The 40,652-nt window shown below is 68.3% G+C and carries 42 protein-coding genes and 1 tRNA gene; 18 read left to right on the top strand and 25 right to left on the bottom strand.

The window, feature by feature from the left end:
* On the top strand, positions 1-685 hold a 685-nt coding region (locus tag QZ814_RS08685; RefSeq protein WP_294331017.1), incomplete at its 5' end, for a helicase C-terminal domain-containing protein.
* On the top strand, positions 682-1,215 hold the full coding sequence (locus QZ814_RS08680) for a histidine phosphatase family protein (protein WP_294331015.1): 534 nt from the start codon (positions 682-684) through the stop codon (positions 1,213-1,215). The genes QZ814_RS08685 and QZ814_RS08680, both read left to right, overlap by 4 nt.
* 3 nt (positions 1,216-1,218) lie before the next feature.
* On the opposite strand, the gene QZ814_RS08675 is transcribed toward QZ814_RS08680, so the two are convergent.
* The 5 genes from QZ814_RS08675 to rpmF form a co-directional block, all read right to left on the bottom strand.
* Positions 1,219-1,548 carry a MerR family transcriptional regulator gene (locus QZ814_RS08675; protein WP_294331013.1) on the bottom strand — a complete coding sequence of 110 codons (330 nt, stop codon included), beginning with the start codon at positions 1,546-1,548 and terminating at the stop codon, positions 1,219-1,221.
* 8 nt (positions 1,549-1,556) lie between these two features.
* Positions 1,557-1,856: an integration host factor subunit alpha gene (locus tag QZ814_RS08670; RefSeq protein WP_294331012.1), complete on the bottom strand. Its 300-nt coding sequence runs from the start codon at positions 1,854-1,856 to the stop codon at positions 1,557-1,559.
* Positions 1,857-1,997: 141 nt separating this feature from the next.
* Entirely contained in the window at positions 1,998-2,969 is a 972-nt protein-coding gene (locus QZ814_RS08665) for a beta-ketoacyl-ACP synthase III (protein ID WP_294331011.1), read from the bottom strand.
* Between the two features lie 21 nt (positions 2,970-2,990).
* Positions 2,991-4,022, bottom strand: coding sequence for a phosphate acyltransferase PlsX (plsX, locus tag QZ814_RS08660; protein WP_294331009.1), 1,032 nt, complete (start codon positions 4,020-4,022; stop codon positions 2,991-2,993).
* 29 nt (positions 4,023-4,051) lie between these two features.
* The gene (rpmF, locus tag QZ814_RS08655) at positions 4,052-4,231 is read right to left on the bottom strand and encodes a 50S ribosomal protein L32 (protein ID WP_010545868.1); all 180 of its coding nucleotides are present in this window, start codon (positions 4,229-4,231) and stop codon (positions 4,052-4,054) included.
* Positions 4,232-4,434: 203 nt separating this feature from the next.
* Here rpmF and QZ814_RS08650 point away from each other — a divergent pair, with 203 nt between their 5' ends.
* Positions 4,435-4,836 carry an MAPEG family protein gene (locus QZ814_RS08650; RefSeq protein WP_294331008.1) on the top strand — a complete coding sequence of 134 codons (402 nt, stop codon included), beginning with the start codon at positions 4,435-4,437 and terminating at the stop codon, positions 4,834-4,836.
* Between the two features lie 66 nt (positions 4,837-4,902).
* Here the strand turns inward: QZ814_RS08650 and QZ814_RS08645 are convergent, their stop codons facing one another.
* Complete coding sequence (locus tag QZ814_RS08645) at positions 4,903-5,586, bottom strand: MBL fold metallo-hydrolase (RefSeq protein WP_294331005.1); 684 nt, start codon at positions 5,584-5,586, stop codon at positions 4,903-4,905.
* A 79-nt stretch (positions 5,587-5,665) separates the two neighbouring features.
* Between QZ814_RS08645 and pabB the strand changes: the two genes are divergently transcribed.
* The 3 genes from pabB to msrA are packed head-to-tail and all read left to right on the top strand — an operon-like array spanning position 5,666 to position 9,393.
* The gene (gene pabB, locus QZ814_RS08640) at positions 5,666-7,435 is read left to right on the top strand and encodes an aminodeoxychorismate synthase component I (protein WP_294331002.1); all 1,770 of its coding nucleotides are present in this window, start codon (positions 5,666-5,668) and stop codon (positions 7,433-7,435) included.
* A gap of 35 nt (positions 7,436-7,470) precedes the next feature.
* Positions 7,471-8,670, top strand: coding sequence for a pyridoxal phosphate-dependent aminotransferase (locus tag QZ814_RS08635; RefSeq protein ID WP_294330999.1), 1,200 nt, complete (start codon positions 7,471-7,473; stop codon positions 8,668-8,670).
* 45 nt (positions 8,671-8,715) lie between these two features.
* Positions 8,716-9,393 (top strand): peptide-methionine (S)-S-oxide reductase MsrA, encoded by a 678-nt coding sequence (msrA, locus tag QZ814_RS08630; protein WP_294330998.1) that lies wholly within the window; start codon positions 8,716-8,718, stop codon positions 9,391-9,393.
* 365 nt (positions 9,394-9,758) lie between these two features.
* Here msrA and QZ814_RS08625 read toward each other — a convergent pair whose 3' ends face one another.
* Positions 9,759-9,920 carry a DUF1674 domain-containing protein gene (locus QZ814_RS08625; protein ID WP_093296369.1) on the bottom strand — a complete coding sequence of 54 codons (162 nt, stop codon included), beginning with the start codon at positions 9,918-9,920 and terminating at the stop codon, positions 9,759-9,761.
* A gap of 113 nt (positions 9,921-10,033) precedes the next feature.
* Here QZ814_RS08625 and QZ814_RS08620 point away from each other — a divergent pair, with 113 nt between their 5' ends.
* The 4 genes from QZ814_RS08620 (at position 10,034) to purH (ending at position 15,447) form a co-directional block, all read left to right on the top strand.
* Positions 10,034-11,311: a transcription antitermination factor NusB gene (locus tag QZ814_RS08620; RefSeq protein WP_294330996.1), complete on the top strand. Its 1,278-nt coding sequence runs from the start codon at positions 10,034-10,036 to the stop codon at positions 11,309-11,311.
* A gap of 130 nt (positions 11,312-11,441) precedes the next feature.
* The gene (rpe, locus tag QZ814_RS08615) at positions 11,442-12,098 is read left to right on the top strand and encodes a ribulose-phosphate 3-epimerase (protein ID WP_168847841.1); all 657 of its coding nucleotides are present in this window, start codon (positions 11,442-11,444) and stop codon (positions 12,096-12,098) included.
* Complete coding sequence (locus QZ814_RS08610) at positions 12,095-13,825, top strand: heparinase II/III family protein (RefSeq protein ID WP_294330993.1); 1,731 nt, start codon at positions 12,095-12,097, stop codon at positions 13,823-13,825. The genes rpe and QZ814_RS08610 overlap by 4 nt, the downstream gene beginning before the upstream one ends.
* A 53-nt stretch (positions 13,826-13,878) precedes the next feature.
* Positions 13,879-15,447, top strand: coding sequence for a bifunctional phosphoribosylaminoimidazolecarboxamide formyltransferase/IMP cyclohydrolase (purH, locus tag QZ814_RS08605; RefSeq protein ID WP_294330991.1), 1,569 nt, complete (start codon positions 13,879-13,881; stop codon positions 15,445-15,447).
* A 348-nt stretch (positions 15,448-15,795) separates the two neighbouring features.
* Here purH and QZ814_RS08600 read toward each other — a convergent pair whose 3' ends face one another.
* The 5 genes from QZ814_RS08600 to QZ814_RS08580 all read right to left on the bottom strand — a co-directional run bounded on the left by QZ814_RS08600 (position 15,796) and on the right by QZ814_RS08580 (position 23,009).
* A complete protein-coding gene (locus tag QZ814_RS08600) occupies positions 15,796-17,301 on the bottom strand; it encodes an oligosaccharide flippase family protein (RefSeq protein WP_294330990.1) in 1,506 nt (501 codons plus the stop codon).
* Positions 17,298-20,054 (bottom strand): DNA polymerase I, encoded by a 2,757-nt coding sequence (gene polA / locus QZ814_RS08595; protein ID WP_294330989.1) that lies wholly within the window; start codon positions 20,052-20,054, stop codon positions 17,298-17,300. Before polA ends, QZ814_RS08600 begins: the two co-directional genes overlap by 4 nt.
* A gap of 69 nt (positions 20,055-20,123) precedes the next feature.
* Positions 20,124-21,233: a serine hydrolase gene (locus QZ814_RS08590; protein ID WP_294331022.1), complete on the bottom strand. Its 1,110-nt coding sequence runs from the start codon at positions 21,231-21,233 to the stop codon at positions 20,124-20,126.
* 173 nt (positions 21,234-21,406) lie between these two features.
* Complete coding sequence (locus QZ814_RS08585) at positions 21,407-22,063, bottom strand: COQ9 family protein (protein ID WP_294330987.1); 657 nt, start codon at positions 22,061-22,063, stop codon at positions 21,407-21,409.
* Between the two features lie 40 nt (positions 22,064-22,103).
* Positions 22,104-23,009: a DMT family transporter gene (locus QZ814_RS08580; RefSeq protein WP_294330985.1), complete on the bottom strand. Its 906-nt coding sequence runs from the start codon at positions 23,007-23,009 to the stop codon at positions 22,104-22,106.
* A 55-nt stretch (positions 23,010-23,064) separates the two neighbouring features.
* Here QZ814_RS08580 and QZ814_RS08575 point away from each other — a divergent pair, with 55 nt between their 5' ends.
* Complete coding sequence (locus tag QZ814_RS08575; RefSeq protein ID WP_294330982.1) at positions 23,065-24,180, top strand: alkene reductase; 1,116 nt, start codon at positions 23,065-23,067, stop codon at positions 24,178-24,180.
* On the opposite strand, the gene QZ814_RS08570 is transcribed toward QZ814_RS08575, so the two are convergent.
* The 8 genes from QZ814_RS08570 to gltX all read right to left on the bottom strand — a co-directional run bounded on the left by QZ814_RS08570 (position 24,168) and on the right by gltX (position 30,287).
* Positions 24,168-24,314: a hypothetical protein gene (locus QZ814_RS08570; RefSeq protein WP_294330981.1), complete on the bottom strand. Its 147-nt coding sequence runs from the start codon at positions 24,312-24,314 to the stop codon at positions 24,168-24,170. The two genes, QZ814_RS08575 and QZ814_RS08570, sit on opposite strands and share 13 nt — an antisense overlap.
* A gap of 346 nt (positions 24,315-24,660) precedes the next feature.
* Complete coding sequence (gene ribH / locus QZ814_RS08565) at positions 24,661-25,080, bottom strand: 6,7-dimethyl-8-ribityllumazine synthase (protein ID WP_264606937.1); 420 nt, start codon at positions 25,078-25,080, stop codon at positions 24,661-24,663.
* Positions 25,080-26,216 carry a 3,4-dihydroxy-2-butanone-4-phosphate synthase gene (ribB, locus tag QZ814_RS08560; RefSeq protein ID WP_294330975.1) on the bottom strand — a complete coding sequence of 379 codons (1,137 nt, stop codon included), beginning with the start codon at positions 26,214-26,216 and terminating at the stop codon, positions 25,080-25,082. Before ribB ends, ribH begins: the two co-directional genes overlap by 1 nt.
* Positions 26,203-26,811 (bottom strand): riboflavin synthase, encoded by a 609-nt coding sequence (locus QZ814_RS08555; RefSeq protein WP_141987864.1) that lies wholly within the window; start codon positions 26,809-26,811, stop codon positions 26,203-26,205. Before QZ814_RS08555 ends, ribB begins: the two co-directional genes overlap by 14 nt.
* Positions 26,811-27,758 carry a bifunctional diaminohydroxyphosphoribosylaminopyrimidine deaminase/5-amino-6-(5-phosphoribosylamino)uracil reductase RibD gene (gene ribD / locus QZ814_RS08550; RefSeq protein ID WP_294331020.1) on the bottom strand — a complete coding sequence of 316 codons (948 nt, stop codon included), beginning with the start codon at positions 27,756-27,758 and terminating at the stop codon, positions 26,811-26,813. Before ribD ends, QZ814_RS08555 begins: the two co-directional genes overlap by 1 nt.
* A 14-nt stretch (positions 27,759-27,772) precedes the next feature.
* The gene (locus QZ814_RS08545) at positions 27,773-28,120 is read right to left on the bottom strand and encodes a hypothetical protein (protein ID WP_294330969.1); all 348 of its coding nucleotides are present in this window, start codon (positions 28,118-28,120) and stop codon (positions 27,773-27,775) included.
* Positions 28,121-28,193: 73 nt separating this feature from the next.
* Positions 28,194-28,865, bottom strand: coding sequence for an energy transducer TonB (locus QZ814_RS08540; RefSeq protein ID WP_294330967.1), 672 nt, complete (start codon positions 28,863-28,865; stop codon positions 28,194-28,196).
* Between the two features lie 90 nt (positions 28,866-28,955).
* Positions 28,956-30,287 carry a glutamate--tRNA ligase gene (gltX, locus tag QZ814_RS08535; RefSeq protein ID WP_294330961.1) on the bottom strand — a complete coding sequence of 444 codons (1,332 nt, stop codon included), beginning with the start codon at positions 30,285-30,287 and terminating at the stop codon, positions 28,956-28,958.
* Positions 30,288-30,403: 116 nt separating this feature from the next.
* On the opposite strand from gltX, the gene QZ814_RS08530 reads away from it, so the two are divergent.
* The gene (locus QZ814_RS08530; protein WP_294330959.1) at positions 30,404-31,339 is read left to right on the top strand and encodes a ribose-phosphate pyrophosphokinase; all 936 of its coding nucleotides are present in this window, start codon (positions 30,404-30,406) and stop codon (positions 31,337-31,339) included.
* 126 nt (positions 31,340-31,465) lie between these two features.
* Here the strand turns inward: QZ814_RS08530 and QZ814_RS08525 are convergent, their stop codons facing one another.
* Positions 31,466-32,221, bottom strand: a complete 756-nt coding sequence (locus QZ814_RS08525; RefSeq protein ID WP_294330957.1) for a sulfite exporter TauE/SafE family protein — start codon at positions 32,219-32,221, stop codon at positions 31,466-31,468.
* Positions 32,222-32,285: 64 nt separating this feature from the next.
* Here QZ814_RS08525 and QZ814_RS08520 point away from each other — a divergent pair, with 64 nt between their 5' ends.
* Both QZ814_RS08520 and QZ814_RS08515 read left to right on the top strand, forming a co-directional pair.
* A complete protein-coding gene (locus tag QZ814_RS08520; RefSeq protein ID WP_294330955.1) occupies positions 32,286-32,609 on the top strand; it encodes an antibiotic biosynthesis monooxygenase in 324 nt (107 codons plus the stop codon).
* Positions 32,606-33,904, top strand: coding sequence for an MFS transporter (locus QZ814_RS08515; RefSeq protein WP_294330953.1), 1,299 nt, complete (start codon positions 32,606-32,608; stop codon positions 33,902-33,904). Before QZ814_RS08520 ends, QZ814_RS08515 begins: the two co-directional genes overlap by 4 nt.
* Before the next feature lie 9 nt (positions 33,905-33,913).
* Here the strand turns inward: QZ814_RS08515 and QZ814_RS08510 are convergent, their stop codons facing one another.
* A complete protein-coding gene (locus QZ814_RS08510) occupies positions 33,914-34,189 on the bottom strand; it encodes a hypothetical protein (RefSeq protein ID WP_294331018.1) in 276 nt (91 codons plus the stop codon).
* A 90-nt stretch (positions 34,190-34,279) separates the two neighbouring features.
* Positions 34,280-34,353: transfer RNA gene (locus tag QZ814_RS08505), tRNA-Gln, on the bottom strand.
* A gap of 158 nt (positions 34,354-34,511) precedes the next feature.
* Here QZ814_RS08505 and QZ814_RS08500 point away from each other — a divergent pair.
* Together QZ814_RS08500 and QZ814_RS08495 are read left to right on the top strand one after the other, a co-directional pair.
* Positions 34,512-35,582, top strand: a complete 1,071-nt coding sequence (locus tag QZ814_RS08500; protein WP_294330951.1) for a Ppx/GppA phosphatase family protein — start codon at positions 34,512-34,514, stop codon at positions 35,580-35,582.
* 18 nt (positions 35,583-35,600) lie between these two features.
* Positions 35,601-36,290 carry an RlmE family RNA methyltransferase gene (locus QZ814_RS08495; protein ID WP_294330949.1) on the top strand — a complete coding sequence of 230 codons (690 nt, stop codon included), beginning with the start codon at positions 35,601-35,603 and terminating at the stop codon, positions 36,288-36,290.
* A 159-nt stretch (positions 36,291-36,449) separates the two neighbouring features.
* Here QZ814_RS08495 and QZ814_RS08490 read toward each other — a convergent pair whose 3' ends face one another.
* Both QZ814_RS08490 and mgtE read right to left on the bottom strand, forming a co-directional pair.
* Positions 36,450-36,851: a DUF1489 domain-containing protein gene (locus QZ814_RS08490; protein WP_294330947.1), complete on the bottom strand. Its 402-nt coding sequence runs from the start codon at positions 36,849-36,851 to the stop codon at positions 36,450-36,452.
* A gap of 37 nt (positions 36,852-36,888) precedes the next feature.
* Positions 36,889-38,292: a magnesium transporter gene (gene mgtE / locus QZ814_RS08485; RefSeq protein ID WP_294330946.1), complete on the bottom strand. Its 1,404-nt coding sequence runs from the start codon at positions 38,290-38,292 to the stop codon at positions 36,889-36,891.
* Positions 38,293-38,409: 117 nt separating this feature from the next.
* On the opposite strand from mgtE, the gene QZ814_RS08480 reads away from it, so the two are divergent.
* Positions 38,410-38,865, top strand: coding sequence for a peptidylprolyl isomerase (locus tag QZ814_RS08480; RefSeq protein ID WP_294330944.1), 456 nt, complete (start codon positions 38,410-38,412; stop codon positions 38,863-38,865).
* Positions 38,866-39,272: 407 nt separating this feature from the next.
* The gene (gene sucC / locus QZ814_RS08475; RefSeq protein ID WP_294330942.1) at positions 39,273-40,472 is read left to right on the top strand and encodes an ADP-forming succinate--CoA ligase subunit beta; all 1,200 of its coding nucleotides are present in this window, start codon (positions 39,273-39,275) and stop codon (positions 40,470-40,472) included.
* Positions 40,473-40,652: the final 180 nt, after the last annotated feature.

The raw sequence follows: 40,652 nt of genomic DNA, 5'->3' as shown, positions 1-40,652 counted from the left end.
CGCCCATTTCATCGCGGCCAGCCCGTTCGATTATCCCAACCGCGCCGAAGTGCTGATCGTCACCGATGTGAAGCGCGGCGATATTCCCCAGCTCGCCAATGCCTATGCCCGGCTGATCGCGGCGGCCGGCGGCGGCACGCTGGGGCTGTTCACCGCAATCCGCCGGCTGCGCGCGGTCCATGCCCGCATCGCCGACCGGCTGGCGCGCGACGGGCTGCCTTTGCTCGCCCAGCATGTCGACCCGATCGACACCGGCACGCTGGTCGACATCTTCCGCGACGACCCGCGCGCCTCGCTGATCGGCACCGATGCACTGCGCGACGGGGTCGACGTGCCCGGCGAGTCGCTGCGGCTGGTGGTGATGGAGGGCGTCCCCTGGCCCAAGCCGAGCGTGCTCCATGCCGCGCGGCGACTGGCCGGCGGCGGCTCGGCCTATGACGATCGCATCGTCCGCGCCCGGCTCGCCCAGGCGTTCGGTCGGCTGATTCGCCGCGCCGACGATCGCGGCGCCTTCGTGCTGCTCTCCTCGGCCACCCCGTCGCGGCTGCTCGATGCCTTTCCGGCGGGGACGCGGATCACCCGCACGACGCTGGATCAGGCGGTCGAGCGGGTTCGGCTTTCCTTGGGGCCCGGCTTGCGGCATGAGGCGGGCGAAACCGCCAGCGCTCATCTCGGGGAAGCATGAAGACCCTTCTCGTCCTCCGCCACGCCAAGTCCGGTTGGGACGATCCGGTCGCGCGCGATTTCGATCGGCCGCTCAACCCCAAGGGGCAGCGCGCCGCCGTGGCGATGGGCCGCTATCTGCGCGACCAGGGCCTTCGCTTCGACCATGCCATCGCCTCGCCGGCGGTGCGGGTGCAGGAAACGCTGGCGCAAGTCTCCCACGGCTATGGCGCGGCGATCGCGCCGGTGTGGGACCAGAAGCTGTACCTGGCCTCGCTGGCGACCTTGCTCGATGCCGTCGAGGAACTCCCCGATACCGCCGAAGTGGTGCTGCTTTCCGGGCACAATCCGGGTCTGGAAGAGCTGGTGCTCGATCGGGTGACCGAGGACGGGCCGCTGCGCGACGCGGCGGAACAGAAATTCCCCACCGCGACTCTCGCCGAGCTGCGCTTCGATGTGGCGACTTGGCGGGACGTACCCCGCGCGAGCGCCGACCTGATTCGGTTCGTGCGCCCGCGCGATCTGGATCCGAACCTGGGCCCGGATGCCTGAGGGTCAGCAATCCTCTTCCAGCGCCTCCGCGAGGGAATTGCGGATCGCCTGAAGTTCTGCGGTGCGGTTCTTGCCGCGCGCCGCCTTTTCTTCTGCCAGCAGTCGCTGGACGCCGCGGATGGTATAGCCCTCTTCGCTGAGGAGCTGATGGATGCGGCGCACCAGCGCCACGTCGTCGGGTCGATAATACCGGCGGTTGCCCGCACGGGTGAGCGGCTTCAGCTGGGGAAAACGCGTTTCCCAATAGCGCAAAATATGCTGTGGCCTGCCGATTTCAGCGGCGAGCTCACCAATGGTCCGCAACGCGCCGGCGGCCTTCTCGGTCGCCGGCATGCCGGTTCTCAGCGGGCCGAGACGATGCGGTCGCGCATCATCTGACTGGCCCGGAAGGTGAGCACGCGGCGGGGTGCGATCGGCACCTCCACCCCGGTCTTGGGGTTGCGGCCGACCCGCTCGCCCTTGTCGCGCAGCACGAAGCTGCCGAAGCCCGAGATCTTGACGTTCTCTCCCTTCGCCAGCGCGTTGCACATGTGTCCGAGAATCTGCTCGACGATACGTGAGGCGTCCGCGCGCGAAAGCCCCACTTCGCGATGCAGCGATTCAGCCAAGTCTGCCCTGGTCAGCGTTCCCGCAGCACTCATCCGGCACTTCCTTTCATAAACCTCTGTACCCGTATCAGATTGTTACGCGCTATCAAGTTTGATGTTGAAGCCCTAGTAACGCCTCAGACATATACTGGAAAAACACGTATTTGATCCAAAATGGGTTACCTATTGCGCTGGTCAGAACCGAACGACTGCGGCGCCCCAGGTGAAACCGCCGCCCATCGCTTCCAGCACCAGCAGATCGCCGCGCTGGATCCGTCCATCCCGCACCGCAGCATCGAGCGCAAGCGGCACCGACGCGGCGGAAGTGTTGGCATGGCGGTCGACGGTGACGATCACCTTTTCCGGCGGCAGATCCAGCTTGCGCGCCGTGGCGTCGAGGATCCGGGCGTTGGCCTGGTGCGGCACCACCCAGTCGACGTCGCTCGGCTGGAGGCCGGCCAGCGCCAGCGACTCGTTCATCACCGCGGCTAGATTCACCACCGCGTGGCGGAACACCTCACGGCCCTTCATCCGCAGCTTGCCGACCGTCCCGGTGGTCGACGGACCGCCATCGACATAGAGCAGGTCGTTATAGCGGCCATCGGCGTGGAGCTTGGTGGAGAGGATGCCCTGCGGCGCCTCGCCCGCCGTGTCCTGCGCCTCGAGCACGATCGCGCCGGCGCCGTCGCCGAACAGCACGCAGGTGGTGCGGTCTTCCCAGTCGAGGATGCGGCTGAAGGTCTCGGCGCCGATCACCAGCGCGCGGCGATGCACGCCCGCGCGCAGCATCGAATCGGCGACCTGCACCGCATAGAGGAAGCCCGAACACACCGCCGCCACGTCGAACGCGACGCAATCGAGGATGCCGAGCGCATTCTGCACGCGGGTGGCGGTGGCGGGGAAGGTCTGGTCCGGGGTGGCGGTGGCCAGCACGATCAGGTCGATCGACGCCGCCTCGATGCCGGCCGATTCCAGCGCCGCACGGGCGGCATCGGCCGCCAGCGTGCCGGTGGTCTCGTCCGGACCTGCGAGATGGCGGAAGCGGATCCCCGTCCGCTCGACGATCCATTCGTCGCTGGTATCGACGCGCTCCGCCAGCTCCGCGTTGGAAACACGCTGCGCCGGCAGGGCGGAACCCGTGCCGAGAATCACCGAACGTACGGTCATGCGACCCCTTCTACCTCGTACTTACGCGGCCTTGGCCTCGAAGTTCCCCAGATCCTCGGCAATGCGCCGGGTCAGTTCGTCGCGCACCATCTTGGCGGCGAAGCCGATCGCGGTATCCACCCCGACCTCGTTCGCGCCGCCATGGCTCTTCACGACGATGCCGTTCAGCCCGAGGAAAACGGCACCATTATGGTTGTTTGGATCGAGATGGTGGCGCAGCAGCTCGGTCGCCGGCTTCGAGATCAGGAACCCGACCTTGGAGCGCAGCGAGGAACTGAACGCACGGCGCAGCAGATCGGCGACGAAGCGCGCGGTGCCTTCCGCCGTCTTGAGCGCGATGTTGCCAGAGAAACCGTCACAGACGATCACGTCGACGTCGCCGCGCGACAGCCGGTTGCCTTCGATGAAGCCGGTGAATTCGAGCGGCAGGTGCTTGGCCGCACGCAGCTGGGCGGCAGCATCGCGGATGCTGTCGGTGCCCTTCATCTCTTCGGTGCCGATGTTGAGCAACGCCACGCGCGGGCGCGCGAGATCGAGCGCGGTGCGCGCATAGGCCGCGCCCATCACCGCGAACTGCACCAGGTTGCGCTCGTCCACCTCGGTATTGGCGCCGAGGTCGAGCATCACCGTATCATTGGCGCCAAGCGACGGCATCAGCGCGGCGAGCGCCGGCCGGTCGATCCCCGCCATGGTGCGGAGCGACAGCTTGGCCATCGCCATCAAGGCGCCGGTATTGCCCGAGGATACGGCCGCGCCGGCACGCCCCTGCTTCACCAGGTCGATGGCGATCCCCATCGAGGTGGTCTTGGCGCGGCGAATCGCCTGGCTCGGCTTGGCATCGGACCCAACGACTTCGGCCGCGTGGACGATCTCGCACGCGGCTGCCAGATTCGGATGCGCCTTCAGGCCGTCACGAATGCGCGACTCGTCGCCGACGAGAAGGAACTCCATCCCCTCGAAGCGGCGACGTGCACGTGCAGCGCCGGCGAGCATGACGGCGACCCCCTCGTCGCCGCCCATTGCATCGACGGCGATCCGCGAGGGAACAGTCATACCGGCAACCCCCCGTTGCGGAACGTCGTTCAGCCCTCGACCGAAACGATTTCGCGGCCGTTATAGTGGCCGCACGCGTTGCACAGGTTGTGCGGACGCTTGAGTTCGCCGCAGTTCGGGCACTCCTGGAACGATTCGACAGTCAGCGCATCGTGCGAACGACGCATGCCACGCTTCGACGGCGAGGTCTTTCTCTTAGGAACGGCCATTTCGGCACCTTCAACAAGCTAAATGAATCAATAAGTCGCGATACGCCCACAGGGTAGTTCGGGCAAGCGACGGCTAGGCCGGCCGCTCGCCGGACCAGCGGACAGGTCACGAAGCGAGCCCGCGCGTATAGCGATTCTCGTCCGCGTTGCAAGCAGAAGCCGCGCGTGGCAGGGGTTTTGGCCTGTTTCACATGGGGGACGCGATGTTTTTTCTGCCGGTCACACTCACCAGCGCAGGCGCGGCGGCGCTGCTCAACCTGTGGCTGGCGATTCGCGTCATCCAGATTCGCACGGCCGACAAGGTACTCACCGGCGACGGCGGCAGCCCCCGCCTCCTCGCGCGCATGCGCGCGCAGATGAACTTCGTCGAATATACGCCCTTCGTGCTGATCCTGATCGGCCTGATCGAGCTGGCCCAGGGCACGCGATTCTATCTGTGGGTGGTCGCCGCGGTCTATCTGCTCGGCCGCGTGGTGCACGCCTTCGGAATGGACGGCTGGCTGCTCGGCCGCAAGATCGGCGCGCTCACCACCTTCCTGATCGTCGCGGGCCTCGGCCTCTATGCCGCGTGGCTCGGCTATACGGGATCGAACCCGCTGCATTGAGTCCCGCTCCCTTGTAGTCATCCCGGCGAAAGCCGGGATGACGAAGAAACAGGGGTTCGTAGCGCCTCAGGCGCGGGCCAGCACCGAATCGGCGACGAACGGGTTGGTGCGCCGCTCTTGGCCGAAATTGCTCGGCTGGCCATGGCCGGGGACGAACACGGTGTCGTCCCCCAGCGGCCACAGCCGGGTGGTGATCGCGTCGATCAGGTCCTGGTGGTTGCCCAGCGGAAAGTCGGTTCGCCCGATCGATCCCTGGAACAGCACGTCGCCGACGATCGCGAGCTTCGACTCGGGATGGTGGAACACGACATGGCCCGGCGTGTGGCCGGGGCAGTGATAGACGTCGAGCACCAGTTCGCCCACCGTCACCTGGTCGCCCTGCTCCAGCCAGCGATCCGGCTCGAACGGCTTGCCGGGCACGCGATAGGCGCGGCCGTCATCCTCCAGCCGGGCGATCCAGTAGCGATCGGCCTCGTGCGGGCCTTCGATCGGCACGCCCAGTTCCTCGGCGAAGATGCCGGCCGAGCCGCAATGGTCGATATGGCCGTGGGTGATCAGCAGCTTCTCGATCGTGACGCCGTGCTGGGTTGCCGCCGCGCGCAGCCGATCGAGATCGCCGCCGGGATCGACGAACGCCCCGCGCATCGTCTTCGTGCACCACAGCAGCGTGCAATTCTGCTGGAGCGGCGTGACGGGAACGATCGCCGCGCGGAGCGGCGGCGGGGCAGCGTTGGGATCGGGGGGCGCCATGCCCCTCGCTACCCCGCGCGCGGGCGCGCGGCAACCAAGGCTTGCCCAATCCGGCTGGCGCCTGCATTCGAGTCGGCTGATGGAATTGCGTCCGCCCTTCGTGCTGCTCGACGATGCCCGCGCCGGCGGACGCGGCGCGCGGCTGTACGCCGATCCGGTCGAGATCGTCGTCGCGCATCGGCTGGAGGACGTTGCCCCCGCGCTCGACCGGCTGCGCGCTGCGGCGGCGGAGGGCCTCGATGCGGCCGGCTGGCTCGCCTACGAAGCGGGTGCCGCCTTCGAATCCTGCGTGCCCGCCCGCGAGGGCGGTGCCCCGCTGCTCTGGTTCGGCCTGTTCCGGGGCCACCGGCAGCTGGAGGCCGAGACCGTGCCGGCACTGCTGCCCGATCCCGCCGGCGCCTGGGCGGGTCGTCCCCACCCCCTGCTCGACCGCGCCGCCTACGACACCGCCTTCGCACGCGCGCGCAGCTATATAGAAGCCGGCGACATCTATCAGGCCAACCTCACCTTCCGCGCCGAGGTGCCGGTCGCCGGGCATCCGGCCGCGCTGTACGCCCTGCTCCGCGCCCGCGCCGCCGCCGGACATGGCGCGCTGGTCGCGACCGGCGGACACTGGCTGCTCAGCCTGTCGCCCGAGCTGTTCTTCACGCTGGAGGACGGCATGCTCACCGCCCGGCCAATGAAGGGCACGACGACCCGCGATCCCGATCCCGCGATCGACGCCGGCCTCGCCCGGGCCCTCGCCGCGGACCCCAAGCAGCGCGCCGAAAACCTGATGATCGTCGACCTGATGCGCAACGATCTCGGCCGCGTCGCCCGCCCCGGCAGCGTCGCGGTGCCGCAACTCTTCCACGTCGAGACCTACCCGACCGTCCACCAGATGACGTCGACGATCACCGCGCGGCTGGCCGAGGGACTCGGGCCCGTCGACGCGCTGGCCGCGTTGTTTCCCTGCGGATCGGTGACCGGCGCGCCGAAGATCCGCGCAATGCAGGTAATCGCCGAAGTCGAACCCGACGCCCGCAGCGTCTATACCGGTTCGATAGGGAGGATCGACGCGGATGGCAGCACCGAGTTCAACGTCGCGATCCGCACGCTTTCACTTCCCGAGACCGGTCCCGCAACGCTCGGCCTCGGCTCCGGCGTGGTCGCCGATTCGCAGGCGGACAGCGAATGGCACGAATGCCTCGCCAAGGGCGCGTTCGTGACCGCGGGCGAGCCCGACTTCGACCTGATCGAGACGATGCGCTTCGATCCCGAGGACGGCATCCTGCTGCTTGAGCGCCATCTCGAACGGATCCGCGCCAGCGCCGCCGCCTTCGGCTTTCCCTTCGACCGCCATGTCGTCCGCAACGAGCTGCAGGCGGCCACCTTCCGCCTGCGCCACCCGGCCAAGGTGCGCCTGCTGCTCGGCCCGTCGGGCGCGGTCGCGATCGGCATCGCGCCGTTGCCGATCACGCCGCCGGCGCCGATAAAGGTCCGGATCGTACCCCATTCCGTGCCGCGCGAGGACTTCCGCCTCGCCCACAAGACCACCCGCCGGGCGATCTACGACGCCCCGCGCCGCGCTGCCGGGACCTGGGAAGTGGTGTTCACCGATGCGGACGGGTTCCTGACCGAAGGCAGCTTCACCTCGCTCTTCGTCGAGCGCGACGGCGTGCTGGTGACCCCGCCGCTGTCGCGCGGGCTGCTCCCGGGGGTGCTCCGCGCCGAGCTGCTCGCCACCGGCCACGCGGTGGAAGGCAACCTCCGCCCGGAGGATCTCGTCCACGGTTTCCTGCTCGGCAATGCGGTTCGCGGACTGGTTGCAGCCGTTACAGTTGCGGAAGGCGCCGAAGCGGACCTATAGGCGCGCATCTTTCCCCGGAAAAGGCGTCCAGACTCATGCAGACCTCCGCCGCGCTCCAGCGCATCCAGCCCTCCGCCACGCTCGCCATGACCAGCCGCGTGTTCGAGCTGAAGCGTGCAGGGGTCGACGTGATCGGCCTGGGCGCCGGCGAGCCCGATTTCGACACGCCGGACTTCGTCAAGGAAGCCGCGATCGAGGCGATCCGCAGCGGCAAGACCAAGTATACCAATGTCGACGGCACGCCCGAGCTGAAGGAGGCGGTGATCGCCAAGTTCAAGCGCGACAACGGCCTGGACTACACTGCGCAGCAAATCACCATCAACGTCGGCGGCAAGCACACGCTGTTCAACGCGATCGTCGCCACGGTGGAAGCCGGCGACGAGGTGATCATCCCCGCGCCCTATTGGGTCAGCTATCCTGACGTAGTTCAGTTCGCCGGCGGTACGCCCGTCTTTATCGCCGCCGGTGCGGACCAGGCCTACAAGATCACCCCCGCCCAGCTCGAGGCGGCGATCACGCCGAAGACCAAGTGGGTGATCCTCAACTCGCCGTCCAACCCCACCGGCGCCGCCTATTCGGCCGCCGAGCTCAAGGCGCTGGGCGAGGTGATCGAGCGCCACCCGCATGTCTGGGTGTTCGCCGACGACATGTACGAGCACATCCTGTACGACGGCTTCGAATTCGCCACGATCGCGCAGGTCTGCCCGTCGCTCTACGAGCGCACGCTGACGGTGAATGGCTGCTCCAAGGCCTATGCGATGACCGGCTGGCGCATCGGCTTCGCGGGCGGCCCGGCGCCGCTGATCAAGGCGATCGCCAAGCTCCAGTCGCAGTCGACCTCGAACCCGTGCTCGATCGCCCAGGCGGCGGCCGTCGCGGCGCTGACCGGCGACCAGGACTTCCTCAAGGACCGCGCCGCCGCCTTCCAGACCCGCCGCGACCTCGTCGTCTCGATGCTCAACGCAATCGACGGCATGCACTGCCCGACCCCGGAAGGCGCCTTCTATGTCTATCCGGAATTCAGCGCGCTGATCGGCAAGACCACCCCCAAGGGCAAGGTGATCCAGACCGACGAGGACATGATCGGCTATTTCCTCGACGATGCCCGCGTCGCGGCGGTGCACGGCGCGGCGTTCGGCCTGTCGCCGGCGATGCGGATCAGCTATGCGACCTCCGAGGCGCTGCTCCGCGAAGCCTGCACCCGCATCCAGACGGCCTGCGCCGACCTGCGCTGAGGGACCTGTAACGCGGGGGCCTCTTCATCCCTATATGGGGGTATCATGACCCGTAGCCCGTTGAAGCTCCCGCTCTCCCTCGCCGCGCTCGCCGGCGGCGCCTTCCTGCTGATCGCGGCCGGCGGCCTGCGCATCGAGAAGGCGACGGCGGTGCCGCTGCCGTTGCCGGCGGTCGACGTCTCCAAGGCGAAGAAGCCGCAGACGGCGGTGTTCGCCGGCGGCTGTTTCTGGGGGATGGAGGCGGTGTTCCAGTCGGTGAAGGGCGTCCAGTCGGTGACCAACGGCTATGCCGGCGGCACCCAGGGCACCGCCACCTACGCGCAGGTCTCGACCGAGACGACCGGCCATGCCGAGGCGGTGAAGATCGTCTATGATCCCACCCGGGTGAGCTACGGCACGCTGCTGCGCGTCTATTTCTCGGTGGCGCACGACCCGACGCAAAAGGGTGGCCAGGGCCCGGATCGCGGCCCCAGCTATCGCAGCGCGATCTTCCCGCAAAATGCCGATCAGCGCCGCGTCGCCGAGGCCTATATCGCGCAGCTGGGCCGGGCAAAGGCCTTCCCCAAGCCGATCACGACCAAGCTGGAAACCGGCAGCTTCTATCCGGCGGAGGACTACCACCAGGACTTCTTCTGGCGGCATCCCACCCACCCCTATATCATGCGCTGGGACAAGCCGAAGGTCGCCGCCTTCCGCGCCGCCTTCCCGCAGCTGGCGAACTGAGCCGCCGCTGTCCTACAGGCGGGGTTCCTGCTAGCCTCTGCAGGTTCTTTGAACCGTCGAATGACTGCCGTCGCGGCGCTTGGACCGGTTTCCCGCGCGTGGAAATTTCGGCGGCATCTCCAAGTGTCGTCATGCCAGCGCACGCTGGCATCGCCTACAGCCTGCCGGCCCCTTTCAGCGCCTGCTCGCGGATTTCCCAGCGTCGCTGGGGCGACGGGCTATGGATGGCCGCTATCCATGGATCGGCGATGGGCCTGGCACCAAGCGGACGGATTGGCGGCGCGCGCCTAAACTTCCTGAACTTCGGCGCCGCGAAAAACCCGCGGACGCCTAAACTTCCTAAACTTCGCCGGCCGGGTCCCCGATCAGAAATCGATCGCGATGCCCTTCAGCTCCCAGTCGCCATAGCGGACGGGATCCTTTGCCAGCGGGTCCTTGTCCGGCCGCTGCATCGGTTCGGGCTTGGGCACCGGCGGGCTCTTCGAGAGATAGGCCGGGGGCTGCACATGGTCGGGTCGCTTGCCCATCGGGATTGCCTTCCTTGGTTGCCCGGCCCATGTCGGCCCGCAAAGGAGCATGGTCAAGTGAACGGTTGGGTAGCGCACGCACGAGCAGAACATCGCAAGGGAGTGCGCTGACCATGGCCCGCCCGACCACCCGCCGCCCCGCCGAGCGCGAGCCCGACGCCCCCGGCGTCCCCGCCCGCCGCGCCGCGCTCAAGCTGCTCGATGCGGTGCTCCGCCGCGGCCTTGCCCTCGAACAGGCGCTCGATTCCGCCGCCCAGGGGCTGGCGCCCAACGACCGCGGTCTGGCCCATGCCATCGCCGCCGAGGCGCTGCGCCGCCTGCCCGACCTCGACGCGCTGATCGATTCCGCCACCCGCCAGCGCCTGCCGGACGACGCCAAGGCCCGCTTTGCGCTGCGCATCGCGCTGGTCCAGGCGATCGCGCTCGGCACGCCCGGCCATGCAGCCATTTCGACCGTGCTGCCGCTGGTCGACGGCGGTCCGCGCAAGCTCGTCCACGGCGTGTTCGGCACGCTGATGCGCGGCAACGCCACGCTGCCCGACCTGCCGATGCTCCCCGATCCGGTGGCGCTGCGCTGGCAGGCGCAGTGGGGCGACGCCGTGGTCCAGGCCGCCTGCGAGGCCATCGCCTCCCCGCCGCCGCTCGACCTCAGCTTCAAGACGGAGGGGTCCGTCCCCGGCGCAACCAGCCTCGCCCCGCGCCATGCCCGGCTGGAGCCCGGCACCAGCGTGCCCGAGCTGCCCGGTTTCGCCGAGGGCGAGTGGTGGGTGCAGGACCTCGCCGCTTCGATCCCTGCCCGGCTGATCGGTGCAGGCACCGGCACCGTGCTCGACCTCTGCGCAGCGCCCGGCGGCAAGACGCTCCAGCTGGCCGCTGCCGGCTGGCAGGTGACCGCGGTCGACGTCGCCGAGAACCGCCTCGCCCGCCTCCGCGAGAATCTGGAGCGCACCGGCCTCTCGGCGCAGATCGTCACCGCCGACCTGCTGACGTGGAGCCCCGCCGCCCCCGCCGACGCCGTGCTGCTCGACGCGCCGTGCAGCGCCACCGGCATCTTCCGCCGTCATCCCGACGTGCTCCACCGTGTCCGCCCCTCGCTGATCGCCGAGATGGCCGAGCTGCAGGCCAAGCTGCTCGACCGCGCCGCCGCCTGGGTAAAGCCCGGCGGCACGCTCGTCTTCGCCACCTGTTCGCTGGAACCCAAGGAAGGCGAGGCCCATCTCGCCCCCTTCCTCGCGGCGCATCCCGAGTTCGCGCTGGTAGCGGCGACCGCAGACGAGCTTCCCGCCGGCATTGCGCCGCGCGAGGACGGTTCGGTCCGCGTCCTGCCGGGCATGCTGGCGGATCAGGGCGGCCTCGACGGTTTCTTCATCGCCCGCTTCCGCCGCCGCTGATCGCACGCCCGGGGCCCTTCGTCCCGGCCCCACAGCAAGCTGTGGATAAGTCTGTGGAGAAGCAGTGCGCAACCGGTGGGCGCTCGCCCCTCCGGTTGCGCCCGACTCGCCCCTTCCCTAGGAGACGACCATGTCCGTTCGCATCGCCCCTTCGATCCTCTCGGCCGATTTCGCACGGCTCGGCGAGGAAGTCCGCGCCATCGACGCCGCCGGCGCCGACTGGATCCATGTCGACGTGATGGACGGGCATTTCGTGCCCAACATCACCATCGGCCCCGCGGTGGTGAAGGCGCTGCGCCCGCACTCGGCCAAGAATTTCGACGTGCACCTGATGATCACGCCGGTCGACCCGATGCTGGCTGCCTTTGCAGAGGCCGGCGCGGACACGATCTCGGTGCACCCCGAGGCAGGCCCGCACCTCCACCGCACGCTCCAGACGATCAAGGCGCTGGGCAAGCGCGCCGGCGTGGTGCTCAACCCGTCCACGCCGGTCGATGCGGTGGATTACGTCATGGATCTGGTCGACCTGATCCTGGTGATGAGCGTCAACCCGGGCTTCGGCGGACAGAAGTTCCTCGAGAGCCAGCTGCCCAAGATCACCGAATTGCGCCGGCGCATCGAGGCGAGCGGCCGCGCCATCGACCTGGAAGTGGACGGCGGCATCGACCGCGAGACCGCGCCCAAGGCGATCGCCGCCGGCGCCAATGCGCTGGTCGCCGGCACCGCGACCTTCACCGGCGGTCCGAGCCAGTACGCCGCCAACATTGCGGCACTGCGCGGGGCTTGACCGATCAAACGCCGGACTCCGCCGCCGACGGAGTCGAGGAAGGCAAGCGGCTGATCCGGGTAGGCGGCGACCGCGGCCTGTCGCTGGCCGACCGGATCGCCGATCGCTTCCAGCGCCTCGCCTGGCGCTCGCCCTTCTATGCGATGCGGCTGAAGGGCCGGCACCCGCTCAAGCTGCTCACCGCCGCCGACGATCCGTTCTTCGGCGATCCGCAGCGCGGCAACGCCCTGCTCGACGGCGAGCTGCGGCTATGCGGCGAGGTCCGCACAATCGAGAGCCTCGATTTCGCCAAGCCCGACTGGTCGCCCGCCTTCACCCAGCATCTCCAGGGCTTTGGCTGGCTGCGCGACCTGTCCAGCGTCGCCACCCGGCAGCAGGGCGCGCCGATCGCCGAAGACCTCATGCGCCGCTGGCTCAAGGTGCACGGCGAGCAGGTCGCGGACCCCGCCTGGCGCCCCGATCTGGTCGGCCGGCGCATCCTGGCCTGGGTGGCGCATGCCCCGTTGATCCTGTCGTCGACGGACCAGGTCTATCGCTCGGGCGTGATGCATGCCCTGGCCAGAGGTGCCCGCCACCTCGACCGCAGCGCCGACAAGGTGCCAGCGGGCGTGCCGCGCCTCGCCGCCTGGGCGGGCCTCACTGTCGCGGGCCTCGTGCTGCCCGGCGGGGACCCGCGCCGCGCCTTCGCCGAGGCCGGGCTCAACCGGGCTATCACCGCCTCGGTCTATGAGGATGGCGGCACCGTCGGCCGCTCGCCCGATGGCCAGCTCGACGCGATCCAGCTGATCACCCTGCTCTGCGAGACCTATGCCGGCCGCCGCATCGAGCCGCCCGCTTTCGTGCTGGGCGCGCTCAACCGCATGGTCGCGGCGCTGCTCGGCGTCTGCCACGGCGATGGCGGGCTCTCCAGCTGGCAGGGCTGCGCGCCGATCGGCGGCGAGTGGATCGAGCAGGCGATCGAGGCGACCGGCGTGCGCACCCGCCCGCTCAAGCAGGCGCGCGAATGGGGCTATCAGCGCCTGTCCTGCGCCGGCACCGTGCTGATCCTCGACGCCGCCCCCCCGCCGGACGCGCGGGTAGCGCAGACCGGCTGCGCCTCCACCCTCGCCTTCGAGCTTTCGGACGGCACCGACCGGATCGTCGTCAATTGCGGCGGCAGCCGTGCCGCCGATGCGCGGCTCCCCGCCGAGCTGGTCCAGGGCCTGCGCACCACCGCCGCGCATTCGACGCTGGTGCTGGGCGACAGCAACTCCACCGCGATCCATGCCGATGGCACGCTCGGGCGCGGGGTCAGCGAAGTCGAGCTGGTCCGCCACGAGACCGAAAACGCCAGCCGGATCGAGGCGGCGCAGGACGGCTATGTCCGCCGCTTCGGCCTGCTCCATCGCCGCGAACTCACGCTTTCGCACGACGGGCGCGATCTGCGCGGCGAGGACCTGCTGCTGCCCTCCGGCAAGCGGCGGATCGATTCGGCACCGTTCGCGGTGCGCTTCCACCTTGCCCCGCAGGTGGAGGTGTCGCCCACCGCCGACGGCCACGGCGCGATCCTGCGCACCGCCTCGGGCATGCTGTGGCAGTTCCGCGCCAAGGGCGGCACGCTGGCGATCGAGGAGAGCCTGTGGATCGACGCGCGCGGCCGTCCGCACGCCACGCAGCAGCTGGTGATCCAGGGCGAGACGCCGGCGGGCGGCGCCAGCGTGAACTGGGTGTTCCACCGTTCTAAATAGGCGCTCCAAATAGGGCTTGCCCCGGCGCGCCCGATTGGGGAGAGGGGCGGGCCATGGACATCAAGATCACCCGCGCGCTCCTCTCGGTCTCCGACAAGACCGGGATCGTCGAACTCGGCCAGGCCCTGGCCGCCCAGGGCGTCGAGCTCGTCTCGACCGGCGGCACCGCCACGGCGCTCCGCAACGCAGGCCTGGAGGTCCGCGACATCTCGGACCTCACCGGCTTCCCGGAGATGATGGACGGCCGGGTGAAGACGCTGCACCCCAAGGTGCATGGCGGTTTGCTCTCGGTCCGCGACAATCCCGAGCACCAGGCCTCGATGGCCGAGCACGCGATCGCCCCGATCGACCTCGTCGTGGTCAACCTCTATCCCTTCGCCCAGACCGTCGCCAAGGGCGCGGACCGCGACGAAATCATCGAGAATATCGATATCGGCGGCCCGTCCATGGTCCGTTCGGCCGCGAAGAACCACGAGTCGGTGGCGATCGTCACCGATCCAGCCGACTATGCGCTGGTGATGGGTGGCACGACCACGCTCGAGCAGCGCCGCAAGTTCGCCGCCAAGGCCTATGCCGCCACCGCAGCGTACGACGCGATGATCTCCAGCTGGTTCGCCTTCGCCGACCAGGGCGAGGCTTTCCCGGAGACGCTCAACATCTCCCTCAGCCGTGGCCAGGCGCTGCGCTATGGCGAGAACCCGCACCAGCAGGCGGCTTTCTATGCCGCGACCGGCCCCGCCGCGCGCGGCATCGGCCAGGCCCGGCAGGTGCAGGGCAAGGAGCTGAGCTACAACAATTACAACGACGCCGATGCGGCGCTTGAGCTGGTCAGCGAATTCCGCGACGGCCCGCCGACCGCGGTGATCGTCAAGCACGCCAATCCCTGCGGCGTGGCGAGCGGCGCGACCCTCGCCGAAGCCTATGCGGCGGCGTTCGCCTGCGACACCGTTTCGGCGTTCGGCGGGATCATCGCGGTGAACCGCCCGCTCGACCGCGCGACCGCCGAGCAGATCACCGGCATCTTCACCGAAGTGGTGGTGGCGCCCGACGCCGACGAGGAAGCGCTGGCGCTGTTCGCGGCGAAGAAGAATCTCCGCCTGCTGCTCACCGGCGAGCTGCCCGATCCGGCGCGCCGCGGCCTGTTCGCCAAGTCGATCGCCGGCGGCTGGCTGGTCCAGGGCCGCGACAACGGCATCGTCACCCGCGACCAGCTCAAGGTCGTCACCAAGCGCCAGCCGACCGAGCAGGAACTGGCCGACTGCCTGTTCGCCTGGACGGTGGCCAAGCACGTCAAGTCGAACGCGATCGTCTATGCCAAGGACGGCAGCACGGCGGGTGTCGGCGCCGGCCAGATGAACCGGCTGGAAAGCGCCCGCATCGCCGCCTGGAAGGCCAAGGACGCGGCGGACAAGGCCGGCTGGGGCACGCCGCGCACGATCGGCTCTGCCGTGGCGTCGGACGCCTTCTTCCCCTTCGCCGACGGCCTGCTCGCGGCAGTGGAAGCGGGTGCGACCGCAGTGATCCAGCCGGGCGGCTCGATCCGTGACGACGAAGTCATCGCAGCGGCCGACGAGGCCGGGCTGGCGATGGTGTTCACGGGCATGCGCCACTTCCGGCATTGAGGCAATGCGCCGCGCCTCCTGCGGAGGGCGCGGCGCATTGCCTAAGTTTACGAAGTTTAGGCGCTCGCGCGGTTTCAGCTCGGCTGAAGTTTAGGAAGTTTACGCCCGTGCGCGGCCGCGCCTAGGGTACGTTCGAGTACGCGCGCATCCATAGATACGCGCGGCATGGAGTGGCTCGCGAATTCAAAGAGCAGCGTAGAACATATAGGGATCAAAGTGGCCCGGGCAAGGTTTGCAGGGGACTCTGCCTCACTCGTTTTTCCAGCGACGGTTCGCGCTGCACCGCCCCCTCCACCACCGCCTGCGGCGGCGGTCCCCCTCCCCCGGCTTTGCCGAGGGAGGAAATACTCAAGCCGCTTCCGCCGCCCCCTCTGCCCGCGGCACCTTGCGGAAAAGCGCGCGGTCTTCCGGGCCGAAGCCGAAGCGGATGATCACGAAGAGGAAGGTGATCAGGATCGCCGGCATGCCCAGGCTCATCTCGGCCCATTCGAAGCGATGCGGCAGCGAAGTAAAGGCGGCGCCGACCAGTCCCGCGATCGCCATCGCCGCGAAGAAGCTGGGGCGGATGCTCACCACCGGCGCGCCGAGCTTGGCCTGGAGCAACAGTCCCTTGGCGATCGAGCCGATCGTCAGCGAGAGCGCCAGCGCCACCGCGGGCGCCGCCGACTGCACCGGCACCGACCAGCCCTGCCCCCGCGCGATGAAGATCAGCACGAAGCTCAAGCCGATCTGCAGCATCAGCACGCAGATCGAAATCGCCAGATTGGTGTGCCGGGCGATGTAGATCAGCGCGGTCTCGCAGACCGCGCCGGGCGAGGCGAGCACCTCCGAGAACAGCAGGATGCACAGCACCGCCGAGCCGATCACGAACTCGCGGCCAAGCAGCCCCATCACCCCCTCGGCGGGGATCGAGAACATCACCGCCAGCCCCGCCTGCGCACAGAGGATCCAGAAGCCGACCTGCCGCACCTGATTCGCCACCGCCGGGCGGTCGCCCGCGGCAAGGCTCTGGGTGATCACCGGCCCCAGGATCGGGTCGAAGCTCGATTTCAGCCGCTGTGGCACCGAGGCGACCTGCTGCGCCATGTAATAGATGCCGACCACCGACGGTGCGAACAGCAGGCCGAGGATGAAGCGGTCGACGTTGCGCGTCGCCCACTCGATCGCATCCGCCCCCGCCAGCGGCGCATTGAGCCGGGCAAGCCCCCAGATCACCGCCGGCTGCGGCCGCCAGCCCACCGGCAGGCCATATTCGCGCACGAACGGCACGATCGAGGCGACCAAAGCGGCGCTCATCGACAGCACATAGGCCATCAGCAGCCCGTCGCGCGACGAGACAAAGGAGAAGACGTACGCCGCGATGCTGATCGTCCAGGGCTCGATGATCGCCCGCGCGGTCACCGAGGCGCCGATATTGTGGCGATAGGCGAGCGCCGACAGCGACACGTCGGACAGCGCGATGGCGATCACCGCGACGGAGAGGAACCGTTCCAGCCCCATCACCGGGCTGTTGGGGAACATCGCCTGCGGGAAGACCATCATGATGCCGCTGGCGATCAGCGCCGCGACAAAGGCCACCACCATCGCGTCCCACACCACATGGGTGTGCGGCCGCTCGGTACTCGACAGCGCCTGCGCCAGCCCGCGCTTGAGGCCGAGCGTTGCGACGAGGGCCACGAACTCGATGACCAGCACCGCGATCGCATAGCGCCCGACGATCTCCGGGCCATAGGAGCGCCCGGCGATGAACAGGAACGGCAGCCGGGCGACCAGCCGGATGATGAAGCCCAGCATGTTGGTGCGCCCGCCCTTGGCGAGCGCGTTGATATCCTTGGACGCTTCCCCCTCGCTCAATGCGCGGCGCCCCAGCTGGGGCCGACGCCGATCTCCACGCCCAGCGGCACGGTGAGCTGGATCGCGGGTTCGGCGGCGGTGGCCATCACCCGCTCGATGATCGGCCGCGCGGCCGCGACATCCCCCTCGGGCAGTTCGAACACCAGTTCGTCGTGCACCTGGAGGAGCATGCGGACCTTATCCAGCCCCGCCTCGCGCAGCGCCGGGACCATCCGCGCCATGGCGCGCTTGATGATGTCGGCGCTGGTGCCCTGGATCGGCGCGTTGATCGCGGCGCGCTCGCTGCCCGCGCGCTCGTTGGGGTTCGACGCCTTGAGCCGCGGGAAATGCGTCTTCCGGCCGAACAGCGTCGTCGTATAGCCGCGCTCCTTCGCCTCGCGCAGCGTATCGGCGATGTAGCGGTTGATGCCGGGGAAGCGCTCGAAATATCGGCTGATCATCGCCTGCGCCTCGTCGGGCGTCACGTCGAGCCGGCCGGCTAGGCCCCAGCGCGAGATGCCGTAGAGGATCGCGAAGTTGATCGTCTTGGCGCGGCCGCGGGTGTCGCGGTTGACTTCGCCGAACAGCTCCATCGCGGTCATGCTGTGGATGTCGTCGCCCTTCTCGAACGCGGTGCGCAGCGCCGGCACGTCGGCGATGTGCGCGGCCAGCCGCAGCTCGATCTGCGAATAGTCGGCCGAGAGGATGACGTTGCCCGGCTCCGCCACAAACGCGTCGCGGATCTGGCGGCCCACTTCGGTGCGGATCGGGATGTTCTGGAGGTTCGGATCGGTCGAGGAGAGCCGCCCGGTCTGCGCGCCGGTGAGGCTGTAGCTGGTGTGGACGCGGCCCGTTTCGGGGTTGATCTGCGCCTGGAGGGCATCGGTATAGGTGGATTTGAGCTTCGACAGCTGGCGCCAGTCGAGCACCTTGAGCACCATCTCGCGGCCGGGCGAATCCTTGTCGGCGGCGATGCGCTCCAGCTCGTTGACGTCGGTGGAATAGACGCCGGACTTGCCCCTGCGGCCGCCCTTGATCCCCATCTTGTCGAACAGCACGTCACCCAGCTGCTTGGGGCTGCCGATGGTGAACTTGAAGCCTGCGATGGCGTGGATCTCTTCCTCCAGCGCCGCGATCTGCTGCGCGAAGTCGGACGAGAGCTTCGACAGCACCCCTGCATCGACCTTGATGCCGGTGCTCTCCATCTCCGCCAGCACGGCGACGAGCGGGCGATCGACGCTCTCGTAGACGCGGGTGACGCTCTCATAGGCGAGCCGCGGCTTGAGGCGGCGCCACAGCCGCAGCGTGACGTCGGCATCCTCGGCGGCGTAGCGGGTCGCGGCCTTGAGATCGACCTGGCCGAAATTCAGCTGGCTTTTCCCCGTGCCGACCACGTCCTTGTAGGCGATGCAGCTGTGGGCGAGATGGGTAGCGGCGAGCTCGTCCATGCCGTGGCCGTGGAGCCCGGCATCGAGATCGAAGCTCATCACGATCGTGTCGTCATAGGGCGCGACGCGGATACCGGCGCGGCCGAGCACGATCATGTCGTACTTCAGATTGTGCCCGATCTTGAGCACCGCCGGGTCCTCCAGCAGCGGCTTCAACCGGGCGAGCGCCTCGGCGCGGTCGATCTGCTCGGGCTTCTCGGCGAACATGTCGGTGCCGCCATGGCCGAGCGGGATGTAGCAGGCGAGGTTGGGCGCCAGCGCCATGCTGACCCCGACCAGATCGGCCTGGGTCGCGTCGAGCCCGGTCGTCTCGGTGTCGATCGCCACCCAGCCCTGGTGGCGCGAGACGGTGATCCAGCGGTCGAGCGCATCGAGATCGGTGACGGTCTCGTAGCCGTCATGGTTGCAGGGCGGGTCTTCCTCGACGCCGGGTGCTTCGTGCGTTTCCACCGGCGCATCGGCCACCGTTCCGAGGCGCGACAGCAGCGTCTTGAAGCCGTGATGCTCGAGGAAGGCGCGGAGCGGCGCATCGGGGATGCCCTGCAGCTCCAGCGCGTCGAGCGGCTCGGGCAGCGGCACGTCGCAGGCGAGCGTGACGAGCTTGTGGCTCAGTCGCGCGAGTTCGGCATGCTCGATCAGATTGTCGCGCAGTTTGCCCTTCTTCATCGTCGGCGCGGCGGCGAGCACCGATTCGAGATCGCCATGTTCGAGGATCAGCTTGGCCGCGGTCTTGGGGCCGACGCCGGGCACGCCGGGGACGTTGTCGACGCTGTCGCCCATCAGCGCGAGCACTTCGCCCAGCTTTTCCGGGCCGACGCCGAACTTCTCGCGGGTATCGTCGGGCCCCATGCGCCGGTTGTTCATCGTGTCGAGCATGTCGACCGACGGATCGGTCATCAGCTGCATCAGGTCCTTGTCGGAGCTGACGATCGTCACCTGCCAGCCCTGCGCGAGCGCCGCCTTGGTATAGCTGGCGATCAGGTCGTCGGCTTCCCAGCCCAGCTCCTCGATGCAGGGCAGGCTGAAGGCGCGGGTGGCGTCGCGGATCATCGGGAACTGGGGGACCAGGTCCTCGGGCGCGGGCGGGCGGTGCGCCTTGTACTGGTCGTAGAGATCGTTGCGGAAGGTGTGCTCGGACTTGTCGAGAATCACCGCCATGTGGGTCGGCCCATCGGCCTTGTGGAGCTCGTCGGCGAGCTTCCACAACATGCTGGTGTAGCCGTACACCGCCCCCACCGGCTCGCCATGCTTGTTGGTCAGCGGCGGCAGCCGGTGATAGGCGCGGAAGATGTAGCTGGAGCCGTCGACAAGATAGAGATGGGGCATGGGGCGGGAGATAGCAGCGCGGTGCGCCGCCGTCATCCCGCCGGGGCCTCTGTTTTCAGCCCGTGATCTTCAGGCGCCTGCCTGATGCTCGTCGACGACCGCGCGCACCACCGCGTGCATCAGCAACTGACGCTCGTTGATCGGGCGCGGCGTGTCGCCGATCATCACCGCCAGCGCATAGGACCGGCCATCGGGCGCGGTGAGCAGCGCCACGTCGTTATAGCCGGCGGTGCGGCCGAACAGGTCCTGGCCGGTACCGGTCTTGTGCGCGAGTTGCCAGCCGGGCGGCAGCGCGCCGCGCAGCCGGAACTTGCCGGTGTGCGAAGCCTGCATCGTCGCGATCAGCCACTGGGTCGATACGGGCGAGAGCAGCTCGCCGCGCTTCAGCCGGGCGAGTGCACCGGCAATGGCGAGCGGTGCCGCACCATCGGGCGGATCGGCGACATAACGCTGATAGGCGGCCACGCGGGTCTCGCGGGGCAGCTGCGCACGGGCGACGGCGAAGGTATTGCCCATCGAATATTCCGGCTTCCACGCGGTCAGCCCCGAGGTGCCGAGCTGGAGCAGCTTTTCGCCCGGCCCGAAGCGGATCGAGCCAAGGGCATTGCGCGCGATGAACGAGCGCACCGCCGGCGGCCCGCCGACGAGGCGGAGCAGCTTGTCGTTGCAGGTATTGTCGCTCATCGTCAGCGCCCGGCGCAGGATCTCGCCGACGGTGCTGTGATAGCCCTGATCGCCCTTCACCAACGACGCGACCGGCTGGTGGAACAGGGTGAAGTCGGCGCGGGTGATGACCAGCGGGTCGCTGAGCCGGATGCGGCCCTGGTCGACCTGGTCGAGCACGGTCATCGCCACCCACAGCTTGGAGACGCTCTGCTGCGGCAGCTTGCGCGCGCCGCCCTGCGAGGCGGTCCAGTTGCGGTCGACGCTGGTCACCGCAATGCCGACGACGCCGTCGAAATTGTGCGCGATCTCGGAGAGGCGGTTCACCAGCCCGGCGGGCGGCGGCACTTCGGCACGCGGGGCTGCCTGGGCGCGCGGGATCGGCATCAGCACGCCGTAATTGGGGGCGGGCAGATAGGCGGCGAGTTCGGGATGTTCGTGGACGGCGCAGCCCAGCAGCACCGCGGGACCAAGCCCTGCGACCGTCAGCGCACGCTCGACCTTGGAAAACCGGATTTTACGCACCGCCACCAACCTCTTGCCCGAATCCTTCATGCGACTGCCCCTAGAGGCGGCAAAGCACGGGATTGCCGCAATGCGACGAAGCGAGTCGGCGGAGCGATGAAACGTGCACCTTGCTGTCCGTACCCCCATGTCTCGCCGCTGCGGCTGGAGCTGCGACGAGGTCCTCAAATTGCCGGGTAGCGCAACCGGCCGATGAAGCGGGACAGGCTCGGGCGATTGGCCGTGCGCTGGACGAAACCGGCCTTGGCCTTTTCGAAGCGCATGATGCCCTCGATGCGGCGGGCGAGGAAGGCGCGGGTATCTTCCCACTCCTCGCTTTCGTCCTGCACGAACACGGCGATCGTCGCGGCATAGACGCTGCCGAGCGTCATCCGCTTGGTGTAATGGTTATAGTCGGTCGCGGTGTCGCCCGCCGCGCGCCACATCGCATCCGCGGCGCGCCAGCCGAGCTTGCTCGCCTTGGCGAGGTTCTGCGGCATGGCGAGGATCGCCAGCGCCCGGCGCAGCGCATCGCGATAGGGGGCGAGCAGCGCCAGCCGCGCCTCGACCAGCGCGGTGATGCGCGCGCGGATCTTCATGGCCGCCAGCGTCTCGGGCGAAAGTTCGTCCAGCATCGCGCGGTCGATATGCGCGAACCAGGCGTCGATCATCGCCAGCGGGCCATCCGAAAAGGCGAGTCGCGCCACGTCGCGGTCGACGCCCATGCCGTCGGCAGTGGCATCGAGCGCACGCTGGTTCCAGCCGTCAAAGGCGGCGTTGGCGGCAAGCGACGGCGCAAGCGCCGCGCGCAGTTCGTCGAGGGTGGCGTCGGCGAGATCCATGGGTGATGATCTAGGCCCGAAGCAGGCGCCCGGCAACCGCCTACCCCTTGGGCCGTACCGCCCCCTGCCGCACCAGCACCAGCGCCACCGCGACCAGGCCCGCGCCGAACAGATCGGCGGCGGCGAGCTTCTCGTCGAAGATCACCCAGCCCAGCGCCGCCCCGACCGCCGGCTGCACCAGCAGCGCGATACCGATGACCAGTGGCGAAAGGTGGCCGAGCGCATAGATCATGCACCCCTGGCCGATCAGCTGGCTGACGATGGCGAGCGCGAGCAGCGGCCACCACAGGTGGGGCACGATCTGCTCGCCCATCGCCAGCGCGATCACCAAGAGTGGCGGGATGGTGGCAAGCGAGGAGAGCGCCAGCGCCGGCACGGGGGCAAGGCTCGCCCGCACCCGCGCCATCAGCGCGAAATAGACCGCGTAGAACACGCCGGCTGCCAGGCAGAACAGGTCGCCCGCAAGGTGTCGCGAGGAAAGCTCGGCGGAGCGCCCGAGCAGCAGCGCGCCCCCGATGGCGGCCAGCAGCAACGCCGCACCCTGGCTCTTGCTCGGCCAGGCCCGCGCCACGACGAAGCCGTAGATCGGGAAGATCAGCGACGCCGAATTGCCGAACAGGGTGGAGTTGGCGAGCGTGGTGCGGACGATGCCGATATGCCAGCTGGCGAGATCGAGCGCGAACACCACGCCGGCGATGGCCAGGATCCACCAGCGCCCCCGGCCTGCCGCGATCGGCCGCTCGCCCATTGCCGTCGCTGCGGCAAAGAGGATCGGCGTGGCGATGATCAGCCGCCAGAACGCAGCCGATACCGGCCCGACATCGGCCATCCGGACGAACAGGGGACCCGTGGCCAGCGCCGTGTTTGCGACCAGCGCGGCGATCAGCGCGGTCGCAACATGGCTTCGTGCCGGGGTAGTTTTTGTTGTCGGTGCGTTGCGGTGCATGGCGCCCTGTAGCGCCCTATCTCCGCCAAGTCACAAACAGCATGAGGGAATTTCAATGCCCAGCCTGTTCGATCCGATTCAGCTCGGCGCGATCCACGCCGCGAACCGCGTATGGATGTCGCCGCTTACCCGCGGGCGCTCGACCCGCGGCCATGTGCCCACGCCCGTCATGGCCGACTATTACCGCCAGCGCGCCAGCGCCGGCCTGATCATCACCGAAGCGACCGGCATCAGCCAGCAGGGGCTCGGCTGGGCCTATGCCCCCGGCATCTGGAGCGACGAACAGGTCGAGGCGTGGAAGCCGATCACCGCCGCCGTCCACAAAGCCGGCGGCAAGATCGTCTCCCAGCTCTGGCACATGGGTCGTCTGGTCCATTCGGACTTTCTCGGCGGCGAGCCGCCGGTCTCGGCGTCGGCCACGACTGCGCCCGGCGAGGTCCGCACGTACCCGGCGGAGGACGCTGGCGAGATCAAGCGCCCCTATACCCAGGCCCGCCCGCTCCGCACCGACGAGATCCCGGGAATCCTCGAGGACTATGCCCGCGCCGCCGAGAACGCGATGCGCGCCGGCTTCGACGGCGTGCAGATCCACGCCGCCAATGGCTATCTGATCGACCAGTTCCTCCGCGAAAACTCGAACTTCCGCGACGACGACTATGGCGGCTCGATCGAGAACCGCATCCGCCTGCTCCGCGAGGTGAGCCGGCGCGTGGTCGACACGATCGGTGCCGATCGCACCGGCGTACGCCTCTCGCCCAATGGCGAGGTGCAGGGCGTCAACGACAGCAATCCGGTGCCGCTGTTCGAGGCCGCCGCCGCCGCGCTGGACGAGATCGGCGTCGCCTTCCTCGAGATGCGCGAGCCACGTCCGGGCGGCAGCCGGGGCGAGCCCGACCATCCGCCGATCCATCCGGTGATGCGCAAGGTGTATCGCGGCGTCCTGGCGCTCAATTCGGACTATGATGCCGCGAGCGCCCAGGCGGCGCTCGATGCGGGCGAGGCCGATGCGATCGCCTTCGGCCGGACCTTCCTCGCCAATCCCGACCTGCCGCGCCGCCTGCGCGAGGGGCTGCCGCTCAATCCGCAGCGCGAGGAATTGTTCTACATCGGTGGGGCCGAGGGCTATACCGACTATCCGACCGCCGACGAACTGGCGCTTCAGCCGGCCTGATCGAAACCGTCCAGCCAGCGGGTGCTGGCCTCGCGAAGGAGCGCACGCGACCTTTGCGGGGCCGCCACCATGGCCAGGGTAAACGGAAACCACGGCCAGAACAGGAAGAAGCCGACGACCAGCAGCGCGATCACGATGGCGCCACCAAATCGCAACGCGGCCAATCGCGAGTGGGCAGCATAATTTAGCTTGATCGTGCGGGGTGCCTTCGCGTCGAACCAGCTGCGGGTGACGAAGCTGTCCGGGGTGGCCTTCGGACGTTGTATTCCGAACCGCCAAGCCGGCGCCCCCCTCCCGCTCGGCGGTGCGGATGGGGGAGGGACCGTCCCCAAGCGACTTCGCCCGGGGCGGCCATTCCCTTCCGCAAGCGGAAAGGGAGATTTGGTGGGAGACACTTCGCGCCCGCTGGCGCGATCGATCACGACCAGCCGCCGCCCCCGCTCTTCGACGCGATAGCGGGAGGGCGGCATGTCCATCGGATCAGCCGAACTTGCCCTTGAGCGCGAGCATCGCCAGCGCCGCCTTGGCCGCTTCGCCGCCCTTGTCCTTCTGCGCAGGGTCCGCGCGGACCAGCGCCTGCGCCTCGTTCTCCACCGTCAGGATGCCGTTGCCGATCGCGACGCCGTCCATCGACAGCGCCATCAGCCCGCGCGCGCTCTCGCCTGCGACGATCTCGAAATGATAGGTTTCGCCGCGGATCACCACGCCGATCGCCACGAACGCGTCGTAACGGCCGCTGTCCGCCGCCAGCGCGACGGCGCCCGGGATTTCCAGCGCGCCCGGCACGGTGATCACCTCGGCCTTGTGCCCGGCCGCTTCGATCGCGGCCTTGGCGCCGGCGATCAGCATGTCGTTGAGATGCTCGTAGAAGCGTGCTTCGACGATGAGGATGTTGGCCATTATTGCTCCGGATCCAGGGGGCGTTCGCCGACGATCGACAGGCCATAGCCGTCGAGCCCGATCAGCGTGTGATGGGTGTTGGTGAGCAGAATCATGTCCTGCACGCCGAGTTCAGTGAGGATGGTCGCGCCGACGCCATAATCGCGCAGCTCATCCATGTCCTTGGGTTCGATCTCGCCCGCGCGCGCCTGCAGCGCCAGGGTGAACTGGTCGGGGCGGGGCTTGTTGATCACCACGATCACGCCGGCGCCTTCCTTGCCGATGATCTCCATCGACTTGCGCAAGAGGCCGCCGCGCGGGCCGTCCTCGCCGAACAGGTCGCTGAACGGCGAAAGCGCGTGCATGCGGACCAGCGTGGGCTTGGCGGGATCGATGCGGCCCTTGACCAGTGCGATCTGTTCGCTGCCGCTCGCCTTGTTCCAGAAGGTGAGCGCCCGCCAGTCGCCGCCCCAGGGGCTGGTGAAGCTCGCCTCGGCGCGCTGCTCGACGAGATGGTCGTGGCGACGGCGATAGGCGATCAGGTCGCGGATCGTGCCTATCTTGAGGTTGTGGAGCTGGGCGAAGCCGACGAGATCGTCGAGCCGCGCCATCGTCCCGTCGTCCTTCATGATCTCGCAGATCACGCCGGCGGGGTTCAGGCCCGCCAGACGAGCGACGTCGACCGCCGCTTCGGTATGGCCGGCGCGGACGAGCACGCCGCCGTCGCGCGCGACCAGCGGGAAGACATGGCCCGGCGTTACGATGTCGGGCCGCCCCTTGGTACCGTCGATCGCGACCGAGATGGTGCGGGCGCGGTCGGCGGCGGAGATGCCGGTGGTCACGCCTTCCCTGGCCTCGATCGAGACGGTGAAGGCGGTTTCGTGCCGGGTGCCGTTGGCACGGCTCATCAGCTCGAGCCCGAGCTGGTCGACGCGCGCCTTGGTCATCGCCAGGCAGATCAGGCCGCGGCCGTACTTGGCCATGAAGTTGATCGCGTCCGGGGTCGCCATCTGCGCAGGAATGACCAGATCGCCCTCGTTCTCGCGATCCTCATCATCGACCAGGATGAACATCCGGCCGTTGCGGGCCTCGTCGATCAGTTCCTCGGGCGAGGAGAGGAAGCCGTGCTTGAGCGCGGCGAGTTCAGCCTTTGGCACGCAATGCCTCCATGCGCTGAAGATAGCGCGCCAGCACGTCGATCTCCAGATTGACCGCCTGGCCTTCCGCCAGCGTGGCGAAGGTGGTGACCGCGGCGGTGTGCGGAATGATGTTGAGGTGGAATTCGACGCCCTCGGGGGTGTCGTCCACCGCGTTGACCGTCAGTGATACGCCGTCGACGGTGATCGATCCCTTGGGCGCCACGTACGGCGCGATCTCCGGCCCCGCCGCGATCACGACATGGTGCGAACCGTCGATCGCCTCGACCAGCTTTACCCGGCCGATACCGTCGACATGGCCGGTGACGATGTGCCCGCCCAGCTCGTCGCCCAGGCGCAGCGCGCGCTCGAGGTTGAGCTTGCGGCCGGCGGTCCACTGGTCGTCGGCGGTGCGCGACACGGTTTCGCCCGACACGTCGAAGTCGAGCCAGCCGGGCCCCTTGTCGACCACCGTCAGGCACACGCCCGAACAGGCGACCGAGGCGCCCAGGTCGATCTCATGGGTGGGATAGGCCGTCGCCACGCGCACGCGCAGGTCACCCTGGCGCTCTACCGCGTCGATCGTGCCGACATCGCTTACGATTCCGGTGAACATCAGTTGCGCTCGTAGACCTCGAACCGATCGCTGCCAAGCGTACGCGAGTCCAGCAGGCGCCAGCGATCATGCGCCTCGGACAAGGCGGCGAGGCCGAACGCCTCGACCGCGGGTTTACCGCCGCCGAGCAGGATCGGCGCACGGTAGAGGAGGAGCCGGTCGACCAGATCGGCGCGGAGAAACGCGGTCGCTGCCTTGGCGCCGCCTTCCACCATCAGCGTGTCGAGGCCGGCGAGGTGGCGAATGTCGGCAATGTCGGCGATCCGCTCCCATCCCGGCGGCGTGGGGCCGGTGGACGAGAGCAGGATCCGGCGCGGCGAGCGATCGGCAAGGCCGGGAAGGCGCACGTCCAGCTTCGGGACATCGGCGAGGAAGGTGCCGCGGCCGACGAGAATCCCGTCGTGCCGGGCGCGTTCGAGATGGGCATGGGCACGGGCCTGCGGGCCGGTGATCCATTTGCTCTCGCCCGTCGACAGCGCAATGCGGCCGTCCAGCGAGGTCGCCAGCTTGAGGGTGACGTGCGGGCGGCCCTTGGCGAGGCGGGTGAGGAAGCCGGCCATGCTGCGCCGCGCCTCTGCCGCCATCAACCCGGACTCGACGGCAATCCCCGCGTCGTGCAAGCGCGCAAGGCCGGTGCCATCGGTGCGGGGATCGGGATCCCGCAGCGCCGCAACCACGCGGGCGACGCCGGAGGCGATCAGCAGATCGGAACAGGCGGGGCCCCGCGCCGAGACATGGGCGCAGGGCTCGAGCGTGACATAAGCGGTGGCGCCGCGCGCCGCCTCGCCCGCTTCGGCCAGCGCCATCGCCTCGGCATGCGGGCGGCCACCGGGCTGGGTCCAGCCGCCACCCACCACCCGACCGCCCCGCACCAGAACGCAGCCGACATTGGGATTGGGCGCCGTCCGCCCCTTGCCGCGCTCGGCGAGCCCGAGCGCCACCGCCATCCAGCGTGCGTCGGTCAAATGCCGTGCTTCTTCAACCAGTCGTCGTACTTCTTGAATTCGGCCTGGCGCTTTTTCTGGCGCTCCTGGAAGGCTGCTTCCTCTTCCTGCCGCTTCGCCTCGTCGACCTTCTGCTTGGCGCGGATCTCCGCCTCGGTGCGGGTGATCGGCCAGCTGTCCACGTAGATGATGTTCTTCTTGTACGGCATCGGCACGTGCGAATCCTTCACGAACATCACGATGATGCCGAAGGTGATCGCCAGCGCGAGGATCATGAACCAGAGCTCGTGCTGCTTGCGCGTCGCCAGATAGCCGCGAAGGTCGCGTAGCGCCTTCAGCGGCGAGATGTACTTGAGGAAGGTCATCGGGGGCCGAAGATAGGGACGCGGGGGCTCCAGGGCCAGCCCCCGCGTCCACGCCGCTGCGATCGGAGGGCGATCAGCGGGCGTCTTCGATCCGGAAGCGGACGGTCATCGTCTTCCAGCTTTCCTCGGGCACCCCACCGCGCATGGCGGCACGGAAGCGCCACTTGCCGAGCGCCTGGCGCTTGGTGACGGCGAAGAAGGCGTCGCTGGTGGCGCTCACCGGCTCCACTGCCTTGACCCGCCCGTCGGTGCCGATCAGCACGCGCAGGGTGACGAGCCCGTCGCGCTGGGCGCGGATCTCCTGGGAGGGATATTCGGGCTGGAAGTCCTGCGCATAGCGGGGATCGGTGGTGGCGCCGATCAGGACCGGCACGGCCTTGGGCGGATCCGCGACCACCGGCGGCCCGGCCTCGGCCGGCTTTACGAACGGCGGCTGCGGATCCGCGACCACATTGGTCGCGTCGATCCGGACCTCCGACGGATGTGACACGATGGGATCTGGAATCGTCGGCAGCGGCTGGGTCGGCGTCACCGCCTTTACGGGTTTGGGCTGCGGCTTCGGCTCGTCGATCGGCGGGGGCGGCAGCGGGATGTTCGTGCCTTCGAACGGCTTGACCTGCGGCTTGGGCAGGAACTGGGGCGCCGAGAAGATCAGCCCGGCGATGATCGCGCCGTTGATCGCCAGTGCGGCACCGAAGCTGACCGATCGCGGGGCGCTGGCATGATAACGGGTATCGGCATGCATGACGTTGCACTCCTTCTCCAACACCGGTCTATGAACGCCGGATGAAGGTTATGGTACAACGTTACATTTCAGGCGTAAAGATGGAGCGGCTCATCCCGTGGCGAGCCGTTCCAGCGCACGATCCTTGCCGATCAGCGGCAGCAGCGCGGCCATGTCCGGGCCATGGTCGCGCCCCGTCAGTGCACGGCGGAGCGGCAGGAACAGCGCCTTGCCCTTGCGGCCCGTGGCGGCCTTCAGCGCATCAGTGAGCGCGCGCCACGGATCGGCAGACCAGTCGAGCCCTTCCGCCACCGCGCGGGCCTGGGCGAGGAAGTCGCGGTCGTCCGTCTCCACCGGCGGCGCGGCGATCGGGCCTTCGACGACCGCCCACCAGTCCGCCGCCTCGGCGACCGTGTTGAGGTTGGGGCGAATGGCGTCCCAGCCGGCCGCGTCGATTCCCATGGGCAGGCGGTTGGAAACGGCCGCATAGGGCAGTTGATGGACGATGCGGGCATTGAGCTGGGCGAGCTCCGTTTCATCGAACCGCGCGGGGGCACGCCCGAAGCGGCCGAAGTCGAAGCCGGCGACCAGCGGCGCGGGATCGGCAAAGGGCTCGACGGGATCGCTGGTGCCGAGCCGGGCGAGCAGCGCGATCAGCGCCTGCGGCTCGATGCCCATCTCGCGAAAATGGTCGATGCCGAGCGAGCCGAGTCGCTTGGACAGCTTGCCTTCCGCCCCGGTGAGCAGCGCCTCGTGCGCGAAGCCCGGCACCGCGCCGCCGAGTGCGGTGAACATCTGGATCTGCGACGCCGTGTTCGAGACATGGTCCTCGCCGCGCACGACATGGGTGACGCCCATGTCGATATCGTCGATCACGCTTGGCAGCAGATAGAGCCAGGAGCCGTCGGCGCGGCGCACGACGGGATCGCTGAGCAGCTTCGCCTCGAAGTGCTGGGGCCCGCGCACCAGATCGTCCCAGCCGATCGCCTCGTCGTGATCGAGCTTGAAGCGCCAATGGGGGCGCACGCCCTCGGCCTCCAGCGTGGCACGATCGGCATCGGTGAGCGCCAGTGCGGCACGGTCATAGACCGGCGGCAGGCCGCGGCCGAGCAGCACCTTGCGCTTGAGCTCGAGTTCCTGCGCGGTCTCATAGGCGGGATAGACCCGGCCATCGGCGACCAGCTCGGCGAATCGCGCTTCGTAGCGGTCGAATCGGGCCGACTGGCGCTCCTCGCGATCCGGCGTCAGCCCCATCCAGGCGAGATCGGCGCGGATGCTTTCGACGAATCGTTCTTCCGACCGGGCCTGATCGGTATCGTCGATCCGCAGCAGGAAGGTCCCGCCATGGCGGCGCGCGAACAGCCAGTTATGCAATGCGGTCCGCAGGTTGCCGACATGCAGCGTACCGGTGGGGCTCGGGGCGAAACGGGTGACGACGGTCATGCCTGCGGCCTAGGCTGGCACAGGCAAAGCGGCAATGCCTCTTTGCGTCACGGAAACGTCGCACTAAAGGGCGCGGGCATCGGGACATCGTGAGCGGCTCAGGAGGCCAGCATTTTATGAAACTCATGGCCGGCAATTCGAACCTGCCGCTGGCGAGCGCCATCGCCGACTATCTGGAAATCCCCCTCACCCAGGCGAACGTCCGCCGCTTCGCCGACGAGGAGATCTTCGTCGAGATCCTCGAGAACGTCCGCGGCGAGGACGTGTTCGTGCTCCAGTCGACCAGCTACCCGGCGAACGACAACCTGATGGAGCTGCTGATCATGATCGACGCGCTGCGCCGCGCGTCGGCCAAGCGGATCACCGCGGTGCTCCCCTATTTCGGCTATGCCCGCCAGGACCGGAAGCCGGGTCCGCGCACGCCGATCTCGGCCAAGCTGGTCGCCAACCTGATCACCACCGCAGGCGCCAACCGCGTCCTCTCCGTCGACCTCCACGCCGGTCAGATCCAGGGTTTCTTCGACATTCCGACGGACAATCTGTTCGCGGCGCCGGTGATGTCGGCCGATATCCAGACGCGCTTCATCGACAAGCAGTGGATGGTCGTCTCGCCCGACGTCGGCGGCGTGGTGCGTGCGCGCCAGCTCGCCAAGCGGCTGGACAACGCCCCCCTCGCGATCGTCGACAAGCGCCGCGAGCGTCCGGGCGAATCGGAAGTGATGAACATCATCGGCGAGGTGAAGGGCCGCTTCTGCATCCTGATCGACGACATCGTCGATTCGGCCGGCACGCTGTGCAACGCCGCCGCCGCGCTGAAGGCGGCAGGCGCGGAGGACGTGGTCGCCTATTGCACCCACGGCGTGCTTTCGGGTGCTGCAATGTCGCGTGTCGCCAAGTCCGAGCTGCGCGAGCTGGTGATCACCGATTCGATCGGCAATCACGAGGTGGTCGCGGCCGGCGAGAAGGTCCGCCACCTGACCATTGCCCCGCTGATCGCCGAGGCGATCCGCCGCATCGCCGACGAAAGCTCGGTGTCGAGCCTGTTCGATTGAACCCTTCTTAGCCCCTCCCCTTCAGGGGAGGGATTGGGGTGGGGTCGTGTCTCACCGAGACCAACCGACGTTCCGGAATCCCTCCACCCCCAACCCCTCCTCCCAGGAGGAGGGGCTTAAGAAAAATCAGCTCTTCGCCACCGCCTCCCAGATCAGCGCACCGCCCACCGCGATCATCAGCAGATAGATCGCGGTATAGAACCGCTCGGGCGACACCCGCCGTACCAGCCACACCCCCGCCAGCGTCGACGCAAGCGCCAGCGGGAACAGCGCCGCCGAGGTCAGCAGGTTCGCGGGCGTGAACTGGCCGAGCGCCCAATAGGCGGGCACCTTGATCCAGTTGGTCGCGGCGAAGAAGATCGCCGTCGTCCCCACCAGCCGGTCGCGCGGCAGGTTGCGCGGCAGCACCCACAGCTGGAAGGGCGGCTGCCCGGCATGGGCGATCTGGCTGGTGAAGCCCGAAGCGACGCCGAACAGGCTGCCCACCCATTCCGGCCAGCGCGCCGCCACCGAAGGCGTCGCCCGGCCGCTCGCCCAGAGCCGGTAGAGCCCGAACAGGATCGAGATCGCGCCCACCGCCGCCAGCACCAGGACCGGCGACACGCTCGCGGCAAAGCCATAGCCCAGCGCGATCCCGGCCATCGATCCCGGCAGCATCCACGCCAGCAGCCGCCAGTCGACCGTGCGGCGGAAGGCCCAGACGCTCACCACGTCCTGCAGGATCAGGATCGGCAGCGTGATCGCCGCGGCGCGCACCGGATCGATGGCGAGCGCGAGCAGCGGCAGCGACAGCGCGCCCATGCCGGCAAACCCGCCCTTGGACAGGCCGAGCAGCAGCACGGCGGGCACAGCGAGCGTATAGAAATGCCAGTCGGTGATCATGGCGGCCAGCTTTCGCAGGGGTTGTCCGGATTGCAAAGCGCCGCGCGCAGTCTACGATTCCGATATGGGAGAGGACCGTACGGGCCAGATCGCGGTGCTGTTCGTATCGAAGCGCACGCAGGAGGACGATGCCGGCTATGCCGCCGCCGCCGAGGCGATGGACGCGCTTGCCGCGACACAGCCCGGCTATCGCGGGGTGGAATCGCAGCGCGGGCCCGGGGGCGTCGGCATCACGATCAGCTATTGGGCGGACGAAGCCAGTGCCGCCGCCTGGCGCGACCATCGCGACCATGCGGCCATCCGCAGCCAGGGCCGTGCGCGCTGGTACGACTGGTATGAGGTGATCGTCACCCGCGTCGAGCGCAGCTACCAGTGGCGCCGGGCATGAGCCGCGCGATCGACCGCGATTTCGCCTTGTTGTTCGGCGTGATGCTGCTGATCGCCGCCGGCAACACGGCACTGCAGTCGATTCTGCCCGCGCTCGGCCGCGAACTGCACGCCGCCGACAGCGCGGTGGCGGCGGTCTTTTCGGTTTCGGCGCTGTTATGGATGCTGACCGCACCGTTCTGGGCAAATCGCTCGGAGCGCGCCGGACGGCGGAAGATGGTGCTGCTCGGCATCGTTGGCTTCACCGCCTCGCTGGGGCTGTGCGGCCTCTGCCTGGCGCTCGGCATCAACGGGGTGCTGAGTCCGTTCGCCACCTTTGCCGCCTTCGTGGTCGGTCGCATGCTCTACGGCGCGTTCGGGTCGGCCGCGCCGCCGGCGGTACAGGCGATCGTCGCGGCCCGCACCAGCCGAGGCGACCGCACCAAGGCGCTGACCCTGCTCGCCTCGGCCTTCGGGCTGGGGACGATCCTGGGGCCGGCGGTGGCGCCCTATCTGGTGATGGGGCATCTCTGGCCGGGCGGCCCGCTGATCGGGCTGTCCGGCCCTGCCTTTGCGGCGAGCGCCGTCGGCATGGTGCTGTTCGTCGCGGTACTGCGGTTGCTGCCGGCCGAGTCCGGCGCGGTGGAGCATGGCGCCGCCACCAGCTACCCCTCGATCGGCGGACAAGGCACCGGCGCCAGCGTCGCGGCGGCGACCGGCGAGCATGCCGAGCATGTCCGCACCTTCGATCCGCGCGTACGGCCCTGGATGATCGCGGGGCTGATCACCGGCCATGCCCAGGCGATGACCGGGCAGGCGATCGGCTTCCTGATCATCGATCGCCTCGCGCTCGCGCCCGCCGCCGCGCTGGAACCGACCGGCCTGGTATTGATGATCGGCGCCGGCGCCTCGCTGCTCGTGCAATGGGGCCTGATTCCGCTGCTCGACCTCAAGCCGCGCGCGCTGATCCTCGCCGGGGCGGCGCTCGGCACGTTGGGCTGCCTCGCCACCGCGAACGCCACGAGCCTGTACGGCATCGCGCTCGGCTATGCGATGATCGCGCTCGGCATGGGCTTTGCCAGGCCAGGCTTCACGGCAGGCGCGTCACTGGCGGTTGGGCCCCATGCGCAGGGCTCGGTGGCGGGGCGGGTGACCTCGATCAACGGGGCGGCGTTCGTGCTGGGTCCTTCGATCGGGGTGGCGATGTACGAGCGCTGGGGCGCGCTGCCCTATCTGGTGGCAGCCACCGCACTGGCATCCCTGTTCGCCTATGGCTGGTTCGCGACGCGCCGGCGCACGACCGCTCGCGCCGCATAGGCACGCGGATCAGGCCGAATCGGGGGGCTCGCGGCCCTCTGTCAGCTCGACGACCTCGAAGGCATAGGACGTCCACCCGCGCTGCCGTGCCGCCTCCTCGGTGGCGGCACGCTTGCCGATCGCGTCCTTCAGCGACTTGGTGTGTCCCCAGAAGACCTCGGTGCGGCCGCCCTGCAGCTCCGCGACGATCCGCCAGTAATGGGTGAAGGGCGCGGCGGTCGGCCCGATCGTCTTCACATAGCCATCGGGCAGTGTCGCCGTCAGGTATCGCTTGCGCTTGGCCATGGCATCCCCGCTGGTGACGGCAGCCATCCGCGTACCGTCCGCACGACGGCCGACGATCGAATGGGCATTTCAGGGAATCGGAAACGCTGTTGGATGCCCCGTGAGGATTCGAACCTCAATTGACGGAGTCAGAGTCCGTAGTCTTACCTTTAGACGACGGGGCACCGGACAGGTCGCGCCAGATAGGGGGATGCAGCGGCCGTGTCAACGCTGCAAATGCGCGCTCACCTTGCTCTTGTCACAGACCTCGTCTAGCCTTGCATCCAAGCACCGGCCGAGCCGTTTTGGTTCGGTGACGGAAGAAGATAAGTGAGTTGATGACATGGGGGATGGCTCCGCCAGAATGCCCCGCGGAAGGCGCGCTGCCGCTGCGCGCCCTGTGGCGCCGCCGGCCGCGAAAGCGCCTGCCGCGAAGGGACCGCCGCGCTGGTCCGAATCGCGGCATTATGCGGCGCTGGACCTGGGTACCAATAATTGCCGGCTGCTGATCGCCCGCCCGCAAGGCGCGGGCTTCGCGGTGATCGACGCGTTCTCGCGAATCGTCCGCCTCGGCGAGGGGTTGGCGACGACCGGTCGCCTGTCGGACGCCGCGATCGAACGCACGCTGGCGGCGCTGCGAATCTGCGCCGACAAGCTCAAGCGCCGCAATGTGGCGCTTGCCCGCTCGGTCGCGACGCAGGCCTGCCGCCAGGCGGTGAACGGCGCCGAGTTCATCGAGCGCGCCTATCGCGAGACCGGCATTGCGCTGGATATCATCACCGCCGAGGAAGAGGCGCGCCTTGCCGTGCTCGGCTGCCATGCGCTGCTCGAGCCCGGCGACGGCCCGGCTTTGGTGTTCGACATCGGCGGCGGCTCGACCGAGCTGGTGCTCGTCGATTCGCACGCGCCCGTCCCCCACATTCTCGACTGGCACAGCGCGCCCTGGGGCGTGGTGTCGCTCAGCGAGGCGACCGGGCAGAGCAAGGCGGTGACCGTCGACGCCCGGGCCGCCGCCTATGCCGACATGCGCGCCAGGGTACGGGAGAGCTTCGCGCCGTTCGTCGAGCGGCTGCGGGCACCCAAAGGCACGCGGCGGCTGCTCGGTACCAGCGGCACGGTGACGACGCTCGCCAGCGTGCATCTGGGCCTCACCTCCTATGATCGCTCGGCGGTCGACGGGCTGATCGTGCCGAGTGCGGCGATGCGCGAGGTCAGCCGGAACATCGCCGCGATGAGCATCAAGGAACGCGCCCAGGTGCCCTGCATCGGCAACGAACGCGCCGATCTGGTGGTCGCCGGCTGCGCGATTCTGGAGACGATCCTCGACATCTGGCCCGCCGAGCGGCTAGGCATCGCCGATCGCGGCATTCGCGAAGGTATATTGCGGCGGCTGATCGGTGGCGCGCCCTTATAAGGTTGTGAGGAACATTCGATGAGCAGGGGCGGTGGCCGCGGCCATGTCCGCGTGCGCACGGCGCGCGGCCGTACGGCGCAATCGACGCGCTGGCTGGAGCGCCAGCTGAACGACCCCTATGTCCGCCGGGCAAAGGCCGAGGGCTATCGCAGCCGCGCGGCGTACAAGCTGACCGAGCTCGACGAGAAGTTCGGCTTCCTCAAGGGCGCCAAGCGCGTGGTCGACCTCGGCGTCGCACCCGGCGGCTGGACGCAGGTGGTGCGCCGCGTGCTGCCCAGGGCGGCGGTGGTCGGCATCGACCTGCTGCCGGTCGACCCGATCGAGGGCGCGACGCTGCTCCAGATGGACTTCATGGACGATGCCGCGCCCGATCGGCTGATCGAGGAACTGGGCGGCGCGCCGGACCTGATCCTGTCCGACATGGCGGCGAACACCGTCGGCCATCCGCAGACCGACGCGCTGCGCACCATGGCGCTGGTCGAGACCGCGCTCGACTTCGCCATCAAGACGCTCGAGCCGGGCGGCGATTTCGTCGCCAAGGTGTTCGCCGGCGGTGCCGATTCGACGCTGGTCGCCGAGATGAAGCGCAACTTCACGACGGTGAAGCACGCCAAGCCGCCGGCCAGCCGCAAGGGCTCGGTCGAGTGGTATGTCGTGGCGCAGGGCTTCAAAGGGCGCAGCGCTGCGGCGCCCGCGGACGCGGAGTAACCGAGCCAAGCGCCTCTAGCCCCTCCCCTTCAGGGAGAGGTTGGGGTGGGGGCTGATGTGGAAGCAAACGTGCCCCGCGTGGTGGCATGGTGCACTCCCCGCGCGTTCTGGAATCCCTCCACCCCGACCCCTCCTCCGAGGAGGAGGGGCTTGGTTGGGTCAGAGCAACCCCAGCCCTGCCAGTTCACCCATTAGCGATGGCGGCAGTTCCTCCGCGCCGCTGTCCAGATCGCCCAGATCCGGCGGCGCGTCGGTGGCTTCTAGATAGCGCCAGCCCTGGTGGGCGCGCTTGGGTCGGGCCTGGACGAGGACCAGCTTCGGCTCGAGCAGGATCGCCGTTCGCCCGCCCTCGGCCTCGCCGAAGCCGAGGATCGGCGAACGACCGACCAGCTGGTGCTTGAGAATCCAGAACAGGGAGCCCCCGTCGATCTCTTCGTGCCGCTTGGGCAGATAGCGCGTGGTCAACGCCACGCCACCGAGCGCAGCACGCGCTTCGAGGCGGGATCGCAGGAAATCGACGCTGTCGCAGGCAAAGGCGACCTTGGTGAGATGGAGTGGCACAGGCGCTGATTTGGGCAATCCGCTGCCCGCGATCAAGTCAGCTGCCGAGCCCCACCAGCGTCGCGAGCCCCAGGAACGAGAAGAAGCCCATCACGTCGGTCATCATCGTGACGAACACCGCCGAGGAAACGGCGGGATCGACGCGCAACCGATCGAGCGTCACCGGGATCAGCACGCCGGACAGCCCGGCGATCAGGTTGTTGATCACCATCGCCATGCCGATCACGAGCGCCAACCAGGGAATGCCGTAGATCAGCATCGTCCCTGCCCCGATCGCCAGCCCCAGCGACGCGCCGTTGGCGGCGGCGATCCGCAGTTCGCGCAGGATCATGCGGATGGTGTTCGATTCGGTCAGCTGGTTGGTCGCGATCGCCCGGACCACCACCGCCAGCGTCTGCGTGCCGGCATTGCCGCCCATCCCCGATACGATCGGCATCAGCACCGCAAGCAGCGCGAACTTGGCGATCTCGCCCTGGAACAGCCCGACAACCGAAGCCGCGAGGATCGCGGTGCCGAGATTGACGAACAGCCAGGTCAGCCGCGTTTTGACCGTCAGCAGCACCGGCTCGTTGATGTCGCCCTCGCCGGCGCCGGACAGGCGGAGAATGTCCTCGCCGGCTTCCTGCGAGATGATATGGACGATGTCGTCCACCGTGATCATGCCGACCAGCCGGCCGCTCAGGTCCACCACCGCGGCCGAGATCAGCGCGTATTTCTGGAAGCGCAGCGCCACTTCCTCCTGGTCCATGTCGACCGGGATCAGCGTCTGCTCGCGCTTCATCACGTCGCTCATCGTGATCCCGCGCGGAGTGCGCAGGATCCAGCTGAGCTCGCAGGTGCCGATCGGCTTGTGCGAGGGGTCGACGACGAAGATTTCCCAGAAATCGGTGGTCAGCGCGTCATTGCCGCGCAGATAGTCGAGTACATGGCCGACGGTCCAATGCTCGGGCACCGCGATCAGCTCGCGCTGCATCAGGCGGCCGGCGGATTCCTCGGGGTAGGACAGCGCTTCCTCGATCGCGGCGCGGTCGTCGGGGTCGAGCGCGCGCAGCACCTCGCGCTGGTCCTCGACGTCCATGTCCTCGATGATTGCGACGGCGTCGTCGGTATCGAGCTCGGCCGCGATGTCCGCCACCTGGTGCGGCTCGAGCGCGTCGACCAGTGCCTCGCGCACCCAGTCGTTCATCTCGGCGAGCACGTCGCCGTCGATCAGGTCGGAAATCGCGGTGACGACGTCGGCGCGCTGTTCCGAGGGGACCAGTTCGATCAGATCGGCGATGTCGGCAGGGTGGAGCGGCGCGACCAGCGCATGCGCGGCTTCGTCGTCGCCCTGGTCGACCGCCTCGAGCACCGCGCTGACGAATTCGGGCTTGAGCCGATCGTCCTCGTCGAGCTGGCTTTCGGGCGCGATGGCCTCTTCGTGCAGTTCGGTCTCGCTCACCGTCCGACCTCCCGTGCCGCGGCCCCTTGCCGGGCGCGCTGCCATCCCCAGCGGGCATTTGCAAGTCGACAGCGCTCCGCCTAGGGCTTCGTTCCAGTTTTATAGAAGAGGTGCCCCATGGCCGAACCCACCACGCTCATTCTCACGCTCGATACCGGCGACGTCCGCATCCGCCTCCGCCCCGATCTCGCGCCGAACCATGTCGCGCGCATCGCCGGCCTTGCCGACGAAGGTTTCTATGACGGCGTGGTGTTCCACCGCGTGATCGACGGCTTCATGGCGCAGGGCGGCGATCCCTCGGGCACCGGCATGGGCGGTTCGGACAAGCCCGACCTCGCGCAGGAATTCTCGAAGGAGCGTCACGTCCGCGGCGTCTGCTCGATGGCGCGCACGATGAACCCGAACAGCGCCAACTCGCAGTTCTTCATCTGTCTCGACGACGCGACCTTCCTCGACGGCCAGTACACGGTCTGGGGCGAAGTGATCGAAGGCATGGACCATGTCGACGCGCTGCCGAAGGGCGAGCCGCCCGCGAACCCGGGCAAGATCGTCAAGGCCCGCACCGAGGCTTGATGCGTGTTCCCCCTCCCGCGCCGCCGAGGCGGGAGGGGCTGTTTTGGCGGTCGGACGACGAGGCCTGCGGCAGGATTGCACCGCAACCCTCGCTATCCACCCTCATCCCGCGAAGGCGGGGATCCAATAGCGCTGAGTCTTTCGGTGCCTGCCCCCAGCGTCCCGGCAGATGGATTTCCGCCTTCGCGGGAATGACCGTTGGGTTTGGGGAGGGCGCGGCAACCCTGGCGCTTCACGAGATGGTAAGCCCGCCGGGCCTATGGCTTCGCGCTCCATCCGGATTGACGCGCCATGTTGCAAACCATTCGCAATCGCATTAATCCCTAAAAGGGTGGATTTCACGCGCGCGCTGTGCTTAGGCGGGCGCGATCCAACTCCCCGTTCCCTTGAAAAGGCGGACTGCTCCCATGAACATCCACGAATATCAGGCCAAGGAACTGCTCGCGAAGTTCGGCGTGCCCGTGCCGGCCGGCTTTGCCGCATTGAGCGTCGAAGAGGCCGTTGAAGCCTCGAAGAAGCTGCCTGGGCCGCTTTATGTCGTGAAGGCGCAGATCCATGCCGGCGGCCGCGGCAAGGGCAAGTTCAAGGAACTGCCGGCCGAAGCCAAGGGCGGCGTCCGCCTCGCCAAGACCGAGGACGAGGTTCGTCACGCCGCGACCGAGATGCTCGGCAACACGCTGGTGACGATCCAGACCGGCGCCGCCGGCAAGCAGGTCAACCGCCTGTACGTGACCGACGGCGTCGACATCGCCAAGGAATTCTACCTCGCGCTGCTGGTCGATCGCGCCACCGGCCGAGTCGCCTTCGTCGTCTCGACCGAAGGCGGCATGGACATCGAAACCGTCGCGCATGACACGCCGGAAAAGATCCACACCTTCGACGTCGATCCCGCAACCGGCTTCATGCCCCACCACGGCCGCGCCGTCGCCAATGCGCTCGGCCTCGAGGGCGATCTCGCCAAGCAGGCGCAGAGCCTCGCCGGCAAGGTGTACGACACCTTCCTCGGCACCGACGCCTCGCAGATCGAGATCAACCCGCTCGCCGTCACCGACGATGGCAAGCTGATGGTGCTCGATGCCAAGGTCGGCTTCGATTCGAATGCGATGTACCGTCACAAGGACCTGATGGAACTGCGCGACGAGACCGAAGAGGATCCGATGGAGCTCGAGGCGTCGAAGTACGACCTCGCCTACATCAAGCTCGACGGCGACATCGGCTGCATGGTCAACGGCGCCGGCCTGGCGATGGCGACGATGGACATCATCAAGCTGAACGGCATGTTCCCGGCCAACTTCCTCGACGTCGGCGGCGGCGCGAACAAGGAAAAGGTGACCGCGGCGTTCAAGATCATCCTCGCCGATCCGGCGGTGAAGGGCATCCTCGTCAACATCTTTGGCGGGATCATGAAGTGCGACATCATCGCCGAGGGAATCGTTGCTGCCGCCAAGGAAGTGAACCTGTCGGTGCCGCTGGTCGTCCGCCTGGAAGGCACGAACGTGCAGGCCGGCAAGGACATTCTGGCGAACTCGGGCCTCGCGATCGTTCCCGCGAACGACCTGGGCGATGCCGCCAAGAAGATCGTCGCAGAGGTCCAGAAGGCCGCGTGATCCCTTAGTCCTCCCCCGCAAGGGGGAGGTGGCGCCGCGCAGCGGTGACGGAGGGGGAGGATAGGGTGCCGTTCATGAAGGCCGTTCCTGACCTCCCCTTCGACCATCCGGATGATGCCGAACGGTTCCCCCGCCTGGCGGGGGAGGACTTTGCGATAGAAAATTCCTCAGGCTCGGGCA

Origin of the sequence: uncultured Sphingomonas sp. (assembly GCF_913777625.1) — a bacterium.
Lineage (GTDB): Bacteria > Pseudomonadota > Alphaproteobacteria > Sphingomonadales > Sphingomonadaceae > Sphingomonas.
The sequence above is the reverse complement of the archived record's forward strand: the minus strand, read 5'-3'. Positions and strand labels throughout refer to the sequence as shown.

What these genes read in the sequence shown, in the direction of transcription:
- QZ814_RS08670 (WP_294331012.1), bottom strand. Translation starts at nt 1,856, where the DNA reads ATGAGTGCTGCGGGAACGCTGACCAGGGCAGACTTGGCTGAATCGCTG.
- QZ814_RS08625 (WP_093296369.1), bottom strand. Translation starts at nt 9,920, where the DNA reads ATGGGCAAGCGACCCGACCATGTGCAGCCCCCGGCCTATCTCTCGAAG.
- pabB (WP_294331002.1), top strand. Translation starts at nt 5,666, where the DNA reads ATGGAATTGCGTCCGCCCTTCGTGCTGCTCGACGATGCCCGCGCCGGC.
- rpe (WP_168847841.1), top strand. Translation starts at nt 11,442, where the DNA reads ATGTCCGTTCGCATCGCCCCTTCGATCCTCTCGGCCGATTTCGCACGG.
- plsX (WP_294331009.1), bottom strand. Translation starts at nt 4,022, where the DNA reads ATGACTGTTCCCTCGCGGATCGCCGTCGATGCAATGGGCGGCGACGAG.
- rpmF (WP_010545868.1), bottom strand. Translation starts at nt 4,231, where the DNA reads ATGGCCGTTCCTAAGAGAAAGACCTCGCCGTCGAAGCGTGGCATGCGT.
- gltX (WP_294330961.1), bottom strand. Translation starts at nt 30,287, where the DNA reads ATGACCGTCGTCACCCGTTTCGCCCCGAGCCCCACCGGTACGCTGCAT.
- purH (WP_294330991.1), top strand. Translation starts at nt 13,879, where the DNA reads ATGGACATCAAGATCACCCGCGCGCTCCTCTCGGTCTCCGACAAGACC.
- ribH (WP_264606937.1), bottom strand. Translation starts at nt 25,080, where the DNA reads ATGGCCAACATCCTCATCGTCGAAGCACGCTTCTACGAGCATCTCAAC.
- QZ814_RS08480 (WP_294330944.1), top strand. Translation starts at nt 38,410, where the DNA reads ATGGCCGAACCCACCACGCTCATTCTCACGCTCGATACCGGCGACGTC.
- QZ814_RS08530 (WP_294330959.1), top strand. Translation starts at nt 30,404, where the DNA reads ATGAAACTCATGGCCGGCAATTCGAACCTGCCGCTGGCGAGCGCCATC.
- QZ814_RS08545 (WP_294330969.1), bottom strand. Translation starts at nt 28,120, where the DNA reads ATGACCTTCCTCAAGTACATCTCGCCGCTGAAGGCGCTACGCGACCTT.
- QZ814_RS08650 (WP_294331008.1), top strand. Translation starts at nt 4,435, where the DNA reads ATGTTTTTTCTGCCGGTCACACTCACCAGCGCAGGCGCGGCGGCGCTG.
- QZ814_RS08540 (WP_294330967.1), bottom strand. Translation starts at nt 28,865, where the DNA reads ATGCATGCCGATACCCGTTATCATGCCAGCGCCCCGCGATCGGTCAGC.
- QZ814_RS08620 (WP_294330996.1), top strand. Translation starts at nt 10,034, where the DNA reads ATGGCCCGCCCGACCACCCGCCGCCCCGCCGAGCGCGAGCCCGACGCC.
- ribD (WP_294331020.1), bottom strand. Translation starts at nt 27,758, where the DNA reads ATGGCGGTGGCGCTCGGGCTCGCCGAGCGCGGCAAGGGGCGGACGGCG.
- QZ814_RS08500 (WP_294330951.1), top strand. Translation starts at nt 34,512, where the DNA reads ATGGGGGATGGCTCCGCCAGAATGCCCCGCGGAAGGCGCGCTGCCGCT.
- QZ814_RS08635 (WP_294330999.1), top strand. Translation starts at nt 7,471, where the DNA reads ATGCAGACCTCCGCCGCGCTCCAGCGCATCCAGCCCTCCGCCACGCTC.
- QZ814_RS08665 (WP_294331011.1), bottom strand. Translation starts at nt 2,969, where the DNA reads ATGACCGTACGTTCGGTGATTCTCGGCACGGGTTCCGCCCTGCCGGCG.
- QZ814_RS08580 (WP_294330985.1), bottom strand. Translation starts at nt 23,009, where the DNA reads ATGCACCGCAACGCACCGACAACAAAAACTACCCCGGCACGAAGCCAT.
- sucC (WP_294330942.1), top strand. Translation starts at nt 39,273, where the DNA reads ATGAACATCCACGAATATCAGGCCAAGGAACTGCTCGCGAAGTTCGGC.
- QZ814_RS08510 (WP_294331018.1), bottom strand. Translation starts at nt 34,189, where the DNA reads ATGGCCAAGCGCAAGCGATACCTGACGGCGACACTGCCCGATGGCTAT.
- QZ814_RS08575 (WP_294330982.1), top strand. Translation starts at nt 23,065, where the DNA reads ATGCCCAGCCTGTTCGATCCGATTCAGCTCGGCGCGATCCACGCCGCG.
- polA (WP_294330989.1), bottom strand. Translation starts at nt 20,054, where the DNA reads ATGCCCCATCTCTATCTTGTCGACGGCTCCAGCTACATCTTCCGCGCC.
- QZ814_RS08680 (WP_294331015.1), top strand. Translation starts at nt 682, where the DNA reads ATGAAGACCCTTCTCGTCCTCCGCCACGCCAAGTCCGGTTGGGACGAT.
- QZ814_RS08555 (WP_141987864.1), bottom strand. Translation starts at nt 26,811, where the DNA reads ATGTTCACCGGAATCGTAAGCGATGTCGGCACGATCGACGCGGTAGAG.
- QZ814_RS08515 (WP_294330953.1), top strand. Translation starts at nt 32,606, where the DNA reads ATGAGCCGCGCGATCGACCGCGATTTCGCCTTGTTGTTCGGCGTGATG.
- QZ814_RS08675 (WP_294331013.1), bottom strand. Translation starts at nt 1,548, where the DNA reads ATGCCGGCGACCGAGAAGGCCGCCGGCGCGTTGCGGACCATTGGTGAG.
- QZ814_RS08520 (WP_294330955.1), top strand. Translation starts at nt 32,286, where the DNA reads ATGGGAGAGGACCGTACGGGCCAGATCGCGGTGCTGTTCGTATCGAAG.
- QZ814_RS08585 (WP_294330987.1), bottom strand. Translation starts at nt 22,063, where the DNA reads ATGGATCTCGCCGACGCCACCCTCGACGAACTGCGCGCGGCGCTTGCG.
- msrA (WP_294330998.1), top strand. Translation starts at nt 8,716, where the DNA reads ATGACCCGTAGCCCGTTGAAGCTCCCGCTCTCCCTCGCCGCGCTCGCC.
- QZ814_RS08645 (WP_294331005.1), bottom strand. Translation starts at nt 5,586, where the DNA reads ATGGCGCCCCCCGATCCCAACGCTGCCCCGCCGCCGCTCCGCGCGGCG.
- QZ814_RS08525 (WP_294330957.1), bottom strand. Translation starts at nt 32,221, where the DNA reads ATGATCACCGACTGGCATTTCTATACGCTCGCTGTGCCCGCCGTGCTG.
- QZ814_RS08495 (WP_294330949.1), top strand. Translation starts at nt 35,601, where the DNA reads ATGAGCAGGGGCGGTGGCCGCGGCCATGTCCGCGTGCGCACGGCGCGC.